Raw genomic sequence first — 50112 nt, 5'->3', positions numbered from 1 at the left:
CTTAAAAAATTCCTAATAAAGAAATTAAAGCCTGACTCACTATTGAGCCAGACAAGCTAAAATTATATAACAGCGCGAGCTGAAATTATTGTATCTGCAACGTTTTTAGAGGCTTCAGCGTACTTCACAAACTCCATAGAGTATGAGGCACGGCCCTGTGTTGCAGATCGTAAAGCAGTCGCATAACCAAACATTTCAGAAAGAGGAACCTGCGCATTAATTTGCTTAAGTCCACCTAATGCATCTTCCATGCCTTCGATTATGCCGCGGCGACGGTTTAAGTCGCCAACTACATCACCCATATTTGAATCAGGAGTGAGTACTTCAACCTTCATTACTGGCTCTAGTAGTACAGGGTTAGCTTTAAGCGCCCCATCTCTCATTGCCAGTGAACCTGCTATTTTAAATGCCATTTCATTCGAATCTACATCATGGAATGAACCATCATATAAAGTCGCTTTAACGCCAAGTAATGGGTAGCCTGCCAGTACACCTTGAGACATTTGCTCTTGGATACCTTTGTCTACCGCAGGGACGAACTCTTTAGGAACAGAACCGCCTACGGTTTCGTTAACGAACTCGTAAATTGGTGACTCATCATCCGTAATATCCATCGGTTCAAGTTTAATCCAAACGTGACCATATTGACCACGACCACCTGACTGACGTATAAACTTCCCTTCAACCTTAACAGTTGAACGAATAGCTTCTCGGTATGAGACCTGCGGCTTACCAACGTTACATTCAACACTGAATTCACGTTTCATACGGTCGACGATGATATCTAGGTGAAGTTCACCCATGCCAGAGATTATAACCTGGCCTGATTCTTCGTCAGTTTGTACTCGAAAAGAAGGGTCTTCAGCAGCTAGTTTACCCAGCGCGATACCCATCTTATCTTGGTCAGCTATAGTGCGAGGCTCAACCGCAATAGAGATTACTGGTTCAGGGAATTCCATACGCTCAAGCGTAATAATAGAATTCGGATCACACAGTGTTTCACCTGTTGTTACGTCTTTAAGACCAATAGCTGCCGCGATGTCGCCTGCGAAAACTTCTTTGATCTCTTCACGAGAGTTTGAATGCATCTGTACGATACGGCCAAGTCGCTCACGCTTACTTTTTACTGGATTATATACCGTGTCACCCTGTTTAACAGTACCAGAGTAAACACGGAAAAAGGTCAAGGTTCCAACAAACGGGTCTGTTGCAATCTTAAAAGCGAGTGCAGCAAACGGCGCCTTATCATTAGCTGGACGTTCTTCCTCAGTACCATTTTCTAAGATACCTTGGATTTGTTTCACTTGCTCTGGTGAGGGCATATATTCAACAACGCAATCAAGCACAGCTTGAACACCTTTGTTTTTAAATGCGCTACCACAAGTAACTGGAACAATCTCATTAGCTAATGTTCGTTGGCGTAAAGCATTTTTAATTTCTGCTTCACTTAACTCTTCACCTTCTAAGTATTTATCCATTAGTTCTTCTGTTGCTTCAGCAGCGCTTTCAACTAAGTGAGAGCGCCATTCTTCAGCTAATTCCAGAAGTTCTGCCGGTATTGCCTCATAAGAGAAAGTCATACCCTGGTCCGCTTCGTTCCAGTTAATCACTTTCATTTTTATAAGGTCAATAACACCTTTAAAGTCGTCCTCAGCGCCTACAGGCAACTGAATTGGAACAGGCGTTGCTCCAAGACGAGATTTCACCTGGCTAACCACAGCTAAGAAGTCAGCGCCCGTGCGATCCATTTTATTTACGAAGATCATTCTCGGAACTTCGTATTTGTTCGCTTGACGCCAAACTGTCTCAGTTTGCGGCTGTACACCAGATGAAGCACAAAGAACAACTACCGCACCATCTAATACGCGTAAAGAACGCTCTACTTCGATAGTGAAATCTACGTGTCCTGGAGTATCAATAATATTGATACGATGGGCGTCAAATTGAGCGTCCATCCCTTTCCAAAAACACGTTGTTGCAGCAGAAGTGATTGTGATACCACGCTCTTGTTCCTGCTCCATCCAATCCATAGTTGCAGCGCCATCATGTACTTCACCGATCTTATGAGAAAGACCCGTGTAGAACAGAACACGTTCTGTTGTGGTGGTTTTGCCTGCATCTACGTGAGCGACAATACCTATATTACGATAGCGCTCAAGTGGAGTTGTACGTGCCATATGATCCTCTTAAAGGTTAAAGACAGATTACCAACGGTAATGAGCGAATGCTTTATTCGCTTCAGCCATACGGTGAACGTCTTCACGTTTCTTAACCGCAGTGCCTTTATTATCAGAAGCGTCAACGATTTCTTGAGCTAAACGTAAGCCCATAGATTTTTCGCCACGCTTACGTGCAGCGTCTACTAACCAACGCATACCTAATGCGTTACGACGAACTGGACGTACTTCAACTGGTACTTGATAAGTTGAACCACCAACACGGCGAGATTTAACTTCTACCTGTGGGCGGATGTTATCAAGTGCAGTTTCAAAGATTTCTAGGTGCGACTTGCCTGATTTCTCAGCAGCCACGTCTAGCGCACCATAAACAATTTTTTCAGCAGTAGATTTCTTGCCGTCTAACATCACGATGTTAACGAATTTAGCAAGAAGTTCCGATCCGAACTTAGGATCTGGAAGAATTTTACGTTGACCGATTACGCGTCTTCTAGGCATTTTGTATCTCCGGTTTATTCAGGTTTGCTCTTTCGAGTCAATCACCCAAAACAATAATTATAAATATTTAGTGCTTGGCCTTACTAACGGAAAACAATTAGCCTTTAGGGCGTTTTGCACCGTATTTAGAACGAGCTTGACGACGATCGCTAACGCCTGCACAGTCAAGTGCACCACGAACAGTGTGAAAACGCACACCTGGTAAATCTTTAACACGACCACCACGGATTAGGATTACACTATGCTCTTGAAGGTTATGACCTTCACCGCCAATGTATGAAGTTACTTCGAAACCGTTAGTTAAACGTACACGTGCTACTTTACGTAACGCCGAGTTTGGTTTCTTAGGTGTAGTTGTATATACGCGAGTACATACACCGCGCTTTTGCGGACACGCTTTTAGTGCAGCTGAGTTACTTTTCGTAACCTTGCTACGGCGTGGCTTACGCACTAGCTGGTTAATAGTTGCCATTTAAATAGCTCCTGAAATTAAAATTACTACTGAAAAAAATAAAAAATCCGCCCTTTATTTACGAGCCTGCATTAAGCACACAAGTAAATGGGTGGCGGAATTTTAATGAGCAAAGTTTAACCTGTCAACCTAAACTAACCGCAAGACAGCATATAACTGACTTGCGATCACTTAATCTATTGATTAAGAACAGTTTATTGATTTCCAGACAAATCAGCATTTAGAGCGTCTGTAAGTGCTTGAGTTGCCTCTTCTGCACTTACTGTTTGCTCTTCTACTACTACTTTGCTTTGTTTACGGCGAGCCATACGTTCTTGATGATACGCAAAACCGGTACCGGCTGGGATCAAACGACCCACAATTACGTTTTCTTTAAGACCGCGAAGCTCATCGCTCTTACCATTCACTGCCGCATCTGTAAGAACACGTGTTGTCTCTTGGAAAGACGCTGCAGAGATGAAAGATTCTGTTGCTAGTGATGCTTTTGTGATACCCATTAACTGGATTTCAAACTTAGCTGGTATCTTACCTTGTTTTTCAAGGTCACGGTTTGCGATATTAACGCGCGCCACTTCGATTTGTTCACCGGCTAAGAAGTCAGTATCACCGCCGTGCATAATGGTACATTTACGTAACATTTGACGGATAATTGTTTCAATGTGCTTGTCATTGATCTTAACGCCTTGCAAACGGTAAACCTCTTGCACTTCGTTAACGATATAGTTAGCAACATGAGTCACACCACGTAGGCGTAAGATGTCATGCGGTGATTCAGGACCATCGGCGATAACTTCACCTTTAGACACTTGCTCACCTTCAAACACGTTAAGTTGACGCCATTTAGGAATCATCTCTTCGTAATGATCACCTTCAGCTGGAGTAATAACTAAACGCTTCTTACCTTTAGTCTCTTTACCGAAGCTAATTGTACCAGTTACTTCAGCTAATATAGCTGGTTCTTTTGGCTTACGAGCTTCAAATAAGTCGGCTACGCGTGGTAGACCACCCGTGATATCACGAGTTTTCGAACCTTCTTGCGGAATACGTGCTAACACGTCACCTGGGTTTGCTGTAACGCCGTCAATAACTTCAATCGTCGTGAATGAAGGAAGACGTGTTTCTTGCAGACCGCGCTCTTCACTTTCGATGATAAGCTTTGGTTCTTTCGTATTTACTTTAGCAAGATCTTTTACAACTACACGGGTTAAACCAGTTAGCTCATCAGTCTGTGCTTCAGTATTTGAATCATCGATATCGCTGAACGATACTTTTGATTTATGCTCAAGAACGATTGGGTGACTATGCGGGTCCCAAGTAGCAACGATATCGTTACCTAGAACTTCAGCATTGTCTTGCACTGTTAATACCGCACCGTAAGGTACTTTATAACGCTCTTTCTCACGACCATGACTATCAATGATAGTAATTTCCGTAGAACGAGAGGTAATAACAATCTTACCGTCTGTGTTTAATACGTACTTAGAGTTATGAAGTTTTAATGTACCGTTAGTTTTAACTTGTACATTATTTTCTGCAGACGCTCTAGATGCCGCACCACCGATGTGGAAGGTACGCATTGTTAACTGTGTACCCGGCTCACCAATTGACTGTGCCGCGATAACACCCACTGATTCACCAGCGTTGATGATATGACCACGTGCTAGGTCACGACCATAACAGTTAGCACAAACACCAAAGTCATTATCACAAGTGATAACAGAACGTACACGAACTTCATCTACTGAATGCTCTTCTAAAAGATCACACAGTTTTTCGTCTAGCATGATATTACGTTCAACAAGCACTGTATTAGTACCTGGAATCACAATATCTTCAGCAACAACACGACCTAGAACACGTTCACGAAGTGCTTCTACAACATCACCACCTTCAATAAGCGGTTTCATTGTTAAGCCATCTTCTGTGCCACAGTCATCTTCATTGATTACCAAATCTTGTGCAACGTCTACTAGACGACGCGTTAGGTAACCCGAGTTTGCTGTTTTAAGTGCTGTATCGGCAAGACCTTTACGCGCACCATGCGTTGAGATGAAGTACTGAAGTACGTTTAGACCTTCACGGAAGTTAGCTGTGATTGGAGTCTCGATGATTGAACCATCTGGACGTGCCATTAGACCACGCATACCCGCCAACTGACGAATCTGTGCAGCACTACCACGAGCACCTGAGTCGGCCATCATAAACACTGAGTTAAATGACGGTTGCTCTACTTCTTCACCTTGTGCATTGATAACTGTGTCTTTCGACAAGTTAGACATCATCTCACGTGATAAGTTTTCGTTTACACGTGACCAGATATCGATAACTTTGTTGTACTTTTCACCAGCCGTTACAAGACCTGATTGGAATTGTTGGTTGATTTCAGTAACTTCAGCTTCAGCTGATTCAATTATCTGTGCTTTAACCGGTGGGATAACTAAGTCATCAATACCGATAGAAACACCTGACTTCATTGCATAATGGAAACCGGTGTACATAACTTGGTCAGCAAAGATAACTGTATCTTTAAGACCTAGACGACGGTAACACTCATTCAATAAGCCAGAAATCTGCTTTTTACCTAGCGGCTGGTTGATTGACGCAAACGGCATGCCTTTAGGTAAAATTAGAGACAGAATCGCACGACCAACAGTTGTATCGATAACAGTAATAGTATCTTCTACTACGCCGTCTTCGTTTTTAACTGATTGGCTAATACGTACTTTCACAATTGCGTGAAGGTCTGCATTGCCACTGCGGTATGCTTTTTCTGCTTCTTTTGGATCTTTAAATATCGCGCCTTCGCCTTTAGCGTTAATGCGGTCACGAGTCATGTAATAAAGACCCAATACAACATCCTGTGAAGGAACGATGATTGGCTCACCATTCGCAGGAGATAGAATGTTGTTTGTTGACATCATCAATGCACGAGCTTCAAGCTGCGCTTCGATTGTTAACGGTACGTGTACCGCCATTTGGTCACCATCGAAATCGGCGTTGTAAGCCGCACATACTAATGGATGCAAATGAATCGCTTTACCTTCGATAAGCACAGGCTCAAACGCTTGGATACCCAAACGGTGAAGTGTTGGTGCACGGTTAAGTAATACTGGATGTTCACGAATTACTTCGTCAAGTACATCCCATACTTCCGGAACTTCACGTTCAACCATCTTCTTAGCAGCTTTGATTGTCGTAGCCATGCCGCGACGTTCTAATTTGCCATAGATGAATGGTTTGAATAGCTCTAGTGCCATCTTCTTAGGAAGACCACATTGGTGAAGCTTAAGTGTAGGACCAACTGTGATTACAGAACGGCCTGAATAATCTACACGCTTACCAAGTAAGTTCTGACGGAAACGACCTTGCTTACCCTTGATCATATCAGCAAGAGATTTAAGAGGACGTTTGTTAGAACCTGTAATTGCACGACCACGACGACCGTTATCAAGTAACGCATCTACCGCTTCTTGTAACATACGTTTTTCGTTACGTACAATAATGTCTGGTGCTGCTAAATCTAGTAGACGCTTAAGACGGTTATTACGGTTAATAACACGACGGTAAAGGTCATTTAGATCAGATGTCGCAAAACGACCACCGTCTAATGGTACTAATGGGCGTAGATCAGGTGGCAATACTGGAAGTACTGTCATGATCATCCACTCAGGGTTATTACCTGATTGGTGGAACGATTCCATTAACTTAAGACGTTTAGTGATTTTTTTACGCTTAGTTTCAGAGTTAATTGTTGGTAACTCTTCACGCATCTCAGCAATTAATTGAGCAAGATCAAGTTCACGAAGCAAGTCTAAAACTGCTTCAGCACCCATCTTAGCTTCAAACTCATCACCGTGCTCTTCTAGTGAATCTAAGTATTCTTCTTCACCTAATAACTGACCACGCTCAAGCGTTGTCATACCAGGTTCAGTTACTACGAATGATTCGAAGTAAAGAACACGTTCAATATCACGAAGCGTCATATCTAGCATTAAGCCAATACGTGACGGTAATGATTTTAAAAACCATATATGTGCAACTGGGCTCGCAAGGTCGATATGACCCATACGATCGCGTCGCACTTTAGTGAGTGTTACTTCAACGCCACACTTTTCACAGATCACACCACGGTGTTTAAGGCGTTTATATTTACCACATAAACACTCATAATCTTTCACTGGGCCGAAAATACGGGCACAGAATAAGCCATCGCGCTCAGGCTTGAAAGTACGGTAGTTAATAGTCTCAGGTTTCTTTACTTCACCGTATGACCATGAACGAACCATGTCTGGTGAAGCAAGACCAATGCGAATTGCATCGAATTCTTCGGTCTTATTTTGTTGCTTCAGAAACTTAAGTAAGTCTTTCACCTTAGCTCTCCTGTCGGAGTTAATCTTGAGGACGGATAATCTCGTCCCTACATTCTATTCAGCCGTAACAGATGCTGCAGCGTTAACTGCAGCATCTAATTGGCTTAATTTTCTTCCAACTCGATGTTGATACCCAGTGAGCGGATTTCTTTCAACAATACGTTGAACGATTCTGGCATACCTGGTTCCATTTTATGGTTACCATCAACGATGTTTTTATACATCTTAGTACGACCGTTCACGTCATCCGATTTCACTGTTAGCATTTCTTGTAGAGTGTAAGCAGCACCATAAGCTTCAAGTGCCCATACTTCCATCTCACCAAAACGCTGGCCACCGAACTGTGCTTTACCACCCAGCGGCTGCTGAGTAACAAGGCTGTAAGAACCAGTAGAACGTGCGTGCATCTTATCGTCAACCAAGTGGTTAAGTTTAAGCATGTACATGTAACCAACAGTTACTTGACGTTCAAACTGATCGCCAGTACGGCCATCATAAAGTGTAACCTGACCACTACGAGGATAGCCCGCAAGCTCAAGCATATCTTTGATTTCGCTTTCTTTCGCGCCATCAAATGCAGGAGTAGCTATTGGTAAACCACCTTTTAAGTTTTCAGCTAGACGACGAATTTCGTCATCAGTGAAGCTAGCAATATCTACAACTTGGCGAGATTCGCCAATTTCGTATGCTTGCTTGATGAAGTCACGTAGCTCATGAAGCTCACGTTGCTCTTTCATCATCTCTTCAATACGTTCACCGATACCACGTGCAGCAAGACCCATATGTGTTTCAAGGATCTGACCGATGTTCATACGTGATGGTACACCTAGTGGATTCAATACGATATCTACCGTACGACCTTTGTCATCGTAAGGCATATCTTCTACTGGTACGATAGTCGAGATAACACCTTTGTTACCATGACGACCCGCCATTTTATCACCCGGTTGGATACGACGTTTAACAGCTAGGTATACTTTAACAATCTTAAGTACGCCTGGTGCTAAGTCATCACCTTGGGTAATTTTACGACGTTTGTTTTCAAACTTCTTATCGTATTCAGCTTTAAGTTCATCGTACTGTGCAGCTAGTTGCTCAAGCTCAGCTTGCTTGTCTTCTTCAGCAAGGCTTTGCGTAAGTACTTTTTCAGCATTTAGAGATGCAAGTTTATCTTCATCAAAACCAGCAGCTATAAGTAGCTTACGTGCACGGTCTAAAACGCCTGCTTCTAAAATACGGAACTCTTCGTTGAAGTCTTTCTTCGCTTCGCGAAGCTGCATGTCTTCAACTTCTAACGCGCGTTTATCTTTTTCAACACCATCACGGGTGAAAACTTGCACGTCAATTACAGTACCAGTTACAGAATTTGGTACACGTAAAGAGCTGTCTTTAACGTCAGACGCTTTTTCGCCGAAGATAGCACGCAGTAGCTTCTCTTCAGGTGTAAGCTGTGTCTCGCCTTTAGGAGTCACTTTACCTACTAGGATATCGCCGCCTTTAACTTCAGCACCAATATATACAACGCCTGATTCATCAAGCTTGCCTAGCGCAGACTCACCCACATTCGGGATATCTGCAGTGATCTCTTCTGGACCTAATTTAGTATCACGGGCAACACACTGTAGTTCTTGAATATGGATAGTCGTTAGACGATCTTCTTCAACTACGCGCTCTGATAACAAGATTGAATCTTCGAAGTTATAACCGTTCCATGGCATGAATGCCACGCGAAGGTTTTGACCAAGGGCTAAGTCACCTAAGTCAGTCGAAGGACCATCTGCTAACACGTCACCACGAGTAACCGGTTCGCCAACCATACAAGTTGGTTTTTGGTTAATACATGTATTTTGGTTTGAACGTGTGTATTTGGTTAAGTTGTAGATGTCGATGCCCGCTTCACCAGGAATGCGTTCTTCTTCATGTACATTTACAACGATGCGACTTGCGTCAGCATACATTACTTCACCACCACGTTTAGCAACGATAGTTACACCAGAATCTTTCGCTAGTGTTAACTCAATACCAGTACCTACTAACGGCTTATCCGCTTTCAATGTTGGTACTGCTTGACGTTGCATGTTTGAACCCATCAATGCACGGTTAGCATCATCGTGTTCTAGGAACGGGATAAGTGCTGCCGCTACAGAGATCACCTGTTGTGGTGATACATCCATATACTGCTGGTCCATGCGACCCATAAAGGTAGATTCACCTTTGTGACGACATGGGATAAGTTCATCAACAAACTCATTGGTTTCAGTTAAGTTTGAGTTCGCCTGTGCGATAACAAACTGACCTTCTTCAATGGCTGATAAATAATCAACTTCATCAGTTACAACACCGTCTACCACTTTGCGGTAAGGTGTTTCTAAGAAACCGTAGTCATTTGTACGTGCGTACGTAGACAACGAGTTAATTAGACCGATATTTGGACCCTCAGGAGTCTCGATTGGACATACGCGACCATAGTGAGTTACGTGAACGTCACGTACTTCAAAGCCTGCGCGTTCACGAGTTAGACCGCCCGGACCTAATGCAGAGATACGACGTTTATGCGTAACTTCTGATAGTGGGTTATTTTGGTCCATAAACTGTGATAACTGAGACGAGCCGAAGAACTCTTTAACAGCTGCCGAAATAGGCTTAGCGTTAATAAGATCTTGTGGCATTATTGCGTCAAGGTCACCTAAGCTTAAACGCTCACGTACAGCACGTTCAACACGTACTAGACCAACACGGAATTGGTTCTCAGCCATTTCGCCAACACTACGTATACGACGGTTGCCTAAGTGATCGATATCATCAACATCGCCTTGACCGTTACGAATAGCAATTAATACTTTCATAACAGACACGATGTCTTCTTTGCTTAATGTACCAGGGCCTGTGTCTGTATCGTAACCAACACGGCTATTGAACTTCATACGACCTACAGTAGATAAGTCATAACGTTCTTCAGAGAAGAACAAGTTCTGGAATAAGGCTTCAGCCGCGTCTTTCGTCGGTGGCTCGCCTGGGCGCATCATGCGGTAAATTTCTACTAGTGCTTCTAAACGGCTGCTTGCAGAGTCAATGTTTAATGTATTTGACATGTAAGCACCGCTGTCCACTTCATTGATATATAACGTATCAATTTTAGTGTAACCGGCTTTAACCAATTCAGCCATTAGCTCTAGAGTTAGCTCGTCATTTGCATTTGCAATAACTTCACCAGTTGACTCATCAACATAGTTTTTAGCTACAATACGGCCAATGATGTACTCATGTGGTACTTCTAATTGCTTAATGCCTTTCTTTTCGATGCTCTTGATGTGGCGAGCCGTAACACGACGACCGCTTTCAACAAATACTTCACCGTCTTCGCTCTTGATATCAAAAGCGGCAGTTTCACCACGTAAACGCGAAGGTACAAGTTCCATAAGAACTTTACCATTCGTTACTTCAAACGTAGTGTTATCGAAGAACATATCTAGGATTTGTTCGCTAGAATACTCTAGTGCACGTAGGATGATAGACGCCGGTAATTTACGACGACGGTCAATACGTACATATAAGTTATCTTTTGCATCAAATTCGAAGTCTAACCATGAACCACGGTAAGGTATAACGCGTGCGTTATATAATACTTTACCCGATGAATGGGTTTTACCGCGGTCGTTATCAAAGAATACACCAGGGCTACGGTGTAGCTGAGAAACGATAACACGCTCTGTACCATTGATTACAAAAGTACCGGTATCTGTCATGAGCGGAATTTCGCCCATGTAAACTTCTTGCTCTTTAATGTCTTTAACTGTGCCTGGTGCTTCTTTGTCCATAACAACAAGACGCAGTTTCACGCGAAGTGGAGCAGAATAAGTCACACCGCGAATTTGACATTCTTTTACATCGAAAACTGGCTCACCAATACGGTAACTTACGTATTGAAGCTCAGAATTTCCCGAGTAGCTTTTAATAGGGAACACAGAACGGAAGGCAGCTTCCAAACCATGATCGCCATCAGCGTCCGGCACTAAGAATTTTTTAAACGATTCTAACTGTGTAGACAGTAAAAAAGGTATATCCAAAACTTGTGGACGTTTACCAAAATCCTTACGGATACGTTTCTTTTCAGAATAAGAGTAAGCCATGGGGTTCCTCAGCTTGCTGATCTTTGACCCGACCTGTTCTTGTAAGAACAGACTTAACTGGCAGCTATGCCAAGATTTTACAACATTTAACTGTTGTTCTAATTAGATCCCACTTTAACACTAGCAAACTATAAAGCGTTGAAAGTAAAGAAAAAATCAGATTTTATTTGAACTAAAAGAGTGCATCACTCTATAGCGCAAAAAGGCCGGTGATTAAATAATCACCAGCCCTTGCCTGATTTCTCAGGCAGCGAACTTAGCAAAAGCTAAATTACTTAACCTCAACTTCAGCACCAGCTTCAGTAAGATCTTTTGCAAGTGCTTCAGCTTCTTCTTTAGATACACCTTCTTTAACAGGTGTAGGAGCAGCTTCAACAAGAGCTTTCGCTTCTTTAAGGCCAAGGCCAGTTGCGCTACGAACAGCTTTGATTGCAGAAACCTTGTTAGCGCCAGCGCCAGTAAGGATTACGTCAAATTCTGTTTTCTCTTCAGCAGCTTCAGCAGCTGGACCAGCTACCATTGCAGCTGCAGCAGTTACGCCGAATTTTTCTTCCATTGCTTCGATAAGAGCAACAACGTCCATTACTGACATTTCAGCAATTGCGTCAAGGATTTGGTCTTTAGATACAGACATTACAAATTTCCTAATAATTAACGGACATTACGTCCAAATAAATTTTACACCGAAAGTGAGATTAAACAGCTTAAAATTAAGCAGCTTGCTCTTCTTTCTGTACACGTACTGCTTCAATTGTTTTACACAATTTGCCAGCAGACGCTTCTTTCATAGCACTCATTAAGCGTGCAACAGCTTCGTCGTATGTAGGTAATGTAGCAAGCATTGCTGCATCAACAACATTTCCTTCAAAAGCGGCCGTTTTAAGCTCGAATTTCTCATTCTTTTTCGCGAAATCTGAAAAGATACGCGCAGCAGCACCTGGGTGCTCTGATGAGAAAGCGATTAAGCTTGGACCAACAAATGAATCAGAAAGACACTCAAAATCTGTTCCTTCAAGAGCACGTTTTGCTAAAGTGTTACGGACAACTTTCATCCAAACACCATTTGCACGAGCTTCTTTACGAAGGGCAGTGATTGCGCCAACTGTTACACCACGAGAATCTGCAACAACTGCAGATAGAGCACCATTGGCTGCTTCGTTGACTTCAGCAACTATTGCTTTTTTGCCTTGAAGATTTAAAGCCATGGGTGTTACTCCTGGTTTAATGGGGATACCGATTATCGGATTCCCCTGTTCTACTCTTCCCTACCAAACAAGGTAGAGATGCTTTTTACGGCGAGAGCCAGAAGGATTAGGAAAAATCTATCTGGGGTCTACACCGTCTACGTAGGTGAATATTAAGGCCGAAGCCACCTACGGTCTTGGACGGAAGCCCAATTTATCGTTAACCCCGAAGGCTTAACGAAATTATGGACTTCAACCCGAATTCTTTACTTTGCCAATTAATAAATTAATCAACAAAATGGCGCGAAATTATAGTACAAATTTCACGCCATGTAAACACTGATTAAGCTACAGTTGTGCTTAAAGTGTTTTGGTCAACAGAAACGCCTGCGCCCATTGTTGTAGAGATAGTTACTTTCTTCAAGTAAACACCTTTAGCTTGAGAAGGTTTAGCCTTCTTAAGCGCAACAATTAGAGACTCAAGGTTTTGTTGTAATTGCTCTGCAGTGAAATCAACCTTACCAATAGTAGTATGGATGATGCCATTTTTGTCATTACGGTAACGTACTTGACCTGCTTTAGCATTTTTAACTGCTTCTGCAACGTTAGGCGTTACAGTACCAGTTTTAGGGTTTGGCATTAGACCACGTGGGCCTAAGATTTGACCTAGTTGACCAACAACACGCATAGCGTCTGGTGATGCAACAACAACGTCAAAGTTCATCTCGCCTTTTTTAACTAGTTCAGCAAGATCTTCCATGCCTACTAATTCAGCACCGGCTTCTTTTGCAGCTTCTGCATTAGCGCCTTGTGTGAATACAGCAACACGAACGTCACGACCAGTACCGTTAGGTAGTACAGTAGCACCACGAACGTTTTGATCAGATTTACGAGCATCGATACCAAGGTTAACGGCAACGTCAACACTTTCTACGAATTTAGCTGTCGCTAACTCTTTTAAAAGAGCAACTGCTTCATTGATTTCGTAATCTTTTGTTACTTCCACTTTTTCGCGGATAGTACGCATACGTTTAGTTAATTTAGCCATTTCTTAGTCCTCTACGTTCAAGCCCATCGCACGCGCAGAACCTGCGATAGTGCGAACCGCTGCGTCCATATCGGCAGCTGTAAGGTCAGTTCGTTTTGTCTCAACAATTTCTTCAAGTTGAGCACGAGTTACTGTGCCTACTTTATCAGTGTTAGGACGGCCTGAGCCTGACTTGATACCAGCAGCTTTCTTAAGTAAGTAAGCAGCAGGTGGCGTTTTCATGTCGAACGTAAATGAACGGTCACCGTAAACAGAGATCACTACAGGAACTGGAGCGCCTTTTTCGATAGACTCTGTACGTGCGTTAAACGCTTTACAGAATTCCATGATGTTTACACCGTGTTGACCTAGTGCAGGACCTACTGGAGGACTAGGATTAGCCATACCAGCGGCAACTTGCAGCTTGATTAGAGCTTCAACTTTTTTAGCCATTATAAATACCTCATTTGGTGGGTCTCAGCCTTGTGCGCGCGAGGACGCGTACTCTAACGGCTTCCCAGTTTAAAAATTGGTTTCGTACTTTTTGCACAGTAAAAATAAATTTTACCTTAATACAAAAAGGCCGCTGATTATAAGTTAATCAGCGGCCTTTTTCAAGCTTCATGCCAAAATTTAAATAAAAATTAGCGAAGCTTTTTTAATCAATTACTTATCTTGCTCAACTTGACCGAATTCAAGCTCAACTGGCGTAGAACGACCAAAAATAAGTACAGATACTTTTACGCGGCTCTTTTCGTAGTCAACTTCTTCAACTACACCACTGAAATCTGCAAATGGTCCGTCTGTAACGCGAACAACTTCACCTGGTTCAAATAATGTAGCAGGTTTAGGTGCTTCAGCATTTTCTTGAAGGCGATTAAGAATGCGTTCTGCTTCTTTAGGAGTTATTGGAGCAGGACGATCAGACGTTCCACCAATAAAGCCCATTACACGTTCAGTGCTGTTCACTAAGTGCCAGCTTGCGTCATTCATATCCATTTGTACTAATACATAACCTGGAAAGAATTTACGCTCAGATTTACGCTTTTGGCCAGCGCGCATCTCAACAACTTCTTCAGTTGGTACTAGTATCTCACCAAAGCTCGATTCAAGACCTTCGATTTTAATGTGTTCAGTTAACGTTTGAGCTACACGCTTTTCGTAACCAGAAAAGGCTTGTACTACATACCAACGTAACTTAATTTCTTTGTTCTCGTTCTCATCCGACATGGGATCAGATCTCCAATCCAGTTAAAAAGCCTACAGCGCGGAATAAAATGCCATCTAATCCCCAAAGGATAAGTGCCATAATCACTGTTGCAACCATTACAATTAATGTCGTGTGGGTAGTTTCTTGGCGCGTTGGCCAAATAACTTTGCGTACTTCAATTCGAGCTTCTTTAGCGAAAGCAAGAAAGTTACGTCCCTTAAATGTTTGCGAGGCAATTGCTAATCCGGCCGCTATTGCAACAACAACGCCGATAGCACGTAGTAGTACAGATTGATCTGCATACATGTGATTACCAACAACTGCGCCTGCAAGTAGCGCGATTGCTACTAACCACTTTACTGACTCCATCGCACTTGATGGTGTTTCTACATTCGTGCTCATAATATTATTACCTTAACTACAGACACAACAACCCTACACTACGGTAAGGTTAATCCATTAAAATCTAAACTTAAAAACAGACTTAATTTAAACCGGTTTTTAATCTCAGACTACTCAAACCACAAGTAAAACTGGCAGGGGCGGAGAGATTCGAACTCCCAACCATCGGTTTTGGAGACCGCTGTTCTACCAATTGGAACTACGCCCCTGCAAAGTGGATGCCTATTATACTTACGCAGTCCATTAACACAAGCCTAAAAGATACCCACATTGGAAAATCTCGGCATTGCATTAAAAAATCAATCTTAACATTGATTAAAAAGCAGTTTATGATTGTCCAAATTATAGGGACTCACAATTAGATAGGAAGTCTGTGAAAGCAATAAAAACAATCATAAGATATAAAATTATTAGCTTTTTATTATTATTTCATATTAGTTCTTATGCCCTGCCATTGTACTTAGATACATATACAAATGAACAAGGTTTATCACAAAATTCAATCACCTGCAGTACCACTGATGAAAAAGGGTTTCATTGGTTTGCCACCCAAGGTGGCTTAAATCGATTTGATGGGTATGAATTTAAGCACTATAAATTCAATCCTTCACAACCTAGTATTTCGGGAAATTGGATTACGGACTGCCTGAATTTAGGAAACGGCCACATTTGGTTTGCTACAACAAGTAATGGGCTTAACTTATTAAATACTGAAACAGGAAGTTTTAGTGTTTTTAACCAGTACTCAGCTCCCCCTATTACAAACGAACGTATTTCATCAATTTCTTCTAATTCGCCACAAATCATTTGGATTGGTCACGATAAAGGGCAACTTACTCGTTTAGATACATACACAGGTACTACCGAATTATTTTCTTATCAGGGCACGAATCACTTAAATGTTGTTTTTAAGGATGTGCTTTTTGATGATCAAAAAAACCTTTGGTTAGCAAGTAGTATCGGGCTGATTAAGTTCGATACACAAACACATCGGTTCGAACATATATCTAATAGCCCTGAACAGCTCTGGCAATTAAAAAAAGCACCAAACGGCAAATTTATTATAGGAGGTAAGACTGGTCTAAGTGTTTTTGACTCAGACACACTCGCATTTTATAACTTTGAGCAACTCAAAAATGTTTGGGTCACAGATATACTTTTTGATGATGAAAAAAAATTATGGATAAGCACTTATGGTCATGGTCTTTATTACCAAGCTACAGATAATTTATTAAGTAGCGAGTTTCGTCAACTTACTCACTCTCCAGATTTAAAACATGGCTTAGCTAACGATCACCTATTATCACTTTACCAAGACCCTCAAGGCATTATTTGGATTGGTACAGACGGCTATGGATTACATCGCTATGATAAAAGGCAGACTCAGTTTGGTCATCAAAAACATCAAAGCAATAACCCAGCTTCTATCTCGAATGACTTTGTAAGAGCAATACTCAAAGACAGTAACAACTTACTTTGGGTGGGTACGCGCGACGGACTTAACAAACAAACTGACACAGGATTTAAACGCTATAAAAAAGATAAAAATCAAGATATAGGCTTAACTAATAACAATATATTTAGTCTTTATGAAGATGCCAATAAACGCGTATGGATAGGCACATACGGAGGTGGTTTACTGCTTTACAACCCAATTAATGATAACTTTTCGGCTTTTACTATGCAAAGCCATCAACTCAGTAGTAACCGTATTTATGCAATCGAAGGTGATCTAAGTGGTAATTTATGGCTGGGCAGTAACGAAGGCTTAACGCGATTTAATCCCGATACTTTACAGGTTACAAATTTTAAATACACCGCAGATAAAAATAGTATCTCAAATAATACTGTTTTTAGTATTACTTATGACAGCGACAATAACGCTATATGGGCAGGAACCCGCGCAGGGTTAAATAAACTTTCTTTACATGATGAAACATTCACTCATTACCAAAGCGATCTTAAAAAGCCTAATAGTTTAACGCATGACATGGTTACATCCTTACATTTACAAGATAAAAACACTTTATGGGTAGGTACTTTTGGCGGGCTCAATAAATTAAATATCCAAACAAACAAAGTAATAAACATTACAGAGTTTGATGGCTTACTTAACGATAATATTTTTGCAATTAAACAAGATAGCAGCGGTTACTTGTGGCTAAGCAGCAACCAAGGCCTAACCCGTTACTCTCCTCAAACCCAACAAATGCAGCACTTTTTACCCGCAAACGGTATACAGCATCATTCTTTTATTTTAGGCGCCGCTTTTCAAGCAGATGACGGCGAGCTATTTTTTGGTGGTATTAACGGTTTTAATCAATTTGATCCGTTAAAGCTGACTCTAGCAACTCAACCCCCAGAACCCGTTATTACAGACTTACTTATTTATAACCAGTCAGTCGCGACGCAGCAATATATAAAAAACAAGACCCAAACGGCTAAGCTTATAAGCTATACAGACAGACTCTTTTTTAAAGAAGAAGATGGTGTTATCGGCTTTAAATTTTCTGCTTTAAACAGTGCAGAGCCCCCTTCTCAATACCAATATGCTTACAAGTTAGCTGGGTTAGATAAGCAGTTTTTATACGCAAACAAAAGCCAGAGGCAAGTTAGTTATTCTCAACTTCCCGCTGGAAGCTATCACTTTATTGTAAAAGTTAAAGATCAATACGGTCAATGGAGTGATGATAAAACAATGGTTGCGCTTAAAGTTACTCCACCTTGGTGGAAGAACAATGTTGCCTATGTCACTTACATCATTATCGTATTATTTATAATGTGGTTAATTATAACAGCAAGGTATAGAGCTAACGTTGCAGAGCAAGCAAACTTAAAAGAGAAAGAACTTAGCAACTTAAAAACCCAACTATTAGATAATGTTAGCCATGAACTTAAAACACCATTGAGCTTAATATTAGCGCCACTTGAGAGCTTACAAAAAAGTCATAAAGATTCAGACACCCAACAAAAACTAGGGATGATTCAACGTAATAGCTATAAGCTATTGGATCAAATAAACCAACTTTTACAGCTCAGCCAGCGCCCAAGCACAGCAGTGAAACACGTCACACCCTATGCTATAAAGCCGGTAGTTGAACAATTAATTGAAGATTTCACTCCTTTATTTAAACAAAAAAATATTACGTTCGAGTTTGAAGATTTAACACAAAAAACTATTCCCATTAAATTAGAGCTAAATCATACAATTTCTATTATCAGTAACTTATTGAGTAACGCCCAAAAATACACTCCAAACACTGGCAAAGTATTACTTCGGCTATTAACTCAAAAACAAACATTAATCATCACAGTCTCAGATACTGGTGTTGGTATAGATAAAGAGCACCTTAAAACCGTTTTTCAACGATTCACACGTATAGATACGAGTAATCAAAGCGGTAGCGGTATTGGCTTAGCGCTGGTGAAGCAGCTAGTTGAGCAATATGGAGGAACTATTGAACTTAAAAGTGAATTAAACAAAGGCAGTTGTTTTACTGTTTCACTCCCAACAACTCAAACAGACGAAACCTCTAACCTCACAGCTCTTGCTGTGTCTAAAAACAATAATTTATGTGCAGTAAAAAGTAATAAGATTCTTATTATTGAAGACAACGATGAAATGCGTGATTTAATAACGTCACTATTTATTAGTAGCTTCACGTGTATAAGTGCAACTAACGGAGAGCTAGGTTTAGCTTTATGTAAAAACGAAATGCCTGACTTGGTAATAAGTGATGTAATGATGCCTGTTATGGATGGCTATCAGTTTATTAAAGCACTGCGCAGCGACACGGCTATTAGCCATATTCCGGTGTTATTACTTTCAGCAAAGGCAGATACGCACAGTAAATTAAAGGGCCTAGACTTACTTGCTGATGACTATTTGAGTAAACCTTTTGAGCCGCAGCTGTTACTCAGCCGCGTTCAAGGGTTATTAACGATTAGAGAAGTACTTAATCAACATTTAAAACAACAACTACCTGCTTTATCACAAACAACCCAGCTCGACCCACAAATGGCGCAAAGTAAAGATTATGTATTTACCGAGCGTGTAAAAACGACAGTAAAAGAGCATTACCAAGACGAAGCATTTAGCGTAGAAGAATTTGCAGCAGCGCTCTACCTTAGCCCTCGCGCTTTACAATTAAAAATGAAAGCCTTGTACAACCTAACACCAAGCGATTACATTCGAAATATTCGTTTAGAATTTGCACAAGAGCTTTTAAAAAATAGTGAGCTTGCAATTGGCCTAGTAGCACAGCAAGTTGGCTTTAATTCACAAAGCTACTTTGCCCGGTGCTTTAAAGCAAAATATAATATGTCCCCAAAACAGTTTCGCGAACAATCCTGATAAATTTCGCCTGTGTGACTAAATATTTCGCACCAGTACTATTATTAACCTACTGATTTAACTAAATTAACATGAATTTAAATATTAAAGGAAATGCACTGCATTTCCCTTGAGCATATTAATTAAGGACAGTCATATGTTAAAAACACCACAAAAACTATTATTAACGGCACTATTAACTACCACTCTGAGCGCTTGTCAAAGCACCTCCACAAATGTTACGTCAGGTCAAAATTCACCAGACATAAACACTGTCGCCCAAGAACAATACAATGGGCCCAAAGCTCGTATTGCTGTTGCACGCTTTACCGACAAATCAAACAACTCAAAATGGTGGCGTAAAGAAATAGGCGACGGTATGGCTGATCAATTAACTACGGCACTCGTATCAACAAATCGCTTTATTGTTTTAGAGCGCCAAGCGCTTGATGCTGTTTTATCAGAACAAGACCTAGCAGCCTCAGGTCGCGTTAGTGCATCATCGGGTGCCGCTTATGGCGAAATAGAAGGTGCTGAAATAGTCGTTATTGCAGCCGTAACTGAATTTGATGACGATAGCTCTGGTGCAAGTGTTGGCAGTGGCGGCTTTATGGGTGATGTATTTAGCTCTGTATCAGCTGGTTTTTCAGGTTCTCATATGGCAATTGACCTACGCCTTATCGACACACGCACATCACGAATTTTAGCTGCAACAAGTGTTGAAGGTGGCAGTAAAGATTTTGACTTTACTGGAGCCGCAACCAACTTTGGTGGCGCACTTGTTGGCGGTAATATTAGTGGATGGTCTGATACCCCTAAAGAAAAAGCCCTTCGTGAAGTTATTATTAAAGCGGTTGAGTTTTTAGAAACTAAAATTCCAGATACTTACTATCGCTATAACAGTAACAACACTTTAGCATCGGGTTACACTGCGCCGCCACCGGCAGCTGTACAAGCAAAAACAGCCAGCAAGAGCGCTGTAACAGTTGATGTACCCACTCATAGAATGCCACATTATGAAAAGATGGATTTAGCAATGTCGCGCCTAAGCTTGGTATGTTTGGGTTACCTAAGAAACCAGCCTGATTACGAAGAATTTGAAACACAGGATGTTGAGTACGATCGTAAAACAGTTATCGCACTTCGTGAGTACCAGCAAGACAAAAAACTAAAGGTAACGGGTTTAGCTGATGAAACAACTAAAAAGTCACTTGATGATAGTGGTTGTATTGCTAAAACGAACAAATCAAGCCTCGAAAGTATAGGCAACATGTTTAAGTTTAATTAATGGCTTTGACTTGGGTAGCTAATAAAAAGAGCTACCCAAGTACTCACTATCTAGTTAGCGCCTTTAACAAGTGGCACTCCGTTATTACCTACCGGAATATAAACAGTTGTATGATTAGGTGACTCAGCCATTTTTATTTGTGCATTAATAGCTTCATGTTGAATGTAATTAGCTGTTAGTGTTGCGTTAATGATCTTCTGAGCTTGAGCAATCCCTTTGGCTTCTTCAACCCTAATTTCAGCGTCTTTTTTGGCAATCTCTTTTTGTGTTTCTTTTTCCGATAATAGCTGCTGAGCTGCCAACTTTTTCTCAACTGCATTAGCAACAATATCGGGGTAATTAATATTGCCTACTACAACGTTTGCAAGTTTAAACGGCGTTGTCGATAAATAACTTTGCAGGCGCAGAGTCACTTCCTTCGCAATTTTCTCACGATTTGTTTTAAGCTCGCCACTATCGTATTTTTGTACTGTATCGCGCACATACGTTCTAAAAGTTTCACGTACAAAGCGTTTATACCAATTTTCGGCGCCGTACTGCTCTACCACGGTTTTAACAGAGCCACTCTCAATAGCAATAACAGCATGAAAATCGAATTTAATATTTAAATCATCATTAGCCAGTATTCTAAATGTTTCGGTATATGTATTAGGTCGCATATCGATGTTTACCACTTCATTTCGCAGTAATGACATACCGTAATTAGATGGGCCCTTCATTGTTCCTTGATAACCACCTTCACCAAATACACGCGGCTTTTCGAATACGTAGCCTTCTTCACCTGCGGGTGTGCTTGGGTTAGTACATGCAGTTAATCCAAAACCAACGACTCCTACAACCAATGCACCTTTAAATAGGTTATTAAACAATGTTTGTGTCCCGGAGTTTCTTGCTCTCATCATCTTTCCTTTAATTACTTTTTAATATTGTATAAACGTCACTTAACAAGCTTGAAGCACCAAACCTAAATGTATTTGCTTGTAAATAATCATCCCCCATTATTGCGCGCGTAAGCGTTAAATAATCACTGGCATCGGCAACAGTTTTAACACCGCCGGCAGCTTTAAAGCCCACACGTTTATCCGAGTTTTTAATGGCTGTTAGCATAATTTTTGTTGATTCAAGGGTTGCATTAATGGCCACTTTACCCGTACTGGTTTTTACAAAATCGGCACCACCTTCAATTGCCAATTGAGTAGCCTGCGTTATTAGCGCTTCGGTTTTTAGCTCACCGCTTTCTATTATTACTTTTAGTTGGGCGCGCGACCCACATGCTTTTTTACTTTCGCTTACATAGCTAATTACTGTTTGAACATCGCCCGCTATTAACTTTTTATAAGGAATAACCAAATCAATTTCGTCTGCGCCGCGCTCTATAGCAATAAGTGTTTCGTTAATTACATCACTCAGTGGTGCATCACCCGTTGGAAAGTTAGTGACTGTTGCGACTTTAACATGGTTAAGCTCACGCGCTGCGAGTGCTATTTTTGCATCATCAACAAAATCGCTATAAATACATACTGCGGCAGGCGTACCTAAGGTAGGATTTATGCTATCAACAAGTGCTTGAATGCTTTTGGTGGTATCGCTGGTATTTAAGCTTGTTAAATCCATCAGTGCGACTGCTAATGCGGCATCTTTTTGGTGTTGTGTCATTAGAGCTCCGTTGCTTATGTAATACCAATTTTATTAAAAACATGATCATTTTAGCGTATTAAATAACGCACTAACTACGTTAAAAACTATTTATATAGAACAACTATGTATCATAATTTTAGCCTTGCTATTGAGCTATTTTCTCGTCGCTATAATAGATCACTAATTTAATGCAATTGGTATAAGTACAAAATTTGATATGCATCCATATTAACAAATTAAACCAAACTCGCTATAGCTCATAACCAAACACTATAAGCTGGTTATTTTACTTGTAACTCGTCGCAATCCCTTGTTAACTAGCTCTTAGGCCTAAAAAGCCCACCTATTATAACTTTTGGTTATATCAACTTGGTTTTAATTATTTTTTACTTATTGATAGCCGCTATATTCTGCTTATCAGAATAAAGCGTTTTCTTATATTTGAATTTGTTTAGGGGTCTTATTAACGTGCAGTATTTACCTATCTTTACCAAACTCGACAACAAACCAGTATTGGTTGTTGGCGGTGGAGAGGTCGCATTACGCAAATGTCGCGCGTTTTTAAAAGCGAGAGCAAGCGTTACTTTAATAGCACCTTGGTTTTGCGACGAACTAAAAGAGCATGCACATAATAATGAAGTAACGCTTATTGATGCTTATTTTGATGAATCGCACCTTGATGGCAAAATGCTTGTTATTGCAGCAACCGACCGCGATGAAGTAAACAACAACGTATTTGAACTTGCCAATGCCCGCAATGTGTTTGTAAACGTGGTTGATGACCAACCTAAATGTACGTTTATATTCCCATCCATTGTTGACCGTGACCCAATTACGATTGCTATATCAAGTGCTGGCACAGCGCCCGTACTTGCACGTCGCTTACGCGAAAAGCTCGAAACTCTTATTCCACATCATATTGGCCCACTTGCAACACTTGTCGGTGGCTTTAGAGACAAAGTAAAAAAACGCTTTAAACATTTTTCAGACCGCCGCCAATTTTGGGAAGGCGTATTCGACTCATCTGTCGTGAGTAAAGTACAAACCGGTGATACTCAAGCCGCACAGCAACAACTAGAGCAAATGCTAGATGCTAAAGCAGAACCTGAAGGCGAAGTATATGTAGTAGGTGCAGGCCCTGGCGATCCAGAGCTTTTAACACTTAAAGCACTGCAACTTATGCAACAAGCCGATGTGGTTGTATACGACTTTTTAGTGTCTGACGAAATTATGGAGTTAGTGCGTCGTGATGCTGACCTTATTTGTGTAGGCAAACGTTTAGGCGATCATAGTGTTGTTCAAGACGACACCAACCAAATGCTGGTCGACCTTGCTAAACAAGGCAAAAAAGTGTGCCGCATTAAAGGTGGCGATCCGTTTATTTATGGCCGTGGTGGCGAAGAAGTACAAGTACTGGCTGCTAACAACGTAAATTATCAAATTGTACCGGGTATTACAGCCGCTGCAGGTTGTAGTGCTTATGCGGGTATTCCGCTAACGCATCGTGACCACGCACAAGCCATTCAATTTGTAACTGGCCACTGTAAAAAAGACGGCCAAGAACTTGATTGGCAATCGCTAGCAAAAGCAAATCAAACGCTTGCTATTTACATGGGCGTAATTAAATCTCCGCACATACAAAGCGAGCTTTTAAAACATGGCCGTAAGGCCGACACCCCTGTCGCTATTATCGAAAACGGTACACGTAAAAATCAGCGTGTAGTAACAGGCCAATTAGGCGAACTTGCCGACTTAATCCAGCGCAACAGCATTATATCGCCTGCGCTACTCATTATTGGTGAAGTAGCCGCCCTGCACTCGCAACTAGCGTGGTTTGGGAAAAACGAACAAACAAGCAGCTTTGCACAGCCGCTAACAGATGTATCAAATACATAACCGAATTTTAAATTTGTAACTTTTAATCATTTTAGTAGGACGACTAACAATGGCTTTAACTCACCTTCAGCAACTTGAAGCTGAAAGTATCAAAATCATGCGCGAAGTCGCCGCTGAGTTTGAGAACCCAGTAATGCTTTACTCTATTGGTAAAGATTCGTCGGTACTTTTGCACTTAGCGCGTAAAGCATTTTACCCTGCAAAAATTCCGTTTCCGTTATTACACGTAGACACCAATTGGAAGTTTCGTGAAATGATTGAGTTTCGCGACCGTATAGCTAAAGAATACGGTTTTGACCTACTGGTACACAAAAATCCAGAAGGCATTGAAATGGGTGTAGGCCCGTTTACGCATGGCTCGGGTAAACATACCGACATAATGAAAACCCAAGGCTTAAAGCAAGCACTTAACAAATATGGTTTTGATGCTGCATTTGGTGGCGCACGCCGCGACGAAGAAAAGTCACGCGCAAAAGAACGTGTTTACTCGTTCCGCGACAAGCACCATCGCTGGGACCCTAAAAACCAACGTCCTGAGCTTTGGAACACTTATAACAGCCAAGTTAATCAGGGCGAAAGCATTCGTGTTTTCCCGTTATCTAACTGGACTGAGCTTGATATTTGGCAATACATTTACCAAGAAAACATCGACATGGTGCCGCTTTACCTAGCAAAAGAGCGCCCTGTTGTTGATCGCGATGGCACCCTAATTATGGTTGACGATGAGCGTATGCCACTTAATGAAGGTGAAGTACCGCAAATGAAATCTGTACGTTTTCGTACATTAGGCTGCTACCCACTTACCGGTGCAGTTGAATCAACAGCCAGTACTTTAACCGAAATTATTGAAGAAATGCTGCTATCTACGTCATCTGAACGTGAAGGTCGTGTTATTGACCATGATTCAGCAGGCTCAATGGAGAAGAAAAAACGTGAGGGGTATTTTTAATGTCTAGCCAAAATAACGATACATTTAACGAAGTAAAAGAAATAGGCATAGACGCCTACCTAGCACGCCAACAAGACAAAAGCTTATTGCGTATGCTTACGTGTGGCAGCGTAGATGACGGTAAATCAACATTGATTGGCCGCCTACTGCACGACAGCCACCAAATTTATGAAGATCAGCTAGCAGCCCTTCATAAAGATAACGAAAAAGTAGGTAATGCAGGTGAAGATCTTGACCTTGCATTATTAGTTGATGGCCTACAAGCTGAGCGCGAGCAAGGCATTACCATTGACGTAGCGTACCGTTACTTTTCAACGGCTAAGCGTAAATTTATTATTGCCGACACACCTGGGCACGAGCAATACACACGCAACATGGTAACGGGTGCATCAACAAGTGATGTCGCCATTATTTTGGTTGATGCGCGTTACGGCGTGCAAGTACAAACCAAGCGCCACAGCTTTATTTGTGACTCGCTTGGCATTAAGCAGTTTGTTGTTGCCGTTAATAAAATGGATATCGTTGATTTTGACGAAACCGTGTATGAAAAAATTAAGGCCGATTACCTTAAATTTGCTGAGCAACTTAACGTATCAAACATTAAGTTTGTGCCTATGTCGGCGCTTAAAGGCGACAACGTAGTAACTCGCTCTGCTCATACACCGTATTACACTGACAAGCCGCTACTTGAATTACTAGAAGATTCGCCAGCAGCCGAAACAGATACAGGCTTTGAAGCGCGCCTACCGGTGCAATATGTAGTGCGTCCTAATTTAAACTTCCGTGGTTTTCAGGGCACACTTACATCGGGCAAGATACACGTAGGCGATGCTATAAAAGTATTACCGTCAGGTAAAACATCAAGCATTAAAGAAATTGTTACCTTTGATGGCAACCTAGACAGCGCAGAAGCAGGCCAAGCAATTACCGTTACCCTAAATAACGAAATTGATATTAGCCGAGGCGACGTAATCGTACCTGCAAATTCAACGGCCGTTGTTACTAACCAGCTGCAAGCTAAAATTGTGTGGATGCATGAGTCGCCATTAGTATTAGGTAAAAGCTATAACCTAAAGCTAGGCAGCAAAAACACTTCAGCTATTGTTACAAAAATTGATTACACGATTGATGTAAACACGCTTGAGCACGGCACTAGCGACTCACTGCAGTTAAACGAAATTGCGATTGTAACGCTTGAACTAACCGAAACTATTTTGGCAGACGAGTACCACAGCAATCACGAAACAGGCTCGTTTATATTAATCGATCGCTTATCAAACCTAACGGTTGCTGCGGGCATGATTGAACAAGTACTGCAAAGCCAAGCACAGCAAAGTAACTTTAGCGAATTTGAAGTTGAATTTAACAGCTTAGTACGCAAGCACTTTCCGCATTGGCAAGCGCTTGATATTTCTAAGTTATAAGTTAACTTTAGCCTGTTAGGAATTTAAAAGCATGGTAGAACAGCTCGTTTTAACAGGCATTATGCTTACCTTAGTCGGGTGCCTTTTTGGCACCCGTATTAATCCAGCATGGTTATTTGTAAGCGCAATTGGCACCAGCTACTTAGCAGGGCTAATCGATCTTGAAAGCATGTTAATTAATTATGCTAACCCGTCGCTTATCACTTTAGTACTATTGGTGTTAGTGTCGACCGCAATAGAAAAAACCACCCTAATTCAAAAGTTAGCGCAATCGCTATCTAAAGGTAGTTTAGTAAAATCGGTAACAAAATTGGGGTTATCAACCGCCTTTTTATCGTCGTTTACTAACAATACCGCCGTTGTTGCATCGCTTATTACCGCGATAAAAGACAACCCTAATCACTCCCCTTCAAAGCTATTATTACCGCTGTCGTACACTGCTATTTTGGGCGGCACTATTACGCTTATTGGTACATCAACCAACTTAATCGTCAATGGCTTTGCAGTAGATGCGGGCATGGAACCGCTGGGCTTTTTTGACTTTACCTTAGTGGGTTTAGGCGCGCTAAGCGTAGGCCTAATTACCATTTTAGTGATGCTTAAATACTTACCCGACAACGGTAAAAGCGACCAAGAAGTCGTGCCTTTTTACCTAGAAGGCAAAGTACAAGCAAACTCAAAATTAATAGGCCAAACCGTTGAAGAAAACGGCCTGCGTGATTTAAAAGACTTATTCCTCGCTGAAATCATTCGCGATGGCAGCCGCATTTGCGCAGTCACCCCACAGCAAATTATTCAAAAAGATGACGTGCTACTTTTTGTAGGTGACATAAAATCGGTGCCATTACTTACCCGTTTCGACGGCCTAAAAGTCGTGCACGAGAATCATCAAAAAGACATAGAACACTTAGTTGAAGTAGTCGTAAGTCAGTCATCAAAATTTATTGGCAAAACCGTAAAAGAAGCCCGCTTTAGAGAACAATTTCATGCTGCCGTTATTGCCATTCGTCGTGGGCACGACCGCTTACAAGGCGGCCTTGGGCAAGTGCAATTACAAGCTGGCGACTCACTAATACTCGCACCAGGCAAAAACTTTTACACCTTGCCTAACTTAAAGCGCGAATTTGTGTATATTTCAGGGTTTGACTTACAAGCTCACCTTGCACCTAAACAATCAAACATTGTGCTACTAAGCTTTGCCGCAGTACTGGGTTTAAGCATTATTGGCATAGTGCCGCTGGTTAAAGGCTTATTAGTATTACTGATTGGCTTAATGCTCAGTGGCACCATAAAACTTAACGAAGTAAAACGCCGTTTTCCTATCGAGTTATTAGTGGTAGTAGGTAGTGCCATTGGCCTTGCCAAGTTAATGATAGGCACCGGACTTGCCGGGCAAATATCCGACGCCATGTTTATGGTACTTGGCGACTTTGGTCCTTACGGTGCATTTATTGCCATATTTTTAATGACCGTATTATTTACCGAGCTTATAACTAATAACGCAGCAGCTGCCTTGTCGTTCCCTGTTGCTTACTCGCTCGCGGTTGGTTTTAATGTAGACCCGCTACCATTTATTATGGCGGTTGCCTTTGGCGCATCAGCCAGCTTTATATCGCCATTTGGGTATCAAACTAATCTAATGGTTTATAGCGCGGGTAACTATCGCTTAAAAGATTACATAGTGATGGGCTTACCCCTTTCTATTATTTATTCAATCACGGTATTAACCTTGATCCCGCAGGTATTTCCGTTTTAATACCTGCGCTCACAGCATAAGAGACTCTCACTATGGATGAAAATATAGTTTGGCATAACTACGCAACTACAAAAGCACAGCGTAGTGAGCAAAAAAAACATAAGCCCGCTATTTTATGGTTTACCGGTTTTTCGGGCTCTGGCAAAAGCACCGTAGCAAACGCACTAGAGGCGGCGCTTAATCAGCAAGGTACGCACACTTACCTGCTCGATGGCGACAACGTACGCCACGGTTTATGCAAAGACCTAGGCTTTAGCGACGAAGACCGCATTGAAAACATACGCCGCGTGGGCGAAACCGCAAAACTAATGACCGACGCTGGCTTGTTAGTACTTACTGCGTTTATATCGCCTTTTAGAGCGGAGCGCGATATGGTGCGCAACTTAGTAGACGAAGGCGAATTTATTGAAGTATTCATCGATACCCCACTGGATGTATGCGAAAGCCGCGATCCAAAAGGCTTATACAAAAAAGCCCGCGCTGGAGAGATAAAACACTTCACTGGTATCGATTCAAGCTACGAAGTGCCAAACAATCCAGAAATAATTTTAGATACAAGTAAAAACACCCTAGACCAATCGGTTACACAACTGATAACGTATCTAAAACAAAAGCACATAATATAGGTTAACCCCATGAATCAAACCGAACTGCTAGAAGAAACCCTCATCCTTGCCCGCAAAGCAGGCCAAGCGATAATGGGAATTTACGAAAAGGACTTTAACGTTGAGTACAAAGCCGATGAAAGCCCCGTAACCGACGCCGATTTAGCAGCTCATAAACTGATTGTGGCAGGGCTTCAACAGCTCACACCCGACATTCCAATACTCAGTGAAGAAAACGCCGACATAAGCTGGGATGTACGCCAAACGTGGAAAAGCTACTGGTTAGTTGACCCAATCGACGGCACTAAAGAATTTATTAAAAAGAACGGTGAATTTACCGTAAACATCGCCCTAATTAAAAACGGCACTCCTATTTTAGCCGTAGTAGATGCACCTGCCCTTGGCGTATCGTACTTAGCCGCCGAAGCCATTGGCGCATTTAAAGATAAAGGCGATGAGCGAATTGAGCTTAAGGTAACTACCAAACCTAACAAAGGGTTAATTCGTGTTGTAGGCAGCCGCTCGCACCCATCTCCCGATTTAGCCGAGTTTGTAAAACGCTTTGACGAGGTTGAAATGGTGTCTAAAGGCAGCTCACTAAAACTGTGTTTAGTGGCTGAGGGCAGCGCCGATATTTACCCGCGCTTAGGTCCAACTTGCGAATGGGATACAGGTGCAGGCCATGCAATCGCCGAAATAGCCGGTGCTAAAGTCACTAAGCTTGATGGCAGCCCGCTTATTTATAACACCAAAGATGAATACTTGAATCCGTATTTTGTAGTGAGTGCAATAGAAGAGTAAGGGTAGTTTTTAGTGGTTAGCTATCAGTTGTCAGCAAGACAAGTGATGGCTTTAACTCTTTGATGTTACCAGTTGATGTCTAGCAAACGGTGAAAAAACATGCCTAATTTATTACTTGCTAGGTTTTAAGTACATCATACTACCTTTAAATACATCAAATAACTCACAATGAAAGTTTTGAAGACTATCAATTAGCTCCTCAATTTCCCTTAGATTACGAGTAAACTCGGGGTTTGATTCTTGCGTACCAGGTAATGAATTAATTTACATTAAGTTTAGCCAGGCTGATGCATCAGAGTCTACTTGAAATAACCAATCGGTCACAATACCGTCAAAATAAAAATCAGCTAGGGCGAGTGCCTCTTGAAACTCTTCGTATAACTTATCATCGACCACACGATTTATATCAACGCTACGCAAAAACCTTTTAACAACTATACAAATATGCAAGCTTATTTAAGTTACTTTAACGTATCTCTTTAACACCACTAAGCCTTCATTATTGGTATGCAATGAAAGCTACTAAGCTAGCAATTACAGGGCTCAATAAAGCAGAATAGATATCTTAGCTATATTTAGTAATTCCATTTTAAATCAAATCATTAGAGCTTGTTTTGATAATTGTTAAAAAGAGAGAGCTGACTCTATTCTTTTCATTTTAATCATATTATTTTATTTAAAGTAAATTATTAACGAACATGTAAGTACACTGATAATCCCACACAACAAGAGGATGCCACATATTATATCTTTTGGTAACGCTAAATCCTTGTACAGTTTTGAGTATTCATCATAGTTTAATGAGTCAACCTCTTTGTCATCAATATTTTTAGGATACCTAATTGGAAGTCCAAATAAAAATATACTTAGACCCCAACATATTAGGGTAAACACAAAAAAATACAAATCACTTCCTCTAATGGTAATAGTTCTAGAGGTTAGTTTACTAACTACTTCCATTTCTCCTAAATACAAAGAAATTAATGCATATGACGTAAGCAGCCCCCCTAGAAGAAGAAAGAATTTGATTACTTGATTTGACTTCAACCTTTCACTGTTTCGGCAGATTTTCATAACAATTTGACTTGAACTTAATATATCGCCAGGTTTAATTCCAATACCGTAAATCATTCCTCTATATTCAGCACGGACGTCAAGATCACTAGGTGAGAAGCTTTCGGGATATTCATTGAAATGATGAGAAGTAATTTCGACACTAAAAAGAATGTCACCAACATTAACTTCAGCTCCCTCTGCAACCCAGACCAGCGTTACTTTTTTTGGATCCTGATCATAGAAAATTGGAGCTAAAATATCGATGATAACCTCCATGTAGATAGGCGGGTAATCCCCCCATTTTTAATGGAGGGATTACCGACGAGCCTATAAATCAACTCGTTTTTACTTCAATTTGTAATCAAACCATAGCTGAGTGTCTATTTTGAAGCAACTGATTACTGTACTTTTGCGCGGAATATAACAAAGTGTTTGGTGTTGCTTTAATTAGAACTTTGATGAGGGTAGAAATATCTAAATGGCATATTTTAGGTGTGAACCTAGCATTAGACACAGCACATTGATTAAATCGATTCGCAGTGATTCGTAGTCTAAATTTCCGTTGTATCTCATTAAGTTATTAGGCAACTTGGTTTTAACTTATCAGTGTGACATCGAGTAAAGCTATGTTTTAGCCTAAGGATAAAGCCAAAAAGAATGACCTAATCCAATTTACTAAGTACTTCCCATTAATTGAACGCTTTTTAAAAGCGGTAACCCTTAACGATTTTGCTGGGCGATAAAAGCAAGCGAGTGCTGATTGAATAAGTCTGGGCGCTCCACATTACAGACATGGCCGCAATGGTGAATAGTTTGCAGTACGCTATTTTTATGGCGCTTTACCATTTCTTTAACAGGGCCAAGGAACATATGATCTTCCTTACCCATAATGTAAAGAATGGGTATATCAATGTCTTTTTCTTTGAAGTATTGCATTAAAGGATTTACGTCCATGGCTAATTTAAACCATTTTATAAACTCTTTTTGGCACAAGCGTTTTGCTTCACGAACAAACAAAAGTCGAGATTCTTTATGGCGCTTTTTAGGCATCATAATAAAAGCAAATAAGCGATACAGCCACATATAAGGCAAGAAGTGTTTAAAAGTATTACCTAAATAAACCAATGTATTACTGCGAGTATTAAAACGAGTAACCGCTCCACCTAGCACCATACTAGAAACATATTGCGGCGCAATTTCAGCAATATTTCGAATAATAATTGTGCCCAATGAAATACCAACAAAGTGTGCGCTGGTGATATTGTTATGATCTAACACATCGATAATGTCTTTAGAGACATTATTAAATGAATAATTATTATCAACAAAGTTTTGTACTAAGTTATTCGATTTACCGTGACCACGAAGATCTAGCAACAATACATTATATTCTTTTTTATAAGCTTTAAGCTGACGAAACCAAATTGCCGAACTACCACCTGCTCCATGGACAAATACAACCCATGTTTTACTGGTTTCGTGCGCAAAAGTAGTATGGAAGAGAATCTCTTTGCTCATTGCAGTTAGTGGCCTATTTACTTCGTTTGGCATATTCAATTGCAGGAAGTATAACGGAGTTTAATAAAAATCTCTTATGAAGTTGAGATCAATGGCTTCTACTTAACAGCTTTTGGGAGCAGATTTTGATTTTTAAATGAAAACCAATAAAAATGACCTTCCCCTATTTTTACGTTATGAAAACCGCCTTCCTCGGCTTTCCTGCTAGCATGACGCTATAGCGTGTTGGGTTTCGCTCTAACCAACCTACCCCGTACAGTAACTCTATAATGTGGCTTGCCATTTATGGCTTTTGCTCACTTTTACACCACTGTTTCGTATTCATGACACTTACCCTCCAATTGAGCCTAATTAATTAGTCTAAAAATCTCTTCAAAACATGAAAAATGTCTCTAAAAACTATACCCTTCGGCGCAGTTATTATTTAAATAATGGATGAGCACACACACATGACAACATCTCAAGATGCAACGCTTTCAAATGCATCACCAAACACACACACAAATTCAAGCAAAAATTCAAATACAAAAACTAAATGGAACCTGCACGATACGCAGTGGACATTAAGTTTATTTGGTACCGCCGTTGGTGCGGGTATTTTATTTTTACCTATTAACATTGGTATTGGCGGTTTTTGGCCGTTAATTATTATGGCGTGTTTAGCGTTCCCAATGACCTTTTTTGCGCACCGTGGATTAGCGCGCTTTGTACTTTCATCAAAAAATAAAGATGCCGATTTTACCGACGTAGTTGAAGAGCACTTTGGTGTGACTGCGGGCCGGTTAATTTCCTTGTTGTACTTTTTATCTATATTCCCAATTTTGCTTATTTACGGTGTGGGCTTAACCAATACCGTTGATAGCTTTATGGTTAATCAAATGGGGATGGAATCACCTTCTCGCGTGCTACTTTCGGGCGTATTAGTTGCAGGCATGATTAGCTTAATGATGGGCGGCGAGCGCTTAATGCTACGTGCCTTTGCTATTTTAGTGTATCCGCTTGTGGGCATATTGTTCTTTTTATCACTTTATTTAATCCCTAGCTGGCAAATGCCAGATATGACGGTGCCTGAAATAGGCAGCTTTGGTAAAACGTTGTGGTTATCGATTCCTATTATTGTGTTTTCGTTTAGCCACGCAGCGGCGATCTCAAGCTTTGTAAATGTGCAACGCGGTCATTACGGCGAACAAGCTACACGTAAGTCTGAGGCGATTTTAAAGCGCACTAGCTTGCTACTTATTACCTTTGTACTGTTATTTGTGTTCTCTTGCGTGCTGTCGCTTACAGGCGAGCAAATGGCAGCGGCTAAAGCGGCTAACGTATCGGTTTTATCCTACCTTGCTAATATTACTGATAACTCGTTTATTGCCACACTTGGGCCACTTGTTGCCTTTATTGCTATTACATCGTCGTTTTTGGGTCATTTTTTAGGTGCACGCGAAAGCTTTACAGGATTAGTAACTAAACAAACAGGCTTAAGCGCTGGCGTTACCGATAAAATTGGTGTGTTAATCATGTTTTTAGCTATTTGGTTTTGTGCTGTTAAAAACCCAAGTATTTTAGACATGATGGATCAGTTATCGGGCCCTATCATTGCGATGATTTTATTCATTATGCCAATGATTGCAGTTTATAAAGTACCTGCACTTAATAAATACCGAAATCGCTTTAGCACGCTATTTATATTAGCGGTTGGCTCGCTTGCTGTATTTGCACTTTTATACAGCATGCTTAAGTAATAAAGCTGTTTATACAAAAGCCCGGCTACTTTTTAGCTGGGCTTTTTTGTGTGCTGTTTATCTCAAATTGTTTTTTTATAGTCGCTCTTCAGGCATGTTATAAATTAACTAGCCTAAAAATAAAACAATTATGCACTTTACTAAACAACTCCTACTTTACGTAAGCTTGCTAACTACGCTTGTTTTAAGCCTCTTTGTTAAAGCTGATGACGCTCCCGCTATTTTATCGATGAAAGAGCGCGCTACGTTTATAGATAAAATAACTGAGCTTAGAGTTAATACCTTAATGCCCTCGTTAATGAAGCAGCACAACACTGATATGTGGCTACTTATAAGTCGAGAATATAACGAAGATCCAATATTAAAAACAATGCTGCCAGCAACATGGCTTTCAGCCAGACGCACCACTATTTTGCTATTTGCACTTAATAAACAAGGTGGTGTTGATGCTTACGCTATTGCGCCTTATAAAATAGGTAACGTATTTAAAAAAGGGTGGGATAAACAAACACAACCAAGCCAGTGGGAAGCACTCAATACACTTATTGAGCAATACAAACCTCGCAACATTGCGCTTAATACTTCTACCGACTGGGCACATGCCGATGGCCTTGTGCTAGGCGATTACAAAACCTTAATGGCTAACTTGCCCGCCGCTTATCACAATAAAATAATTTCTGCAGAGCCGCTTGCTGTTGCGTGGTTAGAGCAACGCATTCCTGAAGAAGTTAAAATGTATAAACATATTGTCGCTATTGCCCATCATATTATTGCAGAGGGGTTTTCGGGTAAAACTATTACGGTGGGTAAAACAACTAGCGATGACTTGGTATGGTGGTTTAGAGAGCGCGTAAAAGAGCTAAAACTACAAACATGGTTTCACCCAAGTATTGCTATTCAGCGCGCCGATGCGAAGTCGTTCGATCATGAAGAAAGCTTTACCAATGGCTACGATGATAGCGTTATACAAGCCGGTGACTTGCTTCATGTAGATTTTGGGATTACTTATTTACGCTTAAATACCGACACGCAGCAGCATGCGTATGTGCTCAAAGAAAACGAAACGAGTGCGCCTAGTTACTTAGTTGAAGCACTAAAAAGCGGTAATAAACTACAAGACATATTTACCAGTCAATTTGCGGTAGGTAAAACCGGTAATGAGGTTTTAGCTGCAGCACGAAAAGCCGCTATTGATCAGGGATTAAAACCCACTATTTATACTCATCCTCTTGGCTATCATGGCCACGCTGCTGGCACTACATTAGGTATGTGGGATTCTCAGCAAGGTGTACCGGGAGATGGTGACTATCCGCTACATTTAAATACGGCTTACTCAATTGAGCTTAACAATGCTGTGTTTATAAAACAGTGGAATAAAGAAATAAGAATAATGCTAGAGGAAGATGCTATTTTTGATAAAAGCGGTGTCTGGTATTTAAATGGCCGACAAACACAGCTATTGCTTGTAAAATAAAGCAAAAAAAAATGGCGCTCACTGAGCGCCATTTTTAATTTAATTCGTTGCTATTACTCTGTATCTGGCAGGTTACGGCCATAGAATATTTCTTGCATTTCACGGGTCAGCTTTGAGCGAATTTCATCTTCTTCGCCCTCTGATAAATCTGCCGTAGAAAGGCCGAATAAATACGTGTTTAGATCGGTTTCTTTTAACATCATTTTGGTATGGAACAGGTTTTCTTGATACACGTTCACGTCCATCATTTGGTACGCTTCTTTTGTATCTTCTGTCATGAAGTTTTGAATCGAGCTAATAGCATGATCAATGTAGTGCTTAACACCGTTTATGTCGCGGGTAAAACCACGAACGCGGTAGTCAATTGTTACTACGTCTGATTCAAGGCTATGAATTAAGAAGTTTAACGCTTTAAGTGGCGAAATAATGCCACAAGTAGACACTTCAATATCAGCACGGAATGTACAAATACCATCATCAGGGTGAGCTTCTGGGTATGTGTGTACACAAATGTGGCTTTTATCTAGGTGCGCAACAACTGAATCAGGTAATGGGCCTGGTGCTTCGTCAGCATCGTAATTTTGCTGCTCTTCTACTGGTTCTTCTGAAACCAAAATAGTTACACTTGCGCCTTGCGGTTCATAATCTTGGCGCGCTACATTTAAAATGTTAGCACCAATAATATCAACAACTTCACCTAAAATGTCGGTTAGTCTATCTGCACTGTACTGCTCATCGATATATTCAATATATTCTTTACGTTGTTGCTCGGTCTTTGCGTAACAAATATCATAAATACTAAAGCTTAAACTTTTGGTTAAATTGTTAAAGCCATGAAGTTTAAGTTTATCGAAGGGTTTGTTCATAATAAACCAACCTATAAATTAGTGGGTTCTGCACCTGCAGAATGAAAAGTTCGCGGATTTTATACGAATTTCCCTCGTGGAAAAAGCGTTATTTTGCTTGATCTTGCACAACTTCGTGGCTATGCGTAATTTCTACTGTTTTATCAAGCATTAATGCAACTGAGCAATACTTTTCAGCAGAGAGTGAAACCGCGCGTGCAAGATGCTTTTCAGACACATTATTGCCTTTAACAACAAAGTGTAAGTTGATTTTGGTAAACACACGTGGGGCTGTTTCGGCGCGCTCTGCACTTAGTTGTACTTGTACATCTGAAAAATCTTGTTTGGCTTTTTTTAAAATACTAACCACATCAACTGATGAACAACAGCCGACAGACATTAAAATCATTTCCATTGGGCTTGGTGCTGCACTATCGCTGCCGCCATCAAACACAACATTGTGGTTAGAATTAGAACGACCAATAAACGTATCGCCTTCAACCCATTTTACATTTGCTTGCATTTTTATATCTCAAAAAAATATTTTCTTGATTGTAAGCAAGTTAGCCGTAGTTGCAAATGAAAATGCAACGCAGGGCTATAAAATGGCTAAGATTGTTGTGTTAAAGCGCTATCAAAGAGGTTTTTTACTAAACCTGCAAATTCATCTATAAAGGCATGCTGTTCAACCGTGACAGGCTGTGAGGTGATGCTGCTGAGGACTTCTTCTAAATCGTAAACAATGCCATCAACTTCGCGTACAATTTGACTACGCTGCTCTGTGTTGAGGTTTGTGTGCTGCTCGCAAATAAGCATCACATTTTGTGCAATAACGTCTTCGATTAATTCCATTACTGTTGGGGCACCTGGTTTTATTTCGCCTGGCTTCTCAAACAATGCTAAATTTTGAGTTAGATACATGATCAAATCATCGTACCCTTGCCTATCTAAAACCATTTTTGTACCACCTTTGTATAATTAATTATTTTTGATTTAAGCAGAAAGCGCTGTTGATTGCTAGCTTTGCGCGTTAGCAATACAAAAAAAGCAGCCGAAGCTGCTTTTATAATAATTAAGTAGTATTACTACTTAATCTATTTTTAAGCCTGGGCTTAGTGTTGCTGGCATAGCTACTTTTTCAAGCTCTACCGAAGCAACTGGGTATGCACAGTAATCGGCTGCGTAATACGCACTTGCTCTGTGGTTGCCCGATGCGCCAATACCACCAAACGGTGCTGCGCTTGATGCGCCAGTAATTGGGCGATTCCAGTTAACAATACCTGCACGAATACGACGTAAGAAATGGTCGTAATCTGCTGCACTGTCACTTAATAAACCAGCCGATAAACCAAAGGTTGTATCGTTTGCTTTATCAATGGCTTGGTCAAAGTCGTCAAAGCGGAACACTTTTAAAAGTGGTCCAAAATGCTCTTCATCTGGGAAGTCACTAATATTTGTACACTCAATAATACCTGGTGTTACAAAGCCAGTATTAGCTGTGTGCTCAAGTTCTACTAATACTTCACCACCAAGCTCAACAAGCTCGTTTTGCGCTTTAACCATGCCTGCAGCTGCAGCTGATGAAATCATAGAGCCCATAAATGGCTGGTCTGCATCGTCATAATTACCTACTTTAATCGCTTTAGTTGCTGTGATTAAACGCTCCAGTATCACATCACCTTTGCTACCCGTTGGTAAAAATAGTTTACGTGCACACGTACAACGCTGGCCACTTGAGATAAACGCTGATTGAATAATATCGTGAACAACCGCTTTAGTGTCTTCAACGTCAGTAATAATAAGTGGGTTATTACCACCCATTTCTAGCGCTAAAATTTTGCCCGGTTGACCCGCAAACTGTTCATGTAAAATATGACCAGTACGCGAAGAACCCGTAAAGAACAAGCCATCAATACCTTTGTGAGCAGCAAGAGCTTTACCCGTTTCTACTTCACCCTGTACAAGGTTAATGACACCTGCTGGTAAACCTGCTTTTTCCCACAGTTTAAGCGTAAGCTCAGCTACTTTAGGAGTAAGTTCAGACGGTTTAAACACAACCGTGTTACCTGCTAAAAGCGCTGGCACAATGTGGCCATTAGGTAAGTGACCCGGAAAGTTATACGGACCAAATACGGCTACAACACCATGTGGCTTATGACGAATCATCGCACGGCCAAGTGGCATTGCGTTTTCTACGTCGCCAGTGCGCTCTAAAAATGCTTTTTCAGAAATGGCAATTTTACCAACCATAGCACCCGCTTCTGTGCGAGTTTCCCACAGTGGCTTACCTGTTTCTTGTGCAATAGTAATAGCGAGCTCTTCGCTGTTTTCTTTTAATTGCGCTGCAAATGCTTTAATTATTTCTAAACGCTCAGTAAAGCTTTTATCAGCCCATGCATAAAACGCTTCGCGCGCTGCATTTACTGCGGTGTCTACTTGCGCCGCAGTTGCCGATGAAGCCTGCCAAATAACGTCGTTATTTGCAGGGTTTACTGAATTAAATTCTGTGCCTTGGCCTTGTGACCATTGACCATTTATAAATTGTGCAGGATGAGTCATATACTTTCTCCTAAATTAAATCGTGGTTGCACTAACAATATCGCCAGTTTGCAAATGCAGTGCATCTGCTATTTCTTGCGATAAAATAAGGCTTTTTGCGCGCTCGTCAAATGTCATTGGTGCAACGGTTGCTCTAAAATCTTCAAGCTTTTCGTTGGCTAGTAACACCATGGTGTCGCCAGTCATTTCGCCAATTTCAACGTTAAAGTGATTTGCATTACGAATAGTCGCAATATTATCTACTTTTGCTTCAACCGTTGGGCCGCCGTCAAAAATATCTACGTAGCCATTAAACGTAAAGCCTTCGCTTTTTAATAACTCGATTGCTGGGCGAGTGTTGTCGTGTACTTTACCTATTACGGCTTGCGCATCTTTACTTAGCAAGTTTACGTAAATTGGGTATTTAGGCATTAATTCAGCAATGAAAACCTTTTGACCAATACCTGTTAGGTAATCGGCTGTTGGAAAATCCATTGAGAAAAAGTGCTCTTCAAGCCACTGCCAAAAAGGGCTGCTGCCGTTTTCGTCAGACACACCGCGCATTTCTGCGATTACTGTTTGCGCAAAACGCTCTTGATGCTGTTTTATAAACATAAAGCGCGCTTTTGAAAGTAGCTTACCGTTACAATTTTTACGATAACCATCTTTTAAAAACAATGTGCAAAGCTCTGTAGCACCTGTGTAGTCGTTACATAGCGTTAGAATATCAACCGCTTTGTATACGTCTAATGTGCGCGAAGAGTGAATCACTTTACTTAAGTGATAATGATAAAATGCATCATCAAGCCCTACCGCAGCTTCAATTGCAGATGTTCCTACAACGTCACCGGTTTCGCTATCTTCAAGAACAAACAGGTAGCCTTCGTCACCAGGTTGTGACGTTTGTTTAGCAAAAGAGCTTACTGAATGGTCGATCTTTTTTTGCAATAGTTCTTCGTTTAATGGCAAAGACGTAAAACCATGCCCTGATTCGTGGGCAATTTTCAGTAATGCTGAATAATCATTTTGCTGGATTGGGCGAAGGATCATCATGAGTCCGCTTGCTCCCTTATAAATAACGGTAAATAGGAATTGCAGGGCAAGCAGTGCTTGCCCTTAATTGGTTGGCTTAAGTCGCTTATGCGTTTACTACGCTTGCTACTGCTTTTTCAAAGCGTGCCATACCTTCGCGAATGTCCGCTTCAGGAATTACTAAAGATGGAGTGAAACGTATTACGTCTGCACCAGCAACTAATGACATAAGGCCTTGCTCAGTCCCAGCCACTAAAAACTCTTTTGCACGACCTTTATATTGCTCGCTCACTACTGCACCAATTAATAAACCTTGGCCACGGATTTCGCTAAATACGTTGTATTTTTCGTTAACCGCAGTAAGTAGTTCATTAAATAATGCTGCTTTAGCTTTTACGCCAGCAAGTACTTCTGGGGTATTTACTGTATCAAATGCAGCTTCTGCAACAGCACACGCAAGCGGGTTGCCGCCATAAGTAGAACCATGAGTACCTACTTTAAGATGCTGTGCAATTTCAGTTGTTGTGATCATAGCGCCAATAGGGAAACCGCCGCCAAGTGCTTTAGCTGAAGTTAAAATATCAGGTACTATGTTTAAGCCTTGGTATGCGTATAAATCGCCAGTACGGCCAACACCAGTTTGAACTTCATCAAAAATAAGCAGTGCGTTATGTTTAGTACATAAATCGCGAACGCCTTGAGCAAACTCGTCAGTTGGTGAAACAATACCGCCTTCACCTTGAAGAGGTTCCATCATTACGGCACATGTTTTGTCGCTGATAAGCGCTTCAAAAGCAGCTAGGTCGTTGTAATCACAATGTACAATGTCGCCAGGCTTAGGACCAAAACCATCTGAATATGCAGCTTGACCACCCACAGTTACTGTAAAGAATGTACGACCGTGGAAACCTTTGTTGAACGCGATGATTTGTGATTTTTCTGCGCCAAACTTATCAAGTGCAAAACGACGCGCTAATTTAAGCGCTGCTTCGTTTGCTTCTGCGCCTGAGTTGGCAAAGTAAACTTTTTCAGCAAATGTAGCATCAACCATTTTTTTAGCTAGGCGAAGTGCCGGCTCATTGGTCATTACATTTGATAGATGCCAGATTTTTTCGCCTTGCTCTTTTAATGCGCCTACTAATGCAGGGTGGCAATGGCCAAGACAGTTAACTGCAATACCACCAGCAAAGTCGATAAACTCTCGACCTTGTTGATCCCATACGCGAGAACCTTCGCCTCGAACAGGAATTACGCTTGAAGGTGCGTAGTTAGGAACCATTACGTGATCAAATAATTCGCGATTGACTGTCATTTTATTTCCTCTTAATTGTGAGCAACACAAAACATCAAAATAGGTGTTTGGTTAATATTTGTAACCAACTTTATAGGCAAGATCAGTAACCTGATAATTGCGCAAAATTGCTTTGTGGTTCAATTTTCAGACGCACATTATTTCAGAATTACTTATATCTGTCTCGTTAAAAACTTTCATGTATCCCTTGAAAATAAAGGGCTAAAGATATTATTTCATAGATAGTGAATAACTATTTGCATAGCTATTTATGCTTATTTTTAAACAACTAACCGCATGAGCACCAAGGCGCGCATGCTTTAATCGGCAAATATGCAATATAACAATAGAGTGAGAATGAATGGTTAGTCGCAAAAAAATTAACAAAAAATTCAGATTTTTAGTCAATTTGAATAGCTAAATTGGTAAAATTACTCGATTGGAGGGTTTTTAGTTCCGTTTTAGTGAACTTAAAGTGCGAAAACCAGCTTAGAGTTTCATCAGCCTCAATAAGTTGATGCTCTTTTAAATTAAGATATTGAGAGTAGCAACGTGCCTTTAGCATTACTTCTGTTAATGGCAGTAATGTATCGCCTTTATCTACCCCATTTACTAGCTGCTGCATGACACCTTTAAACGGTAAATATTTAAAAGCCATTTTGTCTATTACTTTGGCGCTTACTTCTATCGACTTATTGCTAAGTAGAGTGGTTAAAAATAGCGGGTCGGGCTGTAGCTCTAATAATGCGGTGTGTAAATCTTTTTGGTTTTCATTTCGGGCTAACTGCACTTTGCGTTGCCATACTTTCTCAAACGTTTTTAAGTACAAGCGCACTAATGCAATTCGCCCTACATCTAAAAGCATACCAAGGGTAAATGCATGTACATCATTCACATTATTAATTTGTGCAATTTTTTGCGCAGCAATCGCGTTTGCCATCGCGCTGTCGCGTAGCCGGCGTTTTAATAATGAAAATGGTTCGGTGCTATGTGGCATCCAATGACGGGCAGCAAATGTAGGAATAACAAGCTGTAAGTTATCAAGGCCAATATAACGAAGGGCAAGCGATGGTTTATCTACTTTTACAGACGTATTTTTACTACGCTGATTACGATAGTAAGGTAAATTAACGAGCGTTACTAATTCTCTACCCAACCAGCTTATATCATTAACCAGTGGCTCTAAACGTCCTACCGACGCCGACTTTACAGCTAATATATCGAGTATATTGGCAATACCATCTTCAATACCTATAGTGCTGTGAATTACGCCATCTATATCTTCAAGCTGCTTATATATAGCTGTTTCAATTGTTTTGTGCAGTTGCTCACTCGCTTGAGCGCGGTACTTATGATGTGCAGTACTGCTTTGCTGGCGTTTATTCTGTGCGGCCACTTCAACCTGAAGCAAAGTACGTTGCTTCATGGGTTCGCCGTAATCTATATCTAATGTATGAATGAAACCAATTTGCTGATGCGCAAAGCTGTGCCCAAGCAATAAGTCATGAGCCCGTTGGCTTAGTATTTTGGCAGTACGCTGTTGCGCTACAAGTTCAGTCATGACATCCATTAATAAAGTATTAAATGCTCTGTGTATTATAACATTAGAAGCGAGTTAAAAAGTTATCAAGCAGTTCTAAGCCTTGATCAGTTAGAATAGCTTCGGGGTGAAACTGCACACCTTCAATTGCTAGTTCTTTATGAAGTAACCCCATAATTTCGTCAAACTCGCCTTGCTCAGTCTGAGTCCATGCGGTTACTTCAAGCTCTTTAGGCAGAGTTTGCTCTTTAACCACTAAAGAATGATAACGACATACTGTTAACGGGTTAGCTAAGCCTTTAAACACCCCTTTATTAGTATGAACTATGGGTGATGTTTTACCGTGCATTACTTTTTTAGCACGAACTACATCTCCTCCTAAAGCTTGCGCGATAGTTTGATGTCCCAAGCAAATCCCTAAAATAGGATATTGCCCTTTTAGTTGCTCAACAACATTTAACGAAATACCCGCTTCGTTAGGCGTGCATGGCCCCGGCGATAACACGATGTGTTTCGGGTTCAACTGTTTTATTTGTGCAATGCTTAGCTCGTCATTACGTTTCACTAAAACGTCTTGATCTAAACGCTGAAAATATTGCACTAAGTTGTAAGTAAACGAGTCGTAGTTGTCGATCATCAACAGCATTACACAACAAACCTTATAAATTATTGACCACTTACTTCACACAAGTGGTACTAAGCGCTGCATTCTACCACTATTAATTCGTCAACATAAATGAGGTTTGTTTATCTTACGTTAGAGCTATCTTTAGAAGGAATATTAGAATTATAAAGAAGCCGGCTAAAAAGCCGGCCTTAATGCATTATTGTACGTTTATAACCACTTTACCCAGTGCTTGGCCACTTGCTAAACGATCATGCGCTTTAGCTGTATCTTCTAATGTAAAATCTTGCTCATCAAGTACTGGGCGCATACCGCCAGCTTCTACAATTTGTGCAAGCTTTGCTAGTTTGTCGCCATGATCTTGACGATTAAAGTCGTGGATCATCGGGATAAGCATAAAGATTACGTTTAACGATAACCCTTTAAAGTGTACTGGGCTTAAGTCTACTTCTAATAAAGAGAGCGTTGTAGATACCTGGGCATTTAGCTTTGCTGCTGCAAACGAGTTAGTAAGGTTACCGCCTCCTACCGTGTCAAACACCATATCAAAGCCCACATTGCTGGTATGTTTTTCAACGTATTGCTCTACAGTTTCGTCTTTAAAGTTAATGCCTGTAGCGCCAAAGCTTTCTATTAGTGCTAGTTGCTCTGCGTTACCGCCAGTTGAGTAAACATCAGCGCCAAAGTGCTTAGCTAGTTGTACTGCTAAATGGCCTACACCACCTGCGCCACCGTGCACTAACACTTTTTGACCTGCTTTTACATTTGCACGCGTTAAGCCTTCAAGTGCAGTAATACCTACAAGTGGAATAGCGGCTGCTTCTTTCATGGTTAAATTTTTAGGTTTGTGAGCAATTAAGCGCTTATCAGCAAGCATAAACTCAGCAAGTGCACCTGGTAAATCGCCTAGGCCACCAGCACAACCGTAAATTTCATCACCTACAGTAAACTCTGTTACACCGTCTCCCACAGCTTCAATAGTGCCCGCAAAGTCCATACCTAAAATGCCTGGTAACTTTGGAGCAAATGGTAAATCGGCACCCATTTGACGAATCATCATATCAATTGTATTTACGCTAGTTGCAGCAATGCGAACCAATACGTTACCTGCGGTTACTTGTGGTTTTGCAACCTCTGCTGCTACAAACTCTTCAGTGCCACCAAAATTATTAATTGTCATTGCTTTCATGAGTGTTGCCTCTATTAGCTGTTTATAGTTAATGTGTAATAAGGTTTCATTGTAGCTTTGCCTTTAATAAATGATAATAAGGCTAAATACACAATCTGTTTCAACATAATATTGAGAATCAAGTATGAATAATGACCATCTTGCTTTGTTTGTACGCATTGCTAATACATATAATATAAGCCTAGCAGGAAGAGAGCTTGATTTATCACCAGCAGTAGCGAGTGCATATATTAGTAAGCTTGAGGAGAACTTAGGAGTACGACTTATTCATCGTACTACGCGCAAGGTGTCGCTGACCGAAGAAGGCGAGGCATTTTTACCTCATGCACAAGAGGTGCTAGCAACATTAGAAACCGCACGCGCCTCGGTAGGTGCAGGAAGCTTAGTGCCCCAAGGTACATTACGTATCACTGCGCCTGCTTCTTTTGGACGCATGCATATAGTCCCTGCCTTAAAAAGCTTTATGCAAAAATACCCAGGGCTGACTATAGATTGCCGCTTTAGCGATACTATTGTTGATTTAGTAGAAGGCGGTTTTGATATTGCAATTCGCGATGCGGCACTTAAAGATTCAAACCTAATTGCTCGCAAACTGGCATCTGATAACCGTATTGTATGCGCATCGCCTGAGTATATAGCTAAAAATGGCTTGCCTAAAACACCGCAAGATTTAGTTAATCATCAAACTATTAACTTAGCCAGTATAGAGAGCTGGGGTTTTAAATCAGGTAAAGACACTCTTAATATTAAAACCAAAGGCGCACTTCGTTTTGATAACGGTGAAGCCGTTCGTGATGCGTGCGTACAAGGGTTAGGTATTACTATTAGTTCAAATTGGTGTAGCTATAAATATTTAGAAGATGGCAGCCTAGTAGAAGTGTTAAAAGACTTTCCGCTGGTAGCTAATGCCGATATTTGGGCTGTATATCCAAGCAATAGATTATTAGCCCCTAAGGTGCGTGCGTTTATCGATCATTTTATTGCCTACTTTGGTGAAGTCCCTTATTGGGAAAAGCAGTAACGGCTAAAAAGTAAAAACGGTTGTTTGTGCTACATCAAATTAGCGGCTCGATGGTTGAATTATATCTATGTAAGCCCCAGTGTATTATATGAAAGGCAGTAATTCACTTATACAACTCACTTACTTGTGAGCTCATTTATATCCTACTAAGGAGCGAATATGTTAGGCGAAGACCACTCATTAACAAATGACTTTCCAGAGTACTTAAAGACCATTGCCGAGTTAAATGAAAGCGATACTGAATTTGCAAAAAAAGCAGATAAGTACGACAAGCTAGATAAAGAGATTAGGGTATTAGAGCTCAAAGATGCGCCCATAAGCGATGAGCAAATGCATCAACTAAAACACGAACGTACAGAACTAAAAGATTGGCTATACGAACGCTTGCAGCAAGAGCAGTAATGCCACTAAAAAAAGAGCTCACTGATGAGGTGAGCTCTTTAGATCAACAATGGGTATTTTCTCTAAAACTTTACAAAGCCACCCACAGGTTTCATAAATACACTGCTTGGGCCTGCAAAGGCTTGTGCAAACTCTTCTGATAATTGACTAAATACCGTTACTTTATCCATATCAACTACGCTTAAAAATAGTGGGCCACTTTCGCCCCAACCAGCAAGATGCGCTTTAGCAGCATCTTCATCTTGGTAACGCTCGTAAATATGTACACTGCGTTTGTCTTCACTTACTGTCCACTCATACATTAAAGTGCCCGCTTCACTTTTAGCCAAAGTAACTAATCGCGCCATTACCAGTAAAAACTCATCGTATTTACCTTCTTTAATTTGGCCTTGTACTGTCCAGGTAACATGATTTTTCATTATGCTTTGCCTAATTTAAGCTGTGCTAAAATACTGCCTAACGTATCTACTAGTTGTTGATTTTTAGCATTATCAAGTGCATCAACATGAGGAGACGCAAAGCGTCCTGTATCGTTATCAAAATACAGGCCTGCGGCATCTTTAAATTCATCACTAAGCGCTGCGCGACAAAAAATATTTGCGCCAATTTTTAAATCCCCACCATCTATACCGTAAGCGTCTTTTACCATTTTGCTTCCCAGTAACGATTTAGGGTTTACCGATACAACTAATGGCCCAGTATCTTTAAGCTCAAGCCCTAAATGACGCGACCACATAGTAATAGCCAATTTACTTTGTGCATAAGCCGCACTATCAGAAAGTTCAGTGTTACCTATAAGTGCATTTAAGTTAACGCTTGATTGCGCAGCTGATGACACATTAACCACTCGCGAATCATGACCAAGAACAGGTAACAATAGTTTTGTAAGAAGATATGGCGCAATCGTGTTTACAACAAAGCGAGCATCAAGGCCGTCAATTGTTGTAGCATCAACTAATTGATAAACGCCTGCATTATTAATAAGTACGTCAAGCTGGTTATTATTTTCGGCCAAATCGGCTAATACATTTTTTGCCAAAGTTTGAACTTGGCTCATATCGCTTAAATCAGCAATATAAGTATGTGTACTTGCATTTGGGTATTGCTCGGTTAAAGCTACTTGTAGCGCATTTAGCTTTGCTTGGCTGCGGCCATGTAATAATACGGTGTGACCTTGTGCTAATAACATCTTTGCAGTTTCTAGCCCAATGCCATCGGTAGCACCGGTAAGTAAAATTGTTTTGTTCATGTTGATCTCTCCTTACTTTATTTTCGCTATATTAGCACCCCGACTTACTGCTGATAATTAGGCCAATAGTTGAATCAGTTTATAGAATTAATTGATAAAGCTAAGCCTATGTTAGTTAATATAAAAGCATTCCTTTAAAAGGCAGGTAAGTGTTTAAGCTGAATGTTTTTTATGCTTTTATTTGAATTACCCAGCAATCATAACTATTGTTTTTAAACCCCCTTAATAGTAGTATTTATCATATAAATACACTTTTCGAGAAATAACATGAAAGTTTTAGTTACTGGCGGCATGGGTTACATAGGTAGCCACACATGTATTGCATTGCATGAAGCAGGTATTACGCCTGTTATTTATGATAACTTGTCTAATGCAAGTGCGCGGGTACTTGACCAACTCGAAAAGATTACAGGTACTCGGTTTGAGTTTATTTTGGGTGACATTCAAGACGAGCAACAATTTAAACTCGCCCTAAAACATACTAAAGCCGAAGCTGTTTTTCACTTTGCGGCTTTAAAAGCCGTTGGCGAATCTACTGAGCAACCGCTGCGTTATTATCAAAATAATGTGTCGGGCACATTAAGCATGCTACAAAACATGCAAGATGAAGGCGTTAACCATATTATATTTAGCTCATCGGCTACTGTGTACGGCGAGCCAGACTACCTCCCTATTGACGAAAAGCATCCTATACGCGCAACTAACCCTTATGGTTGGACTAAAGTCATGGTTGAACAAGCCATGCAAGACGTATGTAATGCCAACAGTCAATTTATGGGTATTGCGCTTCGTTACTTTAACCCAGTAGGTGCACACCCAAGTGGTTTATTAGGTGAAAGCCCTAATGGTATTCCTAATAACTTAATCCCATTTATTGCTCAAACTGCAGTAGGCAAACGCGACGTGGTTAATATTTTTGGTGACGACTACGACACCGAAGATGGCACAGGCGTGCGCGACTATATTCATGTTTTAGATTTAGCGAAAGGTCATGTTGCGGCATTTATGCAACATAAAACAGATACCGCCTTTCATGCTTACAACCTAGGCACAGGGCAAGGTTATTCTGTGCTTGATATGATCAACGCATTTAGCGCATCAGCCAATAAAGATATTCCGTATAAGATTGCACCACGCCGAGCAGGTGATATTGCCTGTAACTACGCCGATGCCACGAAAGCGCAAAACATACTTAACTGGCACGCAGAACTAACACTTAGCGACATGACAAACGACACATGGCGCTGGCAAACTAATTACCCAAGTGGGTTGGAGAGTTAATATGGCTTTATTAGAAAGTACTCACAGACGTAAAAATCCGCTAACGGGTCGTTGGGTATTAGTGTCACCACATCGTAATAACCGCCCATGGTTAGGCGCAACAGAAGTCGTTAACGAAAACGTATTACCAAAACACGATGACAGCTGCCCACTTTGCCCAAGTAATACCCGTGCAAATGGCGACAGCAATCCAGATTACAAATACACACACGTATTTAGAAATGACTTTGGCGCATTAACACCTAATGCCAGCGAGCAATTACAAAGCTTAGAATCAGACAGCGATTTATTTATTGCCGACGAAGCCAGTGGCGAATGCCGCGTAATTTGTTTTTCTCCAGAGCATAATAAAACACTACCAGAGCTTAGCCAAAACGCATTGCACGAAGTAGTAAAAACCTGGAAACAAAATTATACAGAGCTTGCACAGCAGTACGAATGTGTACAAGTTTTTGAAAATAAAGGCGAGATCATGGGTTGTTCGCAACCTCACCCTCACGGCCAAGTATGGGCTCACTCGCATTTATCAACCGAAATAGAAGCCGAAGATAACCAGCAGCTCGCTTATTATAAAAAGCATGGCACAGCCATGCTCGCTGATTACGCGCAAAAAGAACAAGCAGATCAAACACGTGTTGTATTTGAAAACGAACATTGGCTTGTTGTTGTGCCATTTTGGGCTGCGTGGCCGTTTGAAACAATGCTAGTAACTAAAGATAATATTCAAAACTTTAGCCAGCTAAACGATGCGCAAACCGACTCTTTGGCACAGGCACTTAAAGTATTAACCACTAAGTACGACAACGTATTTAATTGCAGCTTCCCATACTCAATGGGATGGCACAATGCACCGGCTAACAGAGGCTCTGATGAGCAACATTGGCGCTTACATGCCCATTTTTATCCGCCGCTACTTCGCTCTGCTACTGTTAAAAAACACATGGTAGGCTACGAAATGCTAGGCGAAAGCCAACGCGATTTAAGCGCAGAAACCGCTGCTTCTATTTTAAAAGCAGCCAGTACAACACACTATAAAGATACAGCAGGACACACAGATGAAGCTTAACGAATTCCAACAACAATTTTTGTCACTGTATGGCGCGCCTGCTCAAGGTATTGCTGCAGCACCGGGGCGTGTAAACCTTATTGGCG

At 40.9% G+C, this 50112-nt stretch carries 42 protein-coding genes and 1 tRNA gene (1 of these 43 cut by a window edge); 15 read left to right on the top strand and 28 right to left on the bottom strand.

Translation table 11 applies throughout. The features are described from left to right. Window positions 1-62: 62 nt before the first annotated feature. From fusA to P20429_RS18055, 12 genes are all read right to left on the bottom strand, one after another. The gene (gene fusA, locus P20429_RS18000) at window positions 63-2177 is read right to left on the bottom strand and encodes an elongation factor G (RefSeq protein WP_007580132.1); all 2115 of its coding nucleotides are present in this window, start codon (window positions 2175-2177) and stop codon (window positions 63-65) included. Window positions 2178-2204: 27 nt separating this feature from the next. Further along, a complete protein-coding gene (rpsG, locus tag P20429_RS18005; RefSeq protein WP_010555004.1) occupies window positions 2205-2675 on the bottom strand; it encodes a 30S ribosomal protein S7 in 471 nt (156 codons plus the stop codon). Between the two features lie 97 nt (window positions 2676-2772). Beyond that, window positions 2773-3147 (bottom strand): 30S ribosomal protein S12, encoded by a 375-nt coding sequence (gene rpsL / locus P20429_RS18010; RefSeq protein WP_002958885.1) that lies wholly within the window; start codon window positions 3145-3147, stop codon window positions 2773-2775. 194 nt (window positions 3148-3341) lie between these two features. Further along, the gene (gene rpoC, locus P20429_RS18015) at window positions 3342-7517 is read right to left on the bottom strand and encodes a DNA-directed RNA polymerase subunit beta' (RefSeq protein WP_007580130.1); all 4176 of its coding nucleotides are present in this window, start codon (window positions 7515-7517) and stop codon (window positions 3342-3344) included. A 104-nt stretch (window positions 7518-7621) separates the two neighbouring features. Further along, window positions 7622-11647 (bottom strand): DNA-directed RNA polymerase subunit beta, encoded by a 4026-nt coding sequence (gene rpoB, locus P20429_RS18020; protein ID WP_007580127.1) that lies wholly within the window; start codon window positions 11645-11647, stop codon window positions 7622-7624. Between the two features lie 271 nt (window positions 11648-11918). Then, window positions 11919-12281 carry a 50S ribosomal protein L7/L12 gene (rplL, locus tag P20429_RS18025; protein WP_002958882.1) on the bottom strand — a complete coding sequence of 121 codons (363 nt, stop codon included), beginning with the start codon at window positions 12279-12281 and terminating at the stop codon, window positions 11919-11921. A 76-nt stretch (window positions 12282-12357) separates the two neighbouring features. Beyond that, window positions 12358-12852 carry a 50S ribosomal protein L10 gene (gene rplJ, locus P20429_RS18030; protein ID WP_002958881.1) on the bottom strand — a complete coding sequence of 165 codons (495 nt, stop codon included), beginning with the start codon at window positions 12850-12852 and terminating at the stop codon, window positions 12358-12360. Window positions 12853-13174: 322 nt separating this feature from the next. Next, entirely contained in the window at window positions 13175-13879 is a 705-nt protein-coding gene (gene rplA, locus P20429_RS18035) for a 50S ribosomal protein L1 (RefSeq protein ID WP_007580124.1), read from the bottom strand. Window positions 13880-13882: 3 nt separating this feature from the next. Further along, window positions 13883-14311: a 50S ribosomal protein L11 gene (rplK, locus tag P20429_RS18040; RefSeq protein WP_002958879.1), complete on the bottom strand. Its 429-nt coding sequence runs from the start codon at window positions 14309-14311 to the stop codon at window positions 13883-13885. Between the two features lie 213 nt (window positions 14312-14524). Beyond that, on the bottom strand, window positions 14525-15088 hold the full coding sequence (gene nusG, locus P20429_RS18045; RefSeq protein ID WP_007580122.1) for a transcription termination/antitermination protein NusG: 564 nt from the start codon (window positions 15086-15088) through the stop codon (window positions 14525-14527). 4 nt (window positions 15089-15092) lie between these two features. Next, on the bottom strand, window positions 15093-15470 hold the full coding sequence (secE, locus tag P20429_RS18050) for a preprotein translocase subunit SecE (RefSeq protein WP_002958877.1): 378 nt from the start codon (window positions 15468-15470) through the stop codon (window positions 15093-15095). 132 nt (window positions 15471-15602) lie between these two features. Next, window positions 15603-15679, bottom strand: a tRNA-Trp gene (locus P20429_RS18055). A gap of 164 nt (window positions 15680-15843) precedes the next feature. Here P20429_RS18055 and P20429_RS18060 point away from each other — a divergent pair. Beyond that, window positions 15844-19824: a hybrid sensor histidine kinase/response regulator transcription factor gene (locus tag P20429_RS18060; RefSeq protein ID WP_007580119.1), complete on the top strand. Its 3981-nt coding sequence runs from the start codon at window positions 15844-15846 to the stop codon at window positions 19822-19824. Window positions 19825-19960: 136 nt separating this feature from the next. Continuing rightward, window positions 19961-21091 carry a CsgG/HfaB family protein gene (locus tag P20429_RS18065; protein ID WP_007580117.1) on the top strand — a complete coding sequence of 377 codons (1131 nt, stop codon included), beginning with the start codon at window positions 19961-19963 and terminating at the stop codon, window positions 21089-21091. A gap of 50 nt (window positions 21092-21141) precedes the next feature. Here the strand turns inward: P20429_RS18065 and P20429_RS18070 are convergent, their stop codons facing one another. Further along, complete coding sequence (locus P20429_RS18070; protein WP_007580116.1) at window positions 21142-21990, bottom strand: SPFH domain-containing protein; 849 nt, start codon at window positions 21988-21990, stop codon at window positions 21142-21144. A 10-nt stretch (window positions 21991-22000) separates the two neighbouring features. After that, window positions 22001-22747, bottom strand: coding sequence for a deoxyribose-phosphate aldolase (deoC, locus tag P20429_RS18075; RefSeq protein WP_007580114.1), 747 nt, complete (start codon window positions 22745-22747; stop codon window positions 22001-22003). A 450-nt stretch (window positions 22748-23197) separates the two neighbouring features. Between deoC and cysG the strand changes: the two genes are divergently transcribed. The 6 genes from cysG to cysQ are packed head-to-tail and all read left to right on the top strand — an operon-like array spanning window position 23198 to window position 30160. Next, the gene (gene cysG / locus P20429_RS18080; protein WP_007580112.1) at window positions 23198-24625 is read left to right on the top strand and encodes a siroheme synthase CysG; all 1428 of its coding nucleotides are present in this window, start codon (window positions 23198-23200) and stop codon (window positions 24623-24625) included. Window positions 24626-24674: 49 nt separating this feature from the next. Further along, a complete protein-coding gene (gene cysD, locus P20429_RS18085; RefSeq protein ID WP_007580110.1) occupies window positions 24675-25574 on the top strand; it encodes a sulfate adenylyltransferase subunit CysD in 900 nt (299 codons plus the stop codon). Continuing rightward, entirely contained in the window at window positions 25574-26998 is a 1425-nt protein-coding gene (gene cysN, locus P20429_RS18090; protein WP_007580108.1) for a sulfate adenylyltransferase subunit CysN, read from the top strand. The genes cysD and cysN overlap by 1 nt, the downstream gene beginning before the upstream one ends. Before the next feature lie 31 nt (window positions 26999-27029). After that, window positions 27030-28754 (top strand): SLC13 family permease, encoded by a 1725-nt coding sequence (locus P20429_RS18095; protein WP_007580106.1) that lies wholly within the window; start codon window positions 27030-27032, stop codon window positions 28752-28754. Window positions 28755-28786: 32 nt separating this feature from the next. Next, a complete protein-coding gene (cysC, locus tag P20429_RS18100; protein WP_002958870.1) occupies window positions 28787-29380 on the top strand; it encodes an adenylyl-sulfate kinase in 594 nt (197 codons plus the stop codon). Window positions 29381-29389: 9 nt separating this feature from the next. Beyond that, complete coding sequence (cysQ, locus tag P20429_RS18105) at window positions 29390-30160, top strand: 3'(2'),5'-bisphosphate nucleotidase CysQ (protein WP_007580104.1); 771 nt, start codon at window positions 29390-29392, stop codon at window positions 30158-30160. 264 nt (window positions 30161-30424) lie between these two features. On the opposite strand, the gene P20429_RS20760 is transcribed toward cysQ, so the two are convergent. The 3 genes from P20429_RS20760 to P20429_RS18115 all read right to left on the bottom strand — a co-directional run bounded on the left by P20429_RS20760 (window position 30425) and on the right by P20429_RS18115 (window position 32734). Next, on the bottom strand, window positions 30425-30580 hold the full coding sequence (locus P20429_RS20760; protein ID WP_007580101.1) for a hypothetical protein: 156 nt from the start codon (window positions 30578-30580) through the stop codon (window positions 30425-30427). Window positions 30581-30832: 252 nt separating this feature from the next. Next, on the bottom strand, window positions 30833-31492 hold the full coding sequence (locus P20429_RS18110) for a hypothetical protein (protein ID WP_007580099.1): 660 nt from the start codon (window positions 31490-31492) through the stop codon (window positions 30833-30835). A gap of 444 nt (window positions 31493-31936) precedes the next feature. Beyond that, window positions 31937-32734 (bottom strand): alpha/beta fold hydrolase, encoded by a 798-nt coding sequence (locus tag P20429_RS18115; protein WP_007580097.1) that lies wholly within the window; start codon window positions 32732-32734, stop codon window positions 31937-31939. Between the two features lie 449 nt (window positions 32735-33183). Here P20429_RS18115 and P20429_RS18120 point away from each other — a divergent pair, with 449 nt between their 5' ends. Both P20429_RS18120 and P20429_RS18125 read left to right on the top strand, forming a co-directional pair. Then, complete coding sequence (locus P20429_RS18120; RefSeq protein WP_007580094.1) at window positions 33184-34473, top strand: aromatic amino acid transport family protein; 1290 nt, start codon at window positions 33184-33186, stop codon at window positions 34471-34473. A 130-nt stretch (window positions 34474-34603) separates the two neighbouring features. Next, window positions 34604-35947, top strand: coding sequence for a M24 family metallopeptidase (locus P20429_RS18125; protein ID WP_007580092.1), 1344 nt, complete (start codon window positions 34604-34606; stop codon window positions 35945-35947). Window positions 35948-36000: 53 nt separating this feature from the next. Here P20429_RS18125 and speD read toward each other — a convergent pair whose 3' ends face one another. The 9 genes from speD to P20429_RS18170 all read right to left on the bottom strand — a co-directional run bounded on the left by speD (window position 36001) and on the right by P20429_RS18170 (window position 45007). Continuing rightward, complete coding sequence (gene speD / locus P20429_RS18130; RefSeq protein WP_007376266.1) at window positions 36001-36813, bottom strand: adenosylmethionine decarboxylase; 813 nt, start codon at window positions 36811-36813, stop codon at window positions 36001-36003. Window positions 36814-36901: 88 nt separating this feature from the next. Then, on the bottom strand, window positions 36902-37315 hold the full coding sequence (locus P20429_RS18135) for an OsmC family protein (protein ID WP_007580089.1): 414 nt from the start codon (window positions 37313-37315) through the stop codon (window positions 36902-36904). Window positions 37316-37401: 86 nt separating this feature from the next. Continuing rightward, window positions 37402-37749, bottom strand: coding sequence for a DUF3802 family protein (locus tag P20429_RS18140; protein ID WP_007580087.1), 348 nt, complete (start codon window positions 37747-37749; stop codon window positions 37402-37404). Between the two features lie 132 nt (window positions 37750-37881). Beyond that, window positions 37882-39351 (bottom strand): succinylglutamate-semialdehyde dehydrogenase, encoded by a 1470-nt coding sequence (gene astD / locus P20429_RS18145; RefSeq protein ID WP_007580085.1) that lies wholly within the window; start codon window positions 39349-39351, stop codon window positions 37882-37884. A gap of 15 nt (window positions 39352-39366) precedes the next feature. After that, window positions 39367-40383: an arginine N-succinyltransferase gene (astA, locus tag P20429_RS18150; protein ID WP_007580083.1), complete on the bottom strand. Its 1017-nt coding sequence runs from the start codon at window positions 40381-40383 to the stop codon at window positions 39367-39369. An 85-nt stretch (window positions 40384-40468) separates the two neighbouring features. Continuing rightward, a complete protein-coding gene (locus P20429_RS18155) occupies window positions 40469-41674 on the bottom strand; it encodes an aspartate aminotransferase family protein (RefSeq protein ID WP_007580080.1) in 1206 nt (401 codons plus the stop codon). 379 nt (window positions 41675-42053) lie between these two features. Further along, on the bottom strand, window positions 42054-43214 hold the full coding sequence (locus tag P20429_RS18160) for an HDOD domain-containing protein (RefSeq protein ID WP_007580078.1): 1161 nt from the start codon (window positions 43212-43214) through the stop codon (window positions 42054-42056). A 43-nt stretch (window positions 43215-43257) separates the two neighbouring features. Next, window positions 43258-43839, bottom strand: a complete 582-nt coding sequence (locus P20429_RS18165) for an aminodeoxychorismate/anthranilate synthase component II (protein ID WP_007580076.1) — start codon at window positions 43837-43839, stop codon at window positions 43258-43260. A 178-nt stretch (window positions 43840-44017) separates the two neighbouring features. Continuing rightward, window positions 44018-45007, bottom strand: a complete 990-nt coding sequence (locus P20429_RS18170) for a zinc-dependent alcohol dehydrogenase family protein (RefSeq protein ID WP_007580074.1) — start codon at window positions 45005-45007, stop codon at window positions 44018-44020. Between the two features lie 124 nt (window positions 45008-45131). On the opposite strand from P20429_RS18170, the gene P20429_RS18175 reads away from it, so the two are divergent. Together P20429_RS18175 and P20429_RS18180 are read left to right on the top strand one after the other, a co-directional pair. Then, window positions 45132-46028, top strand: coding sequence for a LysR family transcriptional regulator (locus P20429_RS18175; protein WP_007580072.1), 897 nt, complete (start codon window positions 45132-45134; stop codon window positions 46026-46028). Window positions 46029-46187: 159 nt separating this feature from the next. Then, window positions 46188-46430, top strand: a complete 243-nt coding sequence (locus P20429_RS18180) for a YdcH family protein (RefSeq protein WP_007580070.1) — start codon at window positions 46188-46190, stop codon at window positions 46428-46430. A gap of 62 nt (window positions 46431-46492) precedes the next feature. On the opposite strand, the gene P20429_RS18185 is transcribed toward P20429_RS18180, so the two are convergent. Then, window positions 46493-46849: a putative quinol monooxygenase gene (locus tag P20429_RS18185; RefSeq protein ID WP_007580068.1), complete on the bottom strand. Its 357-nt coding sequence runs from the start codon at window positions 46847-46849 to the stop codon at window positions 46493-46495. Beyond that, a complete protein-coding gene (locus P20429_RS18190; protein WP_007580065.1) occupies window positions 46849-47679 on the bottom strand; it encodes an SDR family NAD(P)-dependent oxidoreductase in 831 nt (276 codons plus the stop codon). Before P20429_RS18190 ends, P20429_RS18185 begins: the two co-directional genes overlap by 1 nt. A 267-nt stretch (window positions 47680-47946) precedes the next feature. Here P20429_RS18190 and galE point away from each other — a divergent pair, with 267 nt between their 5' ends. The 3 genes in view from galE to galK are tightly spaced (at most 1 nt apart) and all read left to right on the top strand, a layout consistent with a single transcriptional unit that may run on beyond the window. Continuing rightward, complete coding sequence (gene galE / locus P20429_RS18195) at window positions 47947-48960, top strand: UDP-glucose 4-epimerase GalE (RefSeq protein WP_007580063.1); 1014 nt, start codon at window positions 47947-47949, stop codon at window positions 48958-48960. A gap of 1 nt (window position 48961) precedes the next feature. Further along, window positions 48962-50026 (top strand): UDP-glucose--hexose-1-phosphate uridylyltransferase, encoded by a 1065-nt coding sequence (locus P20429_RS18200; RefSeq protein ID WP_007580061.1) that lies wholly within the window; start codon window positions 48962-48964, stop codon window positions 50024-50026. After that, window positions 50016-50112: the beginning of a galactokinase gene (gene galK / locus P20429_RS18205; RefSeq protein WP_007580059.1), read on the top strand. 1052 nt of this gene lie beyond the right edge of the window; 97 of the gene's 1149 nt are visible here — the first part of the coding sequence; the start codon lies at window positions 50016-50018; the stop codon falls past the right edge of the window. The genes P20429_RS18200 and galK overlap by 11 nt, the downstream gene beginning before the upstream one ends.

The sequence above is a fragment of the Pseudoalteromonas sp. BSi20429 genome, from assembly GCF_000238895.1.
GTDB lineage: Bacteria > Pseudomonadota > Gammaproteobacteria > Enterobacterales > Alteromonadaceae > Pseudoalteromonas > Pseudoalteromonas arctica.
This window is presented reverse-complemented; position numbering and strand designations above follow the sequence as displayed.

Coding starts and splice junctions, on each gene's coding strand:
- P20429_RS18175 (WP_007580072.1), top strand. CDS start 45,132: ATGAATAATGACCATCTTGCTTTGTTTGTACGCATTGCTAATACATAT.
- fusA (WP_007580132.1), bottom strand. CDS start 2,177: ATGGCACGTACAACTCCACTTGAGCGCTATCGTAATATAGGTATTGTC.
- cysD (WP_007580110.1), top strand. CDS start 24,675: ATGGCTTTAACTCACCTTCAGCAACTTGAAGCTGAAAGTATCAAAATC.
- cysN (WP_007580108.1), top strand. CDS start 25,574: ATGTCTAGCCAAAATAACGATACATTTAACGAAGTAAAAGAAATAGGC.
- P20429_RS18115 (WP_007580097.1), bottom strand. CDS start 32,734: ATGAGCAAAGAGATTCTCTTCCATACTACTTTTGCGCACGAAACCAGT.
- astD (WP_007580085.1), bottom strand. CDS start 39,351: ATGACTCATCCTGCACAATTTATAAATGGTCAATGGTCACAAGGCCAA.
- rplK (WP_002958879.1), bottom strand. CDS start 14,311: ATGGCTAAAAAAGTTGAAGCTCTAATCAAGCTGCAAGTTGCCGCTGGT.
- P20429_RS18110 (WP_007580099.1), bottom strand. CDS start 31,492: ATGGAGGTTATCATCGATATTTTAGCTCCAATTTTCTATGATCAGGAT.
- speD (WP_007376266.1), bottom strand. CDS start 36,813: ATGAACAAACCCTTCGATAAACTTAAACTTCATGGCTTTAACAATTTA.
- astA (WP_007580083.1), bottom strand. CDS start 40,383: ATGATGATCCTTCGCCCAATCCAGCAAAATGATTATTCAGCATTACTG.
- P20429_RS18200 (WP_007580061.1), top strand. CDS start 48,962: ATGGCTTTATTAGAAAGTACTCACAGACGTAAAAATCCGCTAACGGGT.
- P20429_RS18095 (WP_007580106.1), top strand. CDS start 27,030: ATGGTAGAACAGCTCGTTTTAACAGGCATTATGCTTACCTTAGTCGGG.
- secE (WP_002958877.1), bottom strand. CDS start 15,470: ATGAGCACGAATGTAGAAACACCATCAAGTGCGATGGAGTCAGTAAAG.
- P20429_RS18135 (WP_007580089.1), bottom strand. CDS start 37,315: ATGCAAGCAAATGTAAAATGGGTTGAAGGCGATACGTTTATTGGTCGT.
- rplA (WP_007580124.1), bottom strand. CDS start 13,879: ATGGCTAAATTAACTAAACGTATGCGTACTATCCGCGAAAAAGTGGAA.
- rpsL (WP_002958885.1), bottom strand. CDS start 3,147: ATGGCAACTATTAACCAGCTAGTGCGTAAGCCACGCCGTAGCAAGGTT.
- P20429_RS18185 (WP_007580068.1), bottom strand. CDS start 46,849: ATGAAAAATCATGTTACCTGGACAGTACAAGGCCAAATTAAAGAAGGT.
- P20429_RS18170 (WP_007580074.1), bottom strand. CDS start 45,007: ATGAAAGCAATGACAATTAATAATTTTGGTGGCACTGAAGAGTTTGTA.
- rpoB (WP_007580127.1), bottom strand. CDS start 11,647: ATGGCTTACTCTTATTCTGAAAAGAAACGTATCCGTAAGGATTTTGGT.
- P20429_RS18125 (WP_007580092.1), top strand. CDS start 34,604: ATGCACTTTACTAAACAACTCCTACTTTACGTAAGCTTGCTAACTACG.
- galE (WP_007580063.1), top strand. CDS start 47,947: ATGAAAGTTTTAGTTACTGGCGGCATGGGTTACATAGGTAGCCACACA.
- P20429_RS18070 (WP_007580116.1), bottom strand. CDS start 21,990: ATGAGAGCAAGAAACTCCGGGACACAAACATTGTTTAATAACCTATTT.
- P20429_RS18155 (WP_007580080.1), bottom strand. CDS start 41,674: ATGACAGTCAATCGCGAATTATTTGATCACGTAATGGTTCCTAACTAC.
- P20429_RS18180 (WP_007580070.1), top strand. CDS start 46,188: ATGTTAGGCGAAGACCACTCATTAACAAATGACTTTCCAGAGTACTTA.
- cysC (WP_002958870.1), top strand. CDS start 28,787: ATGGATGAAAATATAGTTTGGCATAACTACGCAACTACAAAAGCACAG.
- P20429_RS18120 (WP_007580094.1), top strand. CDS start 33,184: ATGACAACATCTCAAGATGCAACGCTTTCAAATGCATCACCAAACACA.
- rplJ (WP_002958881.1), bottom strand. CDS start 12,852: ATGGCTTTAAATCTTCAAGGCAAAAAAGCAATAGTTGCTGAAGTCAAC.
- rpsG (WP_010555004.1), bottom strand. CDS start 2,675: ATGCCTAGAAGACGCGTAATCGGTCAACGTAAAATTCTTCCAGATCCT.
- cysQ (WP_007580104.1), top strand. CDS start 29,390: ATGAATCAAACCGAACTGCTAGAAGAAACCCTCATCCTTGCCCGCAAA.
- P20429_RS18160 (WP_007580078.1), bottom strand. CDS start 43,214: ATGACTGAACTTGTAGCGCAACAGCGTACTGCCAAAATACTAAGCCAA.
- P20429_RS18190 (WP_007580065.1), bottom strand. CDS start 47,679: ATGAACAAAACAATTTTACTTACCGGTGCTACCGATGGCATTGGGCTA.
- nusG (WP_007580122.1), bottom strand. CDS start 15,088: ATGTCGGATGAGAACGAGAACAAAGAAATTAAGTTACGTTGGTATGTA.
- deoC (WP_007580114.1), bottom strand. CDS start 22,747: ATGACACAACACCAAAAAGATGCCGCATTAGCAGTCGCACTGATGGAT.
- P20429_RS18165 (WP_007580076.1), bottom strand. CDS start 43,839: ATGCTGTTGATGATCGACAACTACGACTCGTTTACTTACAACTTAGTG.
- P20429_RS18140 (WP_007580087.1), bottom strand. CDS start 37,749: ATGGTTTTAGATAGGCAAGGGTACGATGATTTGATCATGTATCTAACT.
- P20429_RS18065 (WP_007580117.1), top strand. CDS start 19,961: ATGTTAAAAACACCACAAAAACTATTATTAACGGCACTATTAACTACC.
- rplL (WP_002958882.1), bottom strand. CDS start 12,281: ATGTCTGTATCTAAAGACCAAATCCTTGACGCAATTGCTGAAATGTCA.